Below are 54,768 nucleotides of genomic sequence, written 5' to 3' on the forward strand. Positions count from 1 at the left end.
GTCGCACTCGGGCGAAAGCTCGAGTGAGGATTGAAACGCCCAGCGCCTCTTTCGCCGCCGGTAGGCGGGGTGGCGCGTCAGCGCTCTGTCCCAACAGGGGATCGCCCCAATTGGGGGCGGGTCGGGCTTCCTCAGCCCGACCCAGCCCGCTATATCGTTCGCAGTGGCCTAGCGCGGCGTCCCCACCCCCGGGCCTAAGGCGAGGGGCTTGTCGAGCCTCAGCCAGATCATCTCGTTGTCGTCTTTGACGTTCTGGCCGCGCCCGCCGGTGCCGGGGTAGTTGTTGTCGTTGAGGACCAGCAGCGTCCTCGCATCCAGCACCAGCACGTCCTCGATGGTCACGAAGGGGAAGCGGAAGACCCCACCCTTGGTGTAGGGGGTCAGGTTGGCGGGATCGGCGATGTTGAGCAGGTCCGCCACCAGCTCTTTGGCGAAGAAGCCCTGGGCGTCCTTCCGGCTCAGGTCGACCTTGTAGATGCGCTTGAACTGCGCCGCCTCTCCGGTGGCCTGGTCGCGCTCGATGACCAGGTACTCGTTGTCATTGACCACGGTGAAATCGCCGATGGAGTTGGTAGGGGCCTCGAGCCGGTAATAACCCAGCAGCCGGGTGAACCGCTGGCTGGCCAGGTCGAACTCGTGGATCCGCAGGCTGCCCGCCGGGTCACCGGCCACGGTCTTCTCCAGCAGGGCATAGAGCTTGGTCTTACCCGGGTTGATGGCCAGGCCCTCGTACCCACCCGAGGAGGGCAGGTTGGCCAGGCTCATCTGGCCGGGCTGGGGGCTGGCGGCCAGGAGCGCAGGGTGCTGCGGCGAGCGCACCAGGTCCTTGGCCGGATCCTTGCCCGGGGCGAAGTCGGGGGTGGGGTAGGGGGGCTCGAGCAGCTTTCCGCTGGCGTCGAAGTGCAGCAGGAAGGGCCCGAATTCGTCCCCGATCCACAGCGTGCCGTCCTGGGCGATCACGAAGGACTCGATGTCGAAATCGAAACCGGTGAGGTTGCGCTCGGGGGTGAACTCGTTGACGATGAAGAAGGGAATTTTCTTGTCGGGGTCACGCAGTTGGATGAAACTATCCACCCGCACGGTGCCGCTGCCCCCTTGGGGGGTCTTGGGATCGGGGGTGATCTGGTAAATGCGCAGCAGATAGTCCGGGCTGTTGTACTTGGCGCCGTAGCCGTTGTCGGGCATTACCCAGTAGGCGCCGCGGGTGCCGGGGGCGAACTGGATGGCGCTGAAGCCCTGCACTGGCTGGCTCGGGTAGGGGGGGCTGGCCTTCTTGCTGCCGTCGGCGTTGAACTGCCCCGAGGCGGGGCCGGGGGCAAAGGTATCGGCGGGCAACACAGCGTAGCCCACCAGCTCGGTCCGGGGGACCGACTGGGTGAGGCCCAGACCCAGTGCCATCGCGAGCAGAGCCAAGGTTTTGTTCATCACTATCCTCCGGCACCCAGTCTGGAGGCGGAGTGTCAGCGAAGTTTTTCCGGGGCGCTTGAAGCCCCGGCGAGGGGTGTACTACCTTGGGCCTCGAGGAGGCACGGACGTGTTCAGGATCCTGTGTTGGGCCTGCGGCCTGATCCTGGTTCTCGCGGCCTGTGTGCCAAACCGTTACCAGGCGACAGACCTGATCATCTCCCATCGCTATGCCCTGCTGGTTACCGACGGGGTTCTCCTCTATCAGTGGGAGGAGGGGACGGTGGAGAAGACCGAGCTGCGCTTCCCGCCGGACTCCCCCTTCCGGCCCCGAAGCCTGCAAGAGTTCGCCGAGCGCCTGCGCGCTCAGCTCGAGGCCCGGGGCTTTGCGCTGCGGTGTTTCACCCACAACCCGTTCCCCATTCTGGGCGGCCCGCAGTACACCCTGCGCCTGGCTCGAGGGGCCGAGGGGGTGGGGATCCACCTCAAACCCCTGGAGCCGGTGGACACCTACCGGGTAGAGGTCGCCCCCGCCGACCCCGACCCTCCCCTGAGCTGCCCGGCCCGCTGAGCGCGGGGGGGGGCAAACCCCAACACCCCGCCCCGTAAGGCGCGGTCATGGCGAGGGCGGCTTTTCCATGAAAAACAAGCCGGGGCAGCCCCCGTCAGGCTAGGGGCTTCCCCTCCTGTCCCACGGCTTGGGCGCCACACGAACTCCCTCCTGCGCCGCTGTGCGCATTTGCTTTTTTAACAGGATAGAACACCGCTTCCCGGCAGTTGCGAAATGCCCAGACGTCGCCTATTGCGTTTAGAGCCGGGTTTTGATATAAAAACTCAACGCACAACCGAAACCATCCGAACTTCGCTGTCTATGAATTCCCGTGACCGCCTGCAGCGCATCCTCGAGCTCATCAATCGCCATGGCACCCTTACCAATGCCGCCCTGGCCCGCGCCCTCGAGGTTTCCACCATGACCGTGCGGCGGGATCTGGATGTGCTGGAGCGCCAGGGATACCTCCGCCGGGTGCACGGCGGAGCGCGAATGGTGGACGAGCTGGACGTGGGATACGGGCTGCGCCAGGGGCGCAACATAGGGGCCAAGCGGCGCATCGGGGCGCGGGCAGCCGAGTTCGTACAGAACGGAGAGACCATCTATCTCGACGCCGGCACCACCGCCATGGAGGTGGCCCGAGCCCTCAAGCGCCGCGCTCTCAACGGGGTCCGCGTGGTGACTCACGCGGTCAACATCGCCGCCGAACTCTCCGGCAGCCCCGACTTGGGGGTGCTGCAGGTAGGGGGCGAGCTGTTCTTGCAAACCTACTCGGCTACCGGGCCGCTTGCGCTCGAGACCATCCGCCGCTTCAGCTTTGACCGGCTGTTCCTCGCGGCGCAGGGGGTGGATCTGGCCGCTGGTCTCACCAACTCCTCGCTGCTGGAGGCAGAGGTCAAGCGCGCCGCCATCGCCGCCAGCCGTTGGGTGTGTCTGGTTTGCGACGCCTCCAAGTGGGGCCGGGTGACCTTCGCCCCCTGCGGCAGCCTCGAAGACATCGACGTTTTCGTTACCGATTCGCGGCTTCCCCAAGAAGCCCGAAGCGACCTCGAGAAACTCGGACTGGAGGTGATCACGGTCTCCCTCCCGGGGAGAAAGGAAAAAAACCCGTCTACCCTGAACCCCTCGTCTAGACAGCACATCAAGGAGCACCCTCCCGGCCTGAGGGCTGGGGCATCCACGAAAGGAGTCCTGTGAAAAGCGTAAAACAAGGGCCTATCGCACTGGTCTTGGTCCTCGCCCTGGGGATGGCCCTGGGGCAGGGGCAGCAGCTGACCAAGGTGGCTACGAACCTGGGCTCGCTGGGAAACCCGTTTTTCGTCCGTATGGGCCAAGGGGTCACGGACGCGGCCAAGAAGATCAACCCCAACGTTCAGGTTATCGTAGAGGCCGCCGATTACGACGTGGGCAAGCAGAGCGCGGCGATCGACAACTACATCGCTGCCGGGGTACAGATCCTGGTCCTCAACCCCGCCGACCCGCAGGCGCTGGTGCCCGCGGTCAAACGGGCCAAGGCCGCAGGCATGACGGTGGTCTCGGCAGACGTAGGCATCAAGGAAGGCGCCGATGCCATCATCACCTCCAACAACGTGCAGGCGGGCACCCTGGCCTGTCAGTTCATCGCGGATAGGCTCAAGGGCAAAGGCAACGTGGTCATCATCAACGGGCCGCCGGTCACCGCGGTCACCGACCGAGTGGCGGGATGCAAACAGGTCTTCGCCAAGTACCCCGGCATCAAGATCCTCTCCGACAACCAAAACGCGGGGGGTAGCCGCGACGGCGGTCTCAAGGTCATGACCGACCTGCTCACCGCCTTCCCCAAGATCGACGCCGTCTTTGCCATCAACGATCCCACCGGCATCGGCGCGGAGCTGGCGATCCGCCAGGCCAAGCGGGAAAAGGAGATGTTCATCACCGCCGTCGACGGCTCGCCGGATGCGGTCAAAGCCCTCAAGGATCCCAACTCGATCTTCCTGGCCAGCTCGGCCCAAGACCCCTACACCATGGCCGCCCGGGCGCTGGAGATCGGCTGGGAGATCCGCACCGGCAAGATGAAGCCCCAGACCAAGCCCATCCTGATCCCGGTGCGGCTCATCACCAAGGAAAACGTGGCCAGCTACAAAGGTTGGGAATAGCCCCCAAGCTTGGGGCTGCTGTGGTTTGCTGCCTGTAGACCGGCAGCCCCGCCCCATCAAGGGATTCCTCATGTCCGCGGTAGACCATCCGACCAACCCTCGGGCCGGGGCTGACCAGCCCCCGGCCCTCGAGATGCTGCATATCTCCAAAGCCTTCCCCGGGGTGCAGGCCCTAAAGGATGTGAGCTTCATCGCCTTTGCCGGAGAGGTGCACGCCCTTATGGGCGAAAACGGGGCAGGGAAGAGCACGCTGATGAAGATCCTGGCCGGGGCCTATACCGCCGACAGCGGGGAGATCCGGGTGTTCGGGCAGCCGGTGCGCATTCACAACCCCCTGGACGCACGCCGGGCGGGCATCAACCTCATCTACCAAGAGCTCAACCTGGCCCGCAACCTCACCGTAGCGGAGAACCTCTTCATGGGGGTGGAGCCCTCTCGCGGCGGCCTCATCGACCGAAAATCCATGTACGCCGCTGCCCGCGAGGTGCTTCAGCAGCTCGGGGCCTCCTTCACCCCGGACACCCCGCTCGCGCGGCTGAGCATCGCCGAGGGACAGCTGGTGGAGATCGCCCGGGCTTTGCTGTTCAAGGGCCGGGTGCTGGTGATGGACGAGCCCACGGCCGCCCTCTCCGAGCGGGAGACCGAACATCTGTTCCGCTTGATCCACCGCCTGCGCAGCCAGGGCATCGCCATCGTGTACATCTCCCACCGCATGGCCGAGGTGTATGCCCTGGCAGACCGGCTCACGGTGCTGCGGGACGGCCAGCTCATCGGCACCCTTGAGAAGGACCAGATCAACGCCGAGCGGGTGGTGCAGATGATGGTAGGGAGGCCCGTACAGGACTTCTATCAGCACCGCACGGCGCGCAGCAAGGGGGAGGTGGTCCTGGAGGTACGGAACATCACCGACGGCGCGCGGATTTTGCCCTCCAGTTTTAGCGTGCGCGCAGGAGAGATCCTGGGGTTAGCCGGGCTGGTAGGAGCGGGCCGTACCGAGCTGGCCCGGCTCATCTTTGGGGCGGATCGCAAGACGGGCGGTGAGGTGCGGATAAAGGGCCAAGCGGTGTCGATCCATACCCCTGCCGATGCCCTGGCGGCGGGTATTGGGTATGTGCCGGAGAACCGCAAGGAGCAGGGGCTGTTCCTCGAGATGGCCTCCGGCGATAACATCGCCATGAACGTGCTGGCAAAGCATGCCCTGGCGGGGGTGTTAAATCCGGTGAGCATCGCGCAGATGGTGCGCCGGGCGATCCAGGACCTCTCCATCCGGGTGCCCAGCCCCGCCACCCGCGCCAAGAGCCTTTCGGGGGGCAACCAGCAGAAGCTGTTGCTGGCCCGCTGGCTGGCCATCGGCCCCAAAGTGCTGTTGCTGGATGAGCCGACCCGCGGGGTGGATGTGGGGGCGAAAGCTGAGATCTACCGTCTGATCGGCGAGCTCGCCGTTCAGGGGGTGGCCGTGGTGTTTATCTCTTCGGAGCTGCCGGAGATTGTGGGCATGAGTGACCGCGTGCTGGTGATGCGCGAAGGGCGCATTGTGGGCGAGCTCGACCCCGCTCGGGGGGACGTCATCAGCCAGGAGAACATCATGGCCTACGCCACGGGGGTGCGAGTCATGGAGGTCCAGCCTTGAGTTCGGAAAATCCCGTTCGGCGTTCGGGTAAGGCCTGGCGCGGCGAAGTTCTGGGGGCGCTGGGTATCCTCCCGGTACTGCTGTTGATCTGCTTGGTCTTTGCCCTGCTCTCGGCCAACTTCGCCACGGCCAGCAACGCCATCAACGTCCTGCGCCAGGCCTCGATTAACGTGGTGCTGGCGGCGGGCATGACCTTCGTGATCCTCACCGCGGGGATTGACCTCTCGGTGGGGGCCATCCTGGGGGCCTCGGCGGTGGTGGCCTTGCAGGTCTCCCTGCTTCCTCAATGGGGTTGGGCGGCTATCCCGGCGGGGCTTATGGCCGGGCTGGTCTTCGGTCTGATCAACGGGCTGCTGATCGCCTACCTCAGGCTGTCTCCCTTTGTGGTGACCCTGGGGGCGTTCAGCGCGGTTCGAGGAGCGGCGTACCTGCTGGCCAACAACGGCCAGACGGTGATCAACTCCAACCTGGGTTTCGCCGCCATCGGCAACGACAGCTTCCTGGGGGTTCCCTGGCTGGTCTGGATCGCCCTCGCGGTGATCCTGGTGAGCTGGTTTATCCTGCGGCGCACGGTGTTGGGGGTTCACATCTACGCGGTGGGCGGCAACGAGCAAGCCGCCCGGCTCACCGGCATCAAGGTGCCCCAGGTGCTGCTGTTCGTCTACGCCTTCAGCGGCCTGTGTGCGGGCTTGGCCGGCGTGATGAGCGCCGCACGGCTCTACAGCGCCAACGGCATTCTTGGGACGGGGTACGAGCTGGACGCCATCGCCGCGGTGGTGCTAGGGGGGACCAGCCTGGCAGGGGGTGTGGGTTCGGTGGTTGGCACGGCGGTGGGGGCCATGATCATCGCGGTGCTCAACAACGGACTGACCATTCTGGGGGTCTCCTCGTTCTGGCAGCTGGTGGTCAAGGGGGTGGTCATCGTGATCGCGGTGGCGGTAGACCGCCTGCGCAGCTCGAGGTAGCCGTTCCACGAGGCGGCGGGCGGGCCGTGCGGCGGCAGAGGCGGGTGTGCTTCCCCCTCTGCGTGCCAGCGCGCCGGTGTCCTGACGCGAAACACAAGGGGATCGGGGGCGCTTCCGCGGCAGCGTACAGCCAGCTAGGGCGGGTCTTACCTGCCCACCGCCGCCAGCGCCTCGGCCAGCATGGCCTGGAGGTCCTGGGGGCTCTCCAGGCCCACCGAGAAGCGGATCATTTCAGGCTTTACCCCCGCGGCCAGGCGGGCGGCCTCGGGGATGCGGGAGTGGGTGGTGGTCCAGGGGTGCACGGCCAGCGTGCGGGCGTCGCCCACGTTGGGGGCCTGGAGGATCCGGAGGTGGGCCAGGAAGCGGCTGGCCCCCTCGAGCCCGCCCTTTACGCCGAAGGTCAGGATGCTGCCGAACCCGCCCCGCAAGTATTGCGCGGCCCGGGGATGAGCCGGGTCGCCCTCGAGGCCGGGGTAGCGCACCCAGGCCACCTGGGGCTGCTCCTGCAGCCAGGAGGCCAGCTCGAGGGCGCTCCTGGAGGCCCGCTCCACCCGCAGCTCGACGGTCTCGACCCCCTGGAAGAGCAAGTAAGCGTTGAAGGGCGAGAGCACCATCCCGCCCAGCGAGAGGCCGAGCTGCCGGACCCGCTCGAGGAAACATCGCGGGCCAAGGGCTTCCCACGGAACGCGGCCCTGGGGGTCGGGGGTGGTGAACTGCGGGTAGTGTTGCCAGATCTCGCTCGCGCGGGCCAGCACCGCCCCGCCCAGGATCGAGCCGTGCCCGCTGGCCCACTTGGTCAGGCTGTGGGTGACGGCGTGGGCGCCGTGCTCGAGGGGCCGCGCCAGCGCGCCCACCGCGCCGAAGGTGTTGTCCACGATCAGGGCCACGCGGTGCTCCTCGCATAGCCGGGCCAGCCCCTCCAGGTCGGGCAGCTCGAGCGAGGGGTTGCCCAGCACCTCGGTATAGACCGCCCGGGTGCGCTCGCCGAGCACCGCCCGCACCGCCTCCACCTCGGGGGCTACGAAGTGCACCCGGATGCCCATCAGGCCGAAGACCTGGTTCAGTAGCCCCACCGTGCCGCCGAAGAGCCCCGGACTGGCCACGATCTCGTCGCCCGAGCGCACCAGCGCGAGCAGCGCGGCGAAGCTGGCGGCCTGGCCCGAGGCCAGGCACACCGCGCCGAGGGCGCCCTCCAGGGCGCTCAGGCGTTCCTCGAGCGCGGCCACGGTGGGGTTTTGCAATCGGGTGTAGGTATAGCCCTCGCCGGTGGCGAACTTGTGCGCGCCCTCCTCGAGGCTCGCGAAGCTGTAGGCCGCCGCCGCGTAGATGGGCAGCCCCACCGCGTGGTGGGGGTCGTCGGGTATGCCGCTGAGTACCGCCAGGGTTGAAAACTCCACAAAAATCCCCTCCTCGGACGTTCTCCCGAAGAAGGGCAAGGGCCCTTCTTCTATCTTTCCCCGGGCCGGTGGGGCTCGAGGCGGAATTAGCACCAGGCGTAGCCACCTGCTCGGGCGTGGCTACAGGTTGCCGCAGCGTCGTCGGGCCGTTCCCTCGACTGCTCTGGATAGAAGAACGTGCGGATTGTGGCCCTGAAGCGCAGGGTTAGCCCCGATGGTAGGGCCTGGGCGGCCCCTGCGTCAAGGCGGAGGCGAAGCCGGGGTCCAGCCGGGCCAGGTAGGCGCGGAGGTTGGAGGCGGTGTTGTACAGGCGGGTGTACTTGTCCGACTCGACGTCGAGGGCAAGGCGCGCTGGCGAAGCAGAGCTGGCCGCCGCGCCCCAGGGCCAGGCGCACCCCGCGGGTAGCGGCGCAGCTGTCGCTTGCGGGGACCGGGGCTCCCTGCGGTACAGCCCGCCAGCAGGGCAGCTACGGCTATTGCAGCGATCCGATGCATCCTGCCGAAGGCCTTCGGGGGCGGTGCGGCTGACAATTCCCTGAGGGTTTTTACCTATGGTTTAGCCGGGAGGAAATTCCGATGTCGAGAAGCGTCGCAGCCGTGTGCGCCCTGGCCCTCACCCTGGGATCGGCCTGGGCGGCCAAGATCGCCATTTACCCCTACGATGGAGCGGCCCTGCTGGCCGGGCAGCGTTTTGATTTGCGGATCGAAGCCTCCGAACTGAAAGGCAGCCTGAAAGGCTACCGCGTCAGCCTGGACGGACAGCCCCTCACCGGCCTCGAGCAGACCTCGCAGGGAGCCGGCCAAACCGAGTGGACCCTGCGCGGCACCTTCCTGCGCGCGGGAAGCCACACCCTCGAGGTCAGCCTCAGCGACGACGCCGGGGAGGCCAGGAAGAGCGTGCGCTGGGAGGCTCGCCTGAACCCCCGCCTGCCCCGCGCGGCCAAGAACGTCATCCTCTTCATCGGCGACGGGATGGGCTGGAACACCCTCAACGCCGCGCGCATCATCGCCCAGGGTTTCAACCCGGAAAATGGCGTGCCCAGGGGCAACCTGGAGATGGAAACCGGGTATGGCGGTATGGCCACGGTGACCACCAGCAGCTTCGACAGCTTCATCGTGGACTCGGCCAACTCGGCCTCTTCCATCATGACCGGGCAGAAGGTGCAGGTGAACGCCCTCAACGTCTACCCCGCCAACCTCAAGGACACCCTGGCCTACCCCCGGATCGAGACCCTGGGGGAGATGCTCAAGCGGGTGCGCGGGGCCAGCCTGGGGGTGGTGACCACCACCTTCGGCACCGACGCCACCCCGGCCATGCTCAACGCCCACACCCGCCGGCGCAGCGACTACCAGGCCATCGCCGACATGTACTTCGGCAAAGGGGGCTTCGGCCTCCCCCTGGACGTGATGCTCTTCGGCGGCTCGCGCGACTTCATCCCCCAGAGCGCCCCCGGCTCGCGCCGCAAGGACAACACCGACTGGATCGCCGAGTCGCAGAAGCTCGGGTACACCTTCGTCAGCACCCGCAGCGAACTGCTGGCGGCCAAACCCCAAGGCAAGCTCTTCGGGCTATTCCACCTCGACAACTTCCCCAGCTATCTAGACCGCGCGGTGTGGAAGCGGCCCGAGATGCTGGGGAGCTTCACCGATATGCCCTACCTGTGGGAGATGACCCAGAAGGCGGTGGAGACCCTCGCGCAAAACCCCAACGGCTTCTTCCTGATGGTGGAGGGGGGGATGGTGGACAAGTACGAACACCCCCTGGACTGGCAGCGGGGGCTGTGGGACGTGCTCGAGCTGGATAGGGCGGTGGCCTGGGCCAAGCAGTACGCCGCCGCCCACCCCGATACCCTGGTGGTCGTCACCGCCGACCACGCCCACTCGCTATCGGTCTATGGCGGCTACGATTACTCCAAGCAGGGGCGCGAGGGGGTGGGAGTATACCAGGATGCAAAGTTCCCCACCTACGGCGACAAAAAAGACCCCAACGGCTTCCCCCTGCCCGACACCGCCCGGGGGATCGCGGTGGGCTTCGCCGCCACCCCCGACTACTGCGAAACCTACCGGGGGCGCGAGGTCTACAAAGACCCCACCATCTCCGACGGCAAGGGCGGCTACGTGGCCAACCCCGAGGTGTGCAAGGAGCCCGGCGCCTTCTTGCGCACCGGCAACCTCGATCCGGGGAGCGCCCAGGGGGTGCACACCGCCGACCCCATGCCGCTATTCGCCTTTGGGGCGGGCGCCCAGCTGTTCAATGGCCTGATGGATCAGACCGAGATTTTCTTCCGCACCGCCCAGGCGCTGGGGCTCAACCCCTATCTCGAGAAGCCCTAGCCCTCCGGAAGCCCCATGCGCTGGATGCTGATCGCCCTGCTGGCTCTAGGGGGGCTGGGCCAGGCCCAAAGCCCCCTGGAGTTCGGCGAACTCTACAGCAAGACCACCATTCGCGGGGTGGAGTTCTCCCCCAAGCTCCAGGCCCTGGCCGGAAAACGGGTGGTGATGCAGGGCTGGATGGCCCCCCCGCTCAAGCCCAAGCTGGACTTTTTCGTGCTGACCAAGGCTCCGCTGGCCACCTGCCCGTTCTGCTCCACCGCCGCCGACTGGCCCCCCGACATCGTGCTGGTGATCATGCCGCCGGGGCGCAGCGCCGAGCCCACCACGAAGCGCATCCAGGTCACGGGGCGGCTCGAGGTGGGGATCAAGACCGATGAAGACACCGGTTTCGTGAGCCTGGTGCGCATCTACGCGGACGGGGTGGAGGAGGTGCGCTGATGGCCGAGGTGCGCCTGCGGGGGGTGCTGTGCCGCTTTGGCGAGGACGTGGCGCTGCGCTTTGCGGACCTGGAGATCCCCTCCGGCGAGCAGGCGGTGCTGCTGGGGCCTTCGGGGAGCGGGAAGACCACGCTGCTCCACCTCCTGGCCGGCTTGCGCTGCCCAAGCGCGGGGGAGGTGTGGGTGGACGGGCGCAACCTGGCCACCCTGGGCGAGGCCCAGCGCGACGCCTACCGGCGGGAGCGGGTAGGGTACTTGTTTCAGGACTTCTACCTCATGGAGGGGTACACCGCGCTCGAGAACGTGCTCTTGGGGCTGGGCATCGCCGGGGTGCGCGGGGCGGCGGCGCTGCGCCAGGCCACCGAGATCCTGCGCGCGGTGGGGCTGGGGCACCGCCTCTCCCACCCCCCCAAGCGCCTTTCCACCGGGGAGCGGCAGCGGGTGGCCCTGGCCCGGGCGGTGGCCCACCGCCCCCGGCTCCTGCTGGCCGACGAGCCCACCGCCCACCTGGACCGCCCCCGGGCCGGGGAGGCGCTGGACCTGCTCACCCAGACGGCCAGGGCCATCGGGGCCACCCTGGTGGTGGCCACCCATGACCCCTGGGTGATGGAGCGCTTCCCCCGCCGGGTGGAGCTTCAGCCCCTCACCGCGAGGGCCGCATGACCCTCTGGACCGTTCTGCGCAACCTGCGGGTGAGGGCGGTCGCGACCGCCCTCACCCTGCTGGGGGTGGCCCTGGCCACCGCGACCGCCCTGCTGGTGCCGTTGGTGCTGCGCTCGCTGGAGCGCGGGGCGGCGGACGCGGCTCAGGTCTTCGACCTGCTCATCGCGGCCCGGGGCAGCCCCACCCAGGCGGTGCTCTCGAGCCTCTACCTGCTTCAGCCGCCCATCGCCAACCTGCCCTTCGCCACCTACGAGCGGCTCGCCCGCGACCCCCGCAGCCGCTACGCGATCCCGCTGGGCTTTGGCGATAACTACCGGGGCTTCCCCCTCTTGGGCACCAATGCTCAAGTTTTTCAGCTGCGCCTCAAGCCCAGCGCACCCCCCTACTTCCGCCTGCGCGCGGGGCGGACCTTCACCGCCACCTACGAGGCGGTGTTGGGGGCCCGGGCGGCGCGGGAGACCGGCTTGCGGATCGGCGACCGGTTCCTCAGCGCCCATGGGTTTTTCGCCAGCCAGGCCGAGGCCGCCAGCGCCGCGGCCCACCACCAGGAGGAGCGCTACCGGGTGGTAGGGGTGCTCGAGGCCACCGGGGGCCCCTGGGACCGGGCCATCTTCGTTCCCATCGAGGCCTACTGGGAAGTCCACGGCGAAGGCCAGTCGGAGCGCCAGGTGACCGCCGTGCTCTACACCGGCCGGCGCCTCTCCGATGTCTACCAGGTGGCCCAGGAGGTCAACCGCGAGGGCTTGGCCCAGGCGGTCTTCCCGGGGCAGGTCTTCGCCCAGACGCGGGAGCTGCTGCTGCAAGGCCAGTCGGCCTACGGAGCGCTTTCGCTGCTGGTGCTGGCCCTGGCGGCCCTCTTGGTTTGGCAGGGGGTGTACGCAGGGGGCCTCGAGCGCCGCCGCCGCACCGCCCTGCTGCGGGCGCTGGGGGCAGGGCGGGGTCTGGTCTTCGGGGTGGTGCTCCTCGAGACCCTGCTCGAGGTGGCGCTGGGGGTGGCGCTGGGCCTCTTGCTGGGCTGGAGCCTGGCCGCCTTGGGGGCGGGGGTTCTGGGAGAGCGGCTGGGGTTTTTCCTGCCCCCTCCGCAGCTCAGCGCCGATCTGGTGGCCCGGGTTTCGCTCCTGTTGCCCCTGGGCCTCCTGGCGGCCCTGCCGCCCGCCCTGCAGGCCGCGCGCGAGAGCCCGCTGGAGTACCTCTAGACGGCCCGGCTCAGGGATGACCCAGGCGCTCGAGAGCCCGCTCCAACGGCAGGTCGTGCCCTGCGATCAGCGCCGCGAGGTCGTCGGTCACCGCCACCTCGGGGACCACGTCGTACAGGGTGAGCTGGATCAGCTCCCCCTGCACCTTCCCGTCGGCGGCCAGCAGGGTGAGCTTGGTGCGCTCGCGGTAGGTCTTCAGGTTCGTCAGGCTTTGGCCCCCCAGGGCCGCGCGGGCCTGGTTCAGCAGATCGAGGGCTTGGGGCTCGAGGGCGGCCTTCTGCCCCCAGGCCAGCCCGACGAGCAGCGCCCCCACAAGCGAGACCGATTGTATGCGCATGCCCCAGGTTTAATCGCCCCCTGTCGGCCCCGTGTCATCGGCGCGTCAAACCGGTCCGCCCCGCGCCTTGGCTGGGGCCGCTCAACCCAGCAGCGCGCGGGCCGGGGGTGGTTGACAGCCCCACGGCCACGGCCTCGGCAGCCTCCCTGACGGCAGCGATGTACGTCTCGCGCCGCCGTTCGTCGAGGCGAGCCGTAAAGCCCGCGATGTTGAGGGCCCCCCGCAGCGTCCCGCCCGCTACCACCGGGGCGGCGATGGAAAATTCCCCCACCGCCCAGTCATCCACCGAGATCCGCACCCGCTGTTGGCGTACCCGCTCCAGCTCCGCCCGGAGCGCTTCCGGGGACGCGAGGGTGTAGGGGGTGAAGCGCTCGAGCGGCCCGGCGAGCACCGCCTCCTGGACCTCGGGCGGCGAGAAGGCCAGCAGCGCCACCCCCAGCCCCCCCACGTGCAGCGGCAGCCTCGAGCCCACCGCCCAGTCCACCCGCAGGGAGTAGCGCGAGGGGCGGCGGTCCACCACCATCCGTTCCAGGCCCACCCGCACCGCCAGCAGGACCAGCTCCCCGCTCAGTTCGGCCAGCCGGTCCAGGTGGGGATTGGCGGCGCGGATCAGGTCGTGGGGCCAGAAAGCCCTCTCGCCCAGCAGGTGCAGCTTGGGTCCCAGCCGGTAGCCCTTGCGCGCGTCGCGCACCACGTAACCGAGGGGCTCGAGGGTGGCCAGCAGGCGGAAGGTCTGGTTGTTGCTCAGCCCGGCCTGGCGGGCCAGATGGGTCAGCGAGGCCCCCTCGTGCTGGCTGAGGGTCTCGAGCAGGTGCAGGGCGGCCCTTACGGCGCGCACCTGGGGTTTGTCTGAGCGGGCGGAGGTTGACATGCGGATGACAGCCGAGGGTTAGCCTGGCCTGGCTGATACAGCAGAAATGTATTTCTACTGTACAGAAATGTCAAGGGGGTATGAACATGAAGCGATGGACGGCGCTGTTGGCGGTTCTGGTGACCTCACTGCCGGGGTGGTCGTTGGCCCAGACCGTCACCATCCAGTACTGGCACATCAACACCGAGAGCTTCGGCCTGCCCGCGGTGCGCGAGCTCATCGCCGAGTTTCAAAGGCGCAACCCCACGGTCCGCGTCGAGGAGCGTTTCCAACAGAACGCTTACACCGGCCTGCTGCAAAACCTGCAAGCGGCGCTGGCCGCCGGGAATCCGCCCGACGTAGCCCAGATCGGCTACCTCTACACCAACTACGTGGCCGAGAACTTCCCCTTCGTTCCCCTCACCGACCTCCAGGGCAAATTCGGCGGCGACCTCTCGCGCTTCCCGGCCAACGTGATGGCCCTGGGCCAGGTGGGCGGAGTACAGCTGGGCATGCCCTACGCCCTCTCCAACATCGTCACCTACTACAACGCCGACCTCTTCCGGCGGGCCGGGCTCAACCCCGACCAGCCACCCCAGACCTGGGCTGAGTGGCGAGCCGCCGCTCGCCAGCTCAAGGAGCGCACCGGCAAGCCCATCTATATCCAGCTCCTCGACGACAACTGGAGCCTGGAGGCCCTGATCGCCTCCAACGGCGGGAGCCTGTTGACCTGCCAGAACGGCCATGCGGCCCCCGGCTTCGCCGGCCGGGAAGCGGTCGAGGCCTTGCAGTTCTGGGCCGATCTGGTAAAGGAGGGGCTGGCCCTTAACACCCTGTGGAACCAGGGGGAGCAGGCCTTCTTGGCCGGTGAAGCCGCAGCCTACATGACCACCATCGCCAAACGGGCTGGGCTGCAGGCGGGCGCCCAGGGCAAGTTTGAGCTGCGCGGCACCCGATTCCCCAGCTTCGGCTCCAAGCCCACCCGCCTGCCGGGCGGAGGTAACGTGCTGGTGGTCTTCGCCAAGGACCCGGCCAAGCAGGAGGCGGCCTGGAAGTTCATCCGCTTCCTCACCTCCGAAGAGGGTTTCACCATCTGGACCAAGGGCACCGGTTACGTGCCCCTGCTGCCCAGCCTAGCCGATGACCCCCGTTACCTGAAGGACTTCATCGCACAAAACCCCATCCAGCGGATAGGCATCCAGCAGCTCCCCAACACCTACCGCTGGACCAGCTTCCCCGGCCCTAACGGCCTGGCCGCCTCGCAGGCCCTGTTCAAGGCCACCCAGCGGGCCCTCGGCGGACAGGCCAGCGCCCAAACTGCCCTGGGCGAGGCCGCGCAAGAGGTGAGCCGGCTGCTCCAGGGGGAGAAATGTGTGCGCTAACTTGGCGCACTGCCGAGGTCACGCCGCATGGCCCCCGCGACCCGCTCCAGCCCTGCCCGCCCCAAGGGTCAGCCCCTAACCGGGCTGACCCCCTACCTGTATCTGGCCCCGGCCCTGCTGGCGCTGGGGTTATTCATCTATTACCCGCTGCTCAACACCGTATACATCAGCTTTCACGAGTGGAACCTGGTGAGCGCCAAGCGCACCTGGGTGGGCCTGGAGAACTACCGGACCCTGCTCGCCAGCCCCGACTTTCGGGGGATTCTGCTCCAGAGCGGGCTGTATGTGCTCCTGGCCCTGGTGGGCAACTTCCTGCTTCCCGTGGGGCTGGCCCTGCTCACCTTGCAGGTGGGCGAGCGGGAGGGTGAGGTTTACCAGTCGCTCCTCTTCGCCCCCACAGTGGTGGCGGTCTCGGTGGGGAGCTTGGTCTGGTTGTGGTTTTACCTGCCCGCCGGGGGGGTGTTCAACGGCCTGCTGGCCCAGCTCGGCTTGCCCCCCCAGCCCTGGCTGAGCAGCTCCGCTATGGCCCTCCCGGCGGTCTCGCTGGTGGCGGCCTGGAAGTATTTGGGGTTTCACTACCTGATCGCCCTGGCCGGACTGCGGGCTATCCCCCGCGAGTACCTGGAGGCGGCCCGCGTGGACGGGGCTTCCGGTCTCGCCCTGCTGAGGAGGGTGGTGCTGCCGCTATTTGGGCCGAGCGCCTTGTTCCTTTTTCTCTCCACGGTGATTCAGTCGCTCGAGTACGCCTTTATCCCCATCGAGGTCCTGACCCAAGGGGGGCCCTTCGGCAGCACCTCCAACCTGATGTACGCGGTCTGGCAGGAGGCCTTCAAGTTCTTCCGGGCCGGGCTGGCCTCGGCCCAGGCGGTGGTGATGATCGCGCTGTTTGCCGGGTTCATCCTGTGGCAGTTCCGGCTTTTGGAGCGGAGGGTGGGGTATGAGCGCTAGGCGGGGGGCCTGGCTGGCACGAGGGGTGCTGCTGCTGGCGGTGGCGGCGGTGCTGGCCCCCATGCTCTACCAGATCGGTTTAAGCCTCAAGCCCGCCCCCGAGGTCTTCGGCTCGGCGCTGAGCCCGCTGTCCTGGCCACCGGTCCTGGATAACTATCGAAGCGTGCTGGAGAAACTGCCCTTCGGTCGCTACCTCTTCAACACCCTGGTCTTCGCGCTGGGGGTCACCCTGGGACAGCTCGTCCTGGCGATTCCGGCGGCCTACGCCTTCAGCGCTTACCGCTTCCGCGGGCAGGGGTTTTTGTTCGGACTGGTGCTGGTGAGCCTGATGATCCCCTTCGTGGTGACCTACCTGCCCAACTATTTGCTCCTGGCCCGGCTCGGGCTGCTCAACACCCTACCGGGGCTGATCCTGCCCATGCTGGCCGGCGGTTACGGCATCTTTTTGCTGCGCCAGCATTTCAAGAGTTTCCCCCTGAGCATCCTCGAGGCCGCCCAGGTGGACGGGGCCAGTACCTGGCAGATCCTGTGGCGGGTGCTGGTTCCGGCCAACCTCCCGGCCATCTCCGCGCTGGCGGTGTACCTGCTCATCAACGCCTGGAACCAGTTCGTCTGGCCCCTGCTGGTGGCCAACCGGCCGGAGGTCTACGTGCTCACCGTGGCGGTGCAGCGCTTCGCCGGGGGCGAAGGGGTGAACGACTGGGGGGCCATGATGGCTGCCGCCACCCTCGCCACCCTGCCCACGCTGCTGCTCTACCTGGCCGTGCGCAAGGCGATCCTGGAGACCTTCACCGAAGGAGCCGTCAAGGGATGACCCGACTTTTGTTCATCGGCGATATCGTAGGCCAGGCCGGGCTGCAGTACTTAGAGGCCCGACTGCCCAAGCTGATTGCCCACTATCGGCCCGATTTCATCGTCGCCAATGCCGAAAACCTGGACCTGACCGGGCCGGGCTTCGGGATGCTGCCGCAGAGCCTGGAGCGCCTACTGGCCCTGGGGGTGGATCTGGTAACCGGCGGGAACCACTCCTGGGACGGGCCACACGCCCCGCAGGTACAGGCCCACCCCAGGGTCCTGCGCCCCCTCAACTACAGCCCCGCCGCCCCCGGCAAGGGGTCGGCGGTGCTGGAAAAGGGCGGCTACCGGCTGGGGGTGGTCAACCTGGCCAGCCGCACCGCGCTGCCCTGGGCCGACGACCCGGTGACCGCCATGGAGAGGGTTTTAGCCCATTGGGAGGGCCGCCTCGACGGCATCGCGGTGGACTTTCACGGCGAGTCGGTGTACGAGAAGCTGGGCTTTGCCTTTCTCTTTGACGGGCGGGTCTCGGCGGTGCTGGGCACCCACACCCACGTCCCCACCCTGGACACCCGGGTGCTGCCCGGGGGTACTGCCTACGTCTCCGACGTGGGGATGACCGGGCCCGGTGGGGGGATGCAGGGGCTACGCCCAGAAGGCCTTGTCTCCTGGATGCGCCACCGGCTGCCGGGCCAGGAGAACCTCGAGCTGGCTTCAGGGCCGGTAGAGCTGGGAGCGGTGCTGGTCGGACTCGAGGGGGCGAGGGCCGTCTCGATCGAGCGCTTGCCCTTCACATGAGCTTTCAAACCCTTTCGCGGCTCAGCCCGCAAGGGCCCCGATGCCGGGGAAGCGGCTGCTTTGCCCGAGACGCTTCTTTCGCCGCGAAGCGGGGTAGGGCAAACACGTCTAAAGCCGCTCGCAGAGCAGGACTGGATCTGCGGCATACTGCTCTCATGTCCAGGACAGAAACCGTCGTGCTCAGGCTGCGCTCCCCGGGGCTCGTTCACACATAAACCTTGACGCAGTCCATTTACCATTTTTCTGGGAAATGGTATTGTCATACTGTAATGGTAACCCTGCGCAAAGAGGTAGAACTGGGTACCGGTGGCCGGGTGGTGATCCCGGCGGAGATGCGCGAGGCCCTGGACCTGCACCCCGGTGACCGTCTGGTGTTAACCCTAAAGGATGGGCGGCTCGAGCTGACCACCCCTAAGGCCATCCTACGCAAGCTCCACGGGAGCTTGGCCAAAGACGATGGCAGGGATCTCACCGCCGAACTGCTCGCTGAGCGGCGCGAGGCAGCGGAGGGCAAGGGGTGGTGATCGACGCCTCCGCCCTGATCGCTTTCCTCCGCAAGGAAGAGGGGCACGAGAAGGTCGCCAAAATCCTGACCCAGCGAGAGTGCGTGCTATCCACAGTGACCCGCACCGAGCTGATGGGGAAGCTGGTCGGTAGCGGGAGCTACACCGAAACCGAGGTGAGGGAAACCCTCGAGCTGCTGGCCGAAGCGCTTGAGGTTGTGCCCTTCGACCTGGAGCAGTCCGACCTGGCCGCCTTTTGGTACGCCCGCCGCAAGCCTTACAACCTGAGCCTGGGGGACTGCGTGTGCCTAGCGCTGGCCGAGGCGCGGGGGCTCGAGGTGCTCACCGCCGAGTCGGCCTGGGCCAGGCTTCCCAACCTGCGGGTGAAGGTAAACATCGCTCGCTGAGCCGGGGCAGATATTGGCAAAGGCCCTCGGGACGCTCCCCAGGTCGGGTGAGGAGGGGCGCTGCCGGGCTTTCTGTGGCCACCGGGGGGTGGCAGGGGACCGCCCACGTGGGCATCCCCTCGGAACGTAGCGGGAAGCCGGGGCCCTCAGGCATGGGGGAAAACGGCGCTCTGGAAAGCCCTCTCCCCTCAAGGACGCCAACGCCTCCTTGCCTTCCCCCAGGGAGCGTGTTAGGTTGAGGGCGAAGCGGAAGGCTGCGTATGCCAGAGGGGCTAGAGGCGGTAGGTATGGGGGTCTTGGGCGGATGAGCCCGGAGGCGCCCCCCCAGCCCGCTCACCAGACCCTGGCCCAGCAGCTAAGGGAGAACTTGCGCGGGCTCGAGCCCGGCACCCGCTTACCTGCAGTGCGGGAGCTGGTGGCGCGGTATGGGGTGAGCCCGGTCACGGTCCACAAAGCCCTCCGCCAGCTCGCCCAGCAGGGGCTGGTGGTGGTGCGGCCCGGCAGCGGTACCTACGTGGCCGAGCGCAGGATAGCGCAGGAAGACTACGGCTGGCAGGAGGTCGCGCTGGGCCAGCCACCTGACCCCACGACGGGGATCCGAGAGCTGATGGGGCCGGCCAAGGCCGGGATGCTCCCGCTGGGCGAGGCCTACCCCGACCGCTCGCTCACGGCGCTGAAGGAAATCCAAGCCGCCGTCCGCCGGGTGGCGCGGCGGCTGGAGGTGTGGGACTGGGCCCCCGCCGAGGGCCTGGAGAGTCTGCGCAGCGTGGTAGCGGGGGAACTCGGCGCGGGCTTTACCTCGCGCGATGTCCAGATCACGCCGGGGGCCCAGGCCGCCCTCTCCACGGCGTTCAGGGCGCTGGCGGCGCCGGGAAGCCCCATCCTGATGGAATCGCCCACCTATCCAGGGGCCATCGGGGTAGCCCGCAGCCTGGGGCTCAACCCCATCCCGGTCCCCGTGGACGCTCAGGGGGTGCGGCCCGAGCTGTTGCAGGAGGCCTTTGCCAAAAGCGGGGCCCGGGTCTTCTACTGCCAGCCCCTGCACGCCAACCCCAGCGGCGCGGTGCTCTCCCCCGAGCGCCGCAAGACCGTGCTGAGGGTAGCCGAGGCCGCCGGGGCCTTCGTGGTGGAGAACGACTACGCCCGCGAGCTGAGCTTCGAAGCCGAGGCCCCCCCGCCGCTGGCAGCCCTCGAGCCCAGCCGGGTAGTCTACATCCGCTCCTTCTCCAAGACCACCGCCCCCGGCCTGCGGGTGGCCGCCGTGGTGGCCAAGGGCCCCGCGGGGTCGCGCATCCGCTCGCTGCGGGTGCTGGATGATCACTTCGTCTCGCTCCTCTTGCAGGAAGTGGCGGTAGACGTGCTGACCGCCCCCTCGCGCCGAACCCACCTGCAACGCCTCCGGGCCGAACTGCGGCGGCGCAGAGACGCCGCTTTGGAGCTCCTGCGGGAACTCCTGCCCCAGCTCAGGCCCTGGACCATACCCACCGGGAGCGTATTCCTGTGGCTGCGCCTGCCCGAGGGCTGGGACGACGTGGAGGCCTCGAGGCGGGCCATGCTGGCCGGGGTGCAGGTCTTTCCGGGGCGCATCTTCTTCCCGGGCGAGCCCTCTGGTCCTTTCCTGCGCCTGAGCTACGCCGCCGTAGGCGTGGAAGGGCTGCGGGAGGGCATCACCCGGCTGGCCGAGGCCCTGGAAGCTCGAGGCTAATGTGTTATCATTAGGCGCGAATCCCTGGAGTATCGTTACTCAAAAACAGGACATAAAGCCTTGAGCGTTACTCATCTGGTTCGCGCGAAGGCCGCAGCAGCATCGTGCTGCCGCGAGGCGTGGAGGTTGACCTTGAGGCGAATGCTGGGGTTAGCGGTTTTGGTCGGCGGGCTCCTGGCGGGGATGGCCCAGGAGGCCGGGCTCGGCGACTACAAGACCCGGCTGGTGCACTACGCCACCGTGGACCGGGTGGATGGGTTTATCCGCGACATCTACATCTCACCCCAGGCGCTTTCGGCCGTGCGCCAGCAAAAGCCCCTCCCGCCGGGAACGCTCGTGCTGGTGGACCTACACCGGGCCAAACCCGATGGCCGGGGCGGCTTCGTGCGGGAAGGCGGCCTCCTGGTGCGCGTCTCCGACGAGCCCTACGTCCACGTCATGATCCGCCAGGAAGGGGAGGGTAGCTCGTCGTGGCGCTTTGCCGCCCTCGAGCCCAGGACCGGAGCCCCCGAGCCCGGCGTGGAGCTGCCAGGAGACTGCCTGGAATGCCACCGCGCCGCCCTGGCCAGCGAGATGCTCTTCAGCTACCCCCAGCTGCTCGAGTTCTCCCGCAGCGGCAAGGTGCAGCACAGCTTCTGCAACCAACCCGGCCGCCAGCTTTGCTAGCGGCGAAAGGAGCGTTATGCGCATATCTCTTCTCCTTTTGGCCTCGAGCCTCCTCTCCCTACCTACCCCGGTCAACCTCGACCCTACCCAGGATGCGGCCTACCCCTCGCTAGATATCGACCGGCAGGGTCGAGCGGTGGTGGCCTGGGTGGAAAGGAGCGGCGGGGTCTACAAGGCCTACGTGCGCCGCTGGGAGGGCACCGGCTGGAGGCGGCTGGGCGGGGCCCTCAACCGCGAGGATGCCTGGAACGCCTCCTATGCCCTGGTGCGCATAGGCCCCGACGGCCAGCCCGTCGTGGCCTGGACCGAGAAGAACCCGGTGTCCCAGGGCAAGCTGCTGGGCAACGGCAAGCTCTACGCCGCGCGCTGGGATGGCCAAGCCTGGCGGATGCTGGGCGGCTCTCCCAGCCAGAGCCCCCTCACCCTCTCCGACATCCCCCGCATGGCCCTCGACCCCCAGGGCAACCCCTACCTGCAGTGGAGCGAGATGCCCCCCGACTTCAACGGCGACAGCGTCTACGTCAAGCGCTGGACCGGCAGCGAATGGCAGATGGTGGATAACGGCTCGCTCAGCACCGACATCAGCAGCTCCTCGCGCTCGAGGGACATCGCGGTGGACTCCCAGGGGCAGGCCGTGCTGGCCTGGAGCGTCCAGCTCTACAGGGAGGGCGAGGGGCCGCTGGGGTTCAACGTGTACGCCGGCACCTGGAACGGCGAGCGTTGGGTGCCTTTCGGCAGCTCGCTCAACGCCGACCCCTACAGCTACGCCGCCGGGGTCTCCATCGCCATCGACCGCCAGGACCGCCCGGTGGTGGCCTACCACGAGGCCGGGGGCGGCAAGGGCTACAACGTCTACGTCAAGCGCTGGGAGGGCGGGCGCTGGGTGCCCTTTGGCCAGAGCGTCAACGCCCTCAGCGGCGGCGGCGCTCAGCCCAAGGTGGCCCTCGACGCCAGGGGTAACCCGGTGGTGGGCTGGCTGGAGAACACGGGGCGGCTCGAGCTGCGCGTGGCGCGCTGGGACGGCAAAGGATGGGTACGGCTGGGCCCGGCGGTGAGCACCAACGAGGCCGCGGCCTTCTCGCTGGCGATCGGTTCCGACGACCAGCCCCTGGTGGCCTGGCACGAGGGCCGGGAGGGGCAGCGCCGGGTGTTCGTGGCGCACTGGAACGGGAGGGCTTGGGCGGGGCTGGGCGGCAATTAGGTATCGGAATACTTGGCCATTTCGACCCCCCGACTATCGGAATACTTGGCTATTTCCTCCCTCGAGGTATCGGAATACTTGGCCAAAGGCACGGGGTATCGGAATACTTGGCCAGTTGGGTCCGCCGGGGTATCGGAATACTTGGCCATTTCGCCTCTGGTAGAGGGCAAGAAAGGCGTACCAGACAGGGTTTTTCCCCGATGCCCCCAGCCTTCGGTCTCCTATCGGAATACTTGGCCATTTCCTCCCTCGAGGTATCGGAATACTTGGCTTTTTTAGGTATCGGAATACTTGGCCATTTCGACCCCCCGACTATCGGAATACTTGGCTATTTTAAAGCCCCCCCTATCGGAATACTCGGCCAAAACCGACGTAAAAGTATCGGAATACTTGGCCGTTTGAGGGGCAAAACTATCGGAATACTTGGCCAAACGATCCGACTTTTCCCGTCTACTACGCCATTCGCAAGCGCGCCTTGATGTTGACATTAATATCATTAGTTTTTAAATCAATGACTCTTAAAGATCATCATCAAGGCTTGTCTGCAAGCGCGGCGGGCCCTCGTATAATCGGGATGCGGCGGCGCCAACGGAAGTGAGCGAGGGGTGGACGATGGCCCAGAAGAGCCCGAACGACAACAATGAGATTCAGCGCTTTGATGAGGCTAACGTGGCCCGGCTCGGTCTGATCAGCATTCAAGAGCGCATACCTTCTGACTTCACCAGCTGGACCATCGACTTTGCCGTGGATGGCCGCCAGGCCCGGCTTTCCTGCGTGGCGGTGGCGGAGCACGGCGGGGTGCCGCACGGCCTGGACAACGACGTCTCGCTGGCCCTCATCACCCTTTATCAGGAGGCCGGCAGCCCCGAGGACGGCACCATCGTTACCACTGCCTACCGTATCCTCTCGGTGATCGGCTGGGATACCAGTGGCCACTACTACCAAGCCCTCAAAGAGAGCCTCGACCGGCTCACCACCGCCACCTTCACCGCGAGCGAGGCCTGGCGCAGCGGCAAGAAGTGGACTACGGTCAAGTTCCGCTACATCGACCGCCTGGAATATACCAGCGAGGATGATAAGCTGGGGCTCTCGGGGCAGAGCGTGCTCAAGATCAAACTGGCTCGGGAGATCGTAGAGTCGATCCGGGCCAAGTACCTCAAACCCCTCGACCTCGAGTTTCTCACCAGCCTGGACCGCCCCCTCACCCGCGCCCTCTACCGCCTGCTGGACGCCCAGCGAATCACGCCGGAGGGGGGAGAGGTGACCCAGTTTCGCACCAATATCGTCGAGTGGGCCAAGGCTTGCAAGATCGTCGACCAGACCCCCAGCCGAGTGCGTCGCACCCTCGAAGGGGCGCACGCCGAGCTGGTCGAGCGGGGCTACCTGGCCGCGGTGGAGTACCAGGGGCGAGGTCCCAAGCAGGAGGTGATCTATACCTTCGCCAAGCAGGCTGCTCTCCCCGAGGGGGCTCGCGAGGTGGTGGCGCGGCTCTCCCGTTATGGGGTGGCCCGTCCGGTAGCCCATAGCCTGATCGGGGTCTATGGTCTCGAGCGGGTGGAGGAGCGGATCGCCCGCTTCGAGGCCATTCTCCTCGCGGGGTATACCCCGCGCAACCGGGCGGGTTTTTTGGTGGACGTGGTGCGCGATGAAGAGGGCAAGTACAGCGACCCCGAGGGGTTCGTCTCGAAAAGCCGGCGGATGGAGGCGGATGCGGCCAAGGCCAAGCGGGCTGAGGCCGCCAAGCGGGCCGAGGAGCGTAAAAATCAGCAAGCCGAGGCCGAGTGGGAAAGCCTCGACGCCAAGGGTCGGGCCGCCAAGGCCATGCGCATACTCAGCTTGATTCTGGGCAAACACGTGCCAATCCGCTACTTCAGCGGGCTGATGGAGGCTTTCGAGAGCGGGCGGCTGGATCCGCGCGAGGTCGCCGAGGGGGCGGTGCGGGCTCAGGTGCAGCTGCAGCTGGTACCCTTTACCCAGGAGCTGATGCGGGTGCTGGACAGCCTCGAAGCGGAATGACCCAGCCCCTCAGCAGCGACGAGACCCGCGACCTGGCCGGGGCCGTCCGCAAGTGCGCAGTTGGGGCAAACTCGTAGACAGGATGGGCCAGGTGGGTTCGGATGGCGTCGTGAACGATCGCCATCTGCGCTGCATACCAATTCCCCCTCATCGAGGTCGGCTGATCGGAACGCTGACTGTGAAATCTTTCATGCCTGGCCGACACCCTCAAGTCCTGGATGGTTTACGTTTGGCTTCCTAGCAGGCTCTGGCCAGGGTAACCCGAGCCCTAGGGTGTTCCCAGGCCCCGCCGTTCCGATCCCTCGAGCCCCTTGCTCACCGGCACTGTACTATAGAGAGTCAAAGAAAGCCCAGATGGCCTCAGTAGCACTGAAGTCGCGGCTGGTTCGGCCCACCAAATCCTCCGGCAGATACTGCCATCCCCCCGGCCAGGTATGCCCACCTCCGTTTACTCGGTAGAAGAGCACCTGGCTTCCCTGGGCGCAAGCCCAGCGGCGGAAAAGGGTTTGGGTTCCGTCTTGCACCGGATCGATGAGCTTCTCCTCGACGGGAGAGGTCCCACAGGTATTCAGCCTGCGCCAGAAGTCCACCGCTTCCTCAGCCGAGAGGATGGCCCCACCAGCCCCCACCTTGGGGATCCCGCCCGCGGCTGGGAGGATGGGGTCCAGGGTTCCATGGATGAAGAGAATCGGTACCGGACGCGAAGGGTGGCAGGTGGCGGTGAGGCGCTCGGGGAAGGTGGCCGCCACTACGGCAAAGGCCGCGATCTCATCGGAGAGTTCACAGGCCATCCGCCCCACCATCAACCCTCCATTGGAAATTCCCGCGGCGTATATTCGCCGGGGATCTACCCCGTACTTTTGGATAAGCTGCTCGATCAAGGATCGGAGAAAGGCCACGTCGTCCACCCCGGCTTGCTCGGCCTTGGTGGTTCCCCGGCCATCGGCCCAGCTTTGCTTATAGCCGTTGGGATAGACCACCAAGAATCCCGCCCGGTCAGCTAATTCATCCATTCCGGCCAAACGACGCATGCCGTGCCCGTTGCCCCCACCTCCGTGCAATACCAGCAAGAGGGGTAATCGGGCACCGGCGTGAGGGGGAAGGTGGCCTTCGTAGGTGCGTACCTGGCCACCGCTTTGGATCTCTCCGCGGAAGTCTGCGGCGAGGCTTTGGCGGGGGGCGCAGCACACCAGCAAAGCCAGGATTAGGAGAAGGCCCCGCATACGGGTCATCGAAACCGCGCGGCGGTCTTGGCCCGCACCTCTTCCAAAGTGGCCCCCGGCATCAGCTCCAGAAGGGTGAGTTGTCCTTCAGGGTAACCGAACACCGCCAGCTCGGTGATCACCAGGTCTACCGCGTGCCTCGCGGTGAGGGGTAGGTCGCACTCGGGCACGATCTTGGAAGAGCCGTCGGGGTTGGTGTGGGTCATGGTGATGATGAGCTTCTTAGCCCCCGAGGCCAGGTCCATCGCCCCCCCCACCCCCAGCAAGGGTTTACCGGGCACCGCCCAGTTGGCCAGGTTGGCCTTTTCGTCTACTTGCAACCCGCCCATGATCGCCACGTCCACGTGCCCCCCACGGATCATGGCGAAGGAATCGGCGCTGTCGAAGTAGGAAGCCCCCGGCAGGGCAGTTACCGGGATTTTGCCCGCATTTACCGGGTAATCCATCGCGCCACCCTCCTCGGGCGCCGGCCCCACCCCCAGCATGCCGTTCTCGCTGTGCAGGATGATGCCCATCTCGGGCGTGATGAGGTCGGCCACCAGGGTGGGGATGCCGATGCCCAGATTGACCACGTCGCCGGGTTTGAGTTCCTGCAAGGCCCGACGGGCTATGGCCAGGCGCTTGGGATCCGCTTTTTTGCTCCCCTCCACCGAGGCCGAGGAGCCCAGCAGCTCCGGGGTCATCTTGGCCTCCACCAGATAATCCACGTAGCAGCCGGGGGTGTGGACCTGGTTGGGGTCGATCTCGCCCACCGGGACGATCTGCTCGACCTCCGCGATCACCAAGTCGGCGGCGGTGGCCATGGCCTTGTTGAAGTTCTGCTCGGTCATGCGGTAGACCAGGTTGCCGGCGGTGTCGGCCTTCCAGGCTCGGATAAAAGCCACGTTGCCCCGCAGGGGCTCGACGAATACGTATTCCTTCCCGCCGATGACGCGGGTCTCTTTGCCCCTGGCGAGCAGGGTTCCGGCCGCGGTGGGCGTATAGAACCCGCCAAGGCCCGCCCCCCCGGCCCGCAGGGCCTCGGCCAGCGAGCCCTGTGGGAGCAACTCGACCTCGATGGCCCCGCTCTGCGCGGCTTGCACGGCCTCGGGGTTGGAGGTGAAGTACGAGCCGATGGCTTTCTTGATCTGCCCGTTGCGCAGCAACCGCCCACCGCCCAGCCCGGCCTCTCCGACGTTGTTGCCCACATAGGTGAGGTTTTTGACCGGCCTTTGGGCCAGGGCGTGCAGCAGGTGCACGGGGTTGCCGGTCATGCCAAAACCCCCCACCAGCAGGGTATCTCCGTCCTTGACTTTCGCCGCCGCTTCTTCCGCGGTGATCTGTGGAACGCGTTTCACCCGATCCCTCCCAAGTCTCGCGGCGAGGGGAGGCCCCAGGCGCGCCAAACTCCATGGCCGGGCGCCTCAGCCATGCAAAACCCCCTCCGCCTGCTGCAACACCCGGTCGATGAAGAGCTGGCTCGAGCCCAGATAGCCCTCCTCGCTCAAGGCCTCCCAGTCCAGCGGGAAGCCCACCCGCTCCCGCACCACCTCCACCAGGTGGCGCCCTTCGGAGCGCGCCGCCCTGGCCGCCTCCCGCACGAGGGCTTTGGCCTGGTCGCGGTCCATGTGCTCGGCCAGGGCGAAGCTTATGGCTTCGGCCAGCATCAGCCCCCGCGAGGCCCTCAGGTTGGCCTGCATCCCCGCGGGGTGCACCACCATTCCCTCGCTCAGGCAGCGGGCCTGATGGAGGGCGGCGGCGGTATGAGAAAACATCTGCGGCAGGGTGAGCCACTCCAACTGCCAACCGTGGGTGGCCCGCTCGTGCTCGGCGATCAGGGCCTGGTGGACGGCGGATAGCAACGCCGCATTGGCCCGGGCTGAGGCCAGGATGACCTCGCTCCTCACCGGATTGGATTTCTGCGGCAGGGTGGAGGAGCCCCCCCGGTCGGCCTCGGCGCTTTCCGAAACCTCGCCCACCTCGCTCTGCGCGAGCAGGATGACGTCCTGGGCCATCTTGGCCAGGCTGCCGGTGAGCAGCGAGAGCCACCCCGCCAACTCGGCCAGGTTGTCGCGGGCGGTGTGCCAGGGGATGGGGGGGGTGCCCAGGCCCAGCTCGCGGGCCAGGCCCTCCACGACCCTCACCCCCTCCTCCCCCAGCGCGGCCAGGGTGCCCACCGCACCGCCCAGCTGCACCACCAAAAGCCGCCCTTTGAGCTCTTCCAGGCGCTCCAGATCGCGCAGCAGCGGGGCCATCCAGCCCGCCACCTTGAAGCCGAAGGTGATGGGCAGGGCTTGCTGGGCGTGGGTGCGCCCGGCCATCAGGGTGTGGCGGTGCCGCCGGGCCAGGCCGGCCAGGGCCCGCAGGGTTCGGCGCAGCTCGTCCTCCAGCAGCCCCAGCGCCGAGCGCGCTTGCAGGATGAAGGCGGTGTCCAGGATGTCCTGGGTGGTGGCCCCCCAGTGGAGGTAGGGGCCGTGTTCGCTTCCGACGGCCTTCCGTAGCTGCGTCACCAGGCCGGCGATGGGAACCCCATCCCGCTCGGTCTGCCGGGCCAAAGCCTCCCAGTCCGGGATGAAGCTTTGCAAACCCCCGATGGCCGCCGCGGCCTCCGGGGGAATGATCCCCAGCTCCCCCTGCACCTTGGCCAAGGCGACCTCGACCTCGAGCAAGAACCCCACCCAGCGCTCGTCGCGGAAGAGCTCGGCCAGGGCCGGCTCGCCGTAGAGCCTTTCAAACAGCCTGGATTCACTCGGCAGAAAAGGCATGGCTACAGATCGAAGAACACCGTCTCCCCCTCGCCCTGCAAGCGGATGTCCCAGCGGTACACCACGCCGTCGGGGGTCTGGCAGCGCTGGGCCAGCAAGGTGGAACGGCGCGCGGGCTCGAGGGCGGCAAAGATCGGGTCCTGGGTGTTGTCGTGGTCGGAGAAGTACAGCCGGGTGACGGCGTGGATCAGCATCCCCCGGGCGAAGACCCGCACGTCGATGTAGGGCACCGGGCTGGGGGGAACCGGCCCCGGCTTGACGGTGCGGAACCAGAACCCCTCGCCCATCGTCCCCGAGCGGCCAAAACCCCTGAAGTGGGGGTCGGCCTGGGCGTGCTGGGGGTCGGCGGGGTGACGGAAGCGCCCTTGGGCGTCGGCCTGCCAGATCTCCACCAAGGCGTCGTCTATCGGCACCCCGTCCCCGTCCAGCACCCGGCCTTTCAGGGTGATCCGCTCCCCCAGGGTCTGCTCGTTCACCAGGATGTTGCCCCCTTCGCGCACCAGGGCGAAGGCGAAGAAGGGACCCACGGTTTGGCTGGGCGACTGCGGGCGCATCAGTGGCCTCCCTCCTCGAAGTACATCCGGTCGTAACCGGCGAGCACGATGTCGAAGCGGTAGCCCAGGGCCCACTCGGGGCGGGTGAGCTCGAGGTCGAAGCTCGAGATGAGGCGCTCGCGGGCTTTGACGTTGGGGATGCCTTGGTAGATGGGATCGTGCTCGAGCAAGGGGTCGCCGGGGAAGTACATCTGGGTGACCAACCGTTCGCTGAAGTTGCGCCCGATGAGGGAGAAGTGGATGTGGGCCGGCCTCCAGGCGTTGGGGTGGTTCCTCCAGGGGTAAGCGCCGGGCTTGATGGTGATGAAGCGATAGCAACCCCGTTCGTCGGTGAGGGTGCGGCCCGCGCCGACGAAGTTGGGGTCCAGAGGCGCATCGTGCTGGTCGTTTTTGTGGATGTACCGCCCGGCGGCGTTGGCCTGCCAGATCTCGATCAAGACCCCCGGCACCCCCCGCCCGTTCTCGTCGAGCACCCGACCGCTCACGATGATGCGCTCCCCCAAAGGTTCCCCGTTCTTGGCGGCGTTTTGGGTCAGGTCGTGGTCCAGGGGGCCGATATCCCCCTCGCCGTAGACGGGACCGGTGCGCTCCAGAAGCGAGGCCGGCAAGGGCACCAGGGGGTGGTGGGGGGCCCGGCGCACGGTGGCCACATAGGGGCTGTAGAGGTAGGGGGGCTGGATGCTCCAGTCCAGTACGCGGCTTTGGCTCATACTTCCTCCTTGAAAACCTCCTTGGCGATGGCAAAGGCCCGGTTGGCCGCCGGTACCCCGGCATAAACCGCAACCTGCATCAGCACCTCGCGTACCTCTTCGGGGCGCACCCCGGTATTGGCGGTGGCCCGCAGGTGTAGGGCCAGCTCGTGTTCGTGGCCCAGGGCTGCCAGCAGGGCCAGGGTGAGCAGGTGGCGGGTTTTGCGCTCGAGCCCTTCCCGTCCCCAAACCTCTCCCCAGGCGTACTCGGTGATGAAGCGCTGAAAGTCGGCGTCAAAGGGCGTGGTGCGGGCCTGGGCCTGGGCCACGTACGCCGTCCCCAGCACCGCCCGGCGGTTGTTCAGCCCGCGTTCATATCTATCGTCCACCGTGGGCCTCCAAAAAGGCGCGGATTTCGTTCAGGGTGGCCTCGGGTTGCTCGATGCAGGGCAGGTGGGCGGCTCCCTCGATGAGCCGCAGCGGGGCCCCCAGCTCCTGGGCCAGCGCCTCCGAGAGGGCAGGCGGGGTGGAGGGGTCTTGGGCCCCGCACACTACCAGCGCCGGAGCCCGTACCGCCTCCAGCCCCCCGCGCAGGTCGGCATCCCGCAAGGCCGCGCAGGTTCCGAGGTAGCCCTCGGTCGGGGTGCGCGCAAGCATGTGGTAGTAGCCCTGCGCGGCGGCGGGTTGCTCCCGGAAAAAAGTCGGGGTAAACCAGCGGGCGATGACCCCCTTGGCCACCTCGGCCAACGAGGTCTCCTCGATGGCCCGGATGCGCCCGTCCCAGCTTTCTGCACTCCCGATGCGGGCCCCGGTGTCCATCAGCACCAGCGCACGGGTGCGCTCGGGATGGGTACGGGCGAAGTCGAGGGCGATCATCCCCCCTACCGAGATGCCTACCAGGCTGACCTGCTCGAGGGCAAGGTGGTCGAGCAGGGCCTTTAGATCCCGGGTGTGGTCGGCCAGGGTGTAGGGTGGGGGTGGGGCCTCGGAGAGGCCGTGGCCGCGTTTGTCGTAACGCACCACCTGGAAACGGGAGGCGAGCCCTGCGGCCTGGGCGTCCCAGAGGCGCAGGTCGCTGCCCAAGGAGTTGATGAAGACCACCGGGGGACCTTCCCCCTCGAGCCGGTAGTGCAGGACAAGACCGTTTACCTTGGCAAAGCGCGTCATACCCCTCCCTCAGATTCCCAACAGCGGCACCAGCGAGGCCGCGGCCTGGAGCAACACCGGCAGCGTGCGCTTCAAAAGCTCCTCCCGGCTCACCCGCCCGGCCTGCACCCCCACATTCATGGCCGCCAGCACCCGGCCCCGCGCGTTTTTCACCGGCACGGCCAACGAGCGCAGCCCCAGCTCGAGTTCCTGGTCTACCAGGGCATAGCCTTGGCCGCGCACCCGCGCCAGCTCTTCGCGCAGGAGTTCGGGGTCGGTGAGGGTGTGGGGGGTCAGGGGGCGCAGGGGCGTGCGCTGTAGGTAGGCCTCCAGCTCTGCGGGCTCCAGGGCGGCCAGCAGCACCCGGCCCATGGAGGTGCAGTAAGCGGGCAGGCGGCTGCCCACCCCCAGCCCCACCGAGATGACGCGGCGGGTGGCGGCGCGGGCAATGTAGACGATCTCCCCGCCGTCCAAGATGCTGGCCGAGCAGGACTCGTGAAGCTGGGCGCTCACTTCCTCCAGCACCGGCTGGAGCAGGCGGGGCAGGGGGGTAGAGGAGAGGTAGGCATGGCCCAGGCTCAGGATTTTGGGGGTCAGCCAGAACAGTTTGCCGTCGGTGGCCACATAGCCGAGGGTGTGCAGGGTCAAAAGCGAGCGCCTGGCGGTGGCCCGGCTGAGGCCGGTGAGGCGGGCCACTTCGCTGATGGTAAGGCGCTCGTGGCCCTCGTCGAAGCAGCGAATCACCGAGAGCCCCCTCGCCAGGGCCTCCACGAAAAAGCTCTCCTGTTCGTTGTGGGCCTCGGCTTCCAGCACCGCCTCGGGCAAGAGATTCATGATGGAAGGGATTATAGCACGGGCTGTGCGTTCTGTGAACATTGTGCGCTATACGCACACAAGGCCGCCTTAGTTGCCGGATTGCCCCTTTTCCATCTCGCCCAGCCAGGCTTCGGTGGCCTGGGCCATAAGCGGTTTCAGCCCCAGCTCTTGCAGCATCGCCGCCGCGGCCGCCATCTCCTCCCGTCGGCGCCGGGCGTGGCGCAGGCTACCCTCCACCAACCGGTCAACGAGCGCGGCGTTGGCCTCCTCCAGGGTCTGGGCGATGTTCTGACGGGTCTCGGCCTCGAGGCCAAGCCGCCGGGCCGCCTCCAAAGCCTCCCCCACCGCCGCCGCCAGCCCTTTGAAGAAGATGCTGCGCAGGAGCTTGCGGGTGGCGGCGGCCCCCGGCGCTTCCCCTACCACTTCCACCACCGCGCCCAACGGCCCCAGCCGCTCGGCATAGGCCAAAGCCCCCGGCCCCGAGGCGAGCGCTGGGGTGCGCAGGCCCCTGCCCGGCACCGGGCTCATCAGGGCGATGTCGGCGAAAAGAGCCCCGGTGGGGGCTACCGCCTCGCAGAGGGCCCGCTTGAGCGCCGGGGCCGCGGTGTTGAGGTCGGCGTAGACCACCCCCGGCCCCAGCACCGGGGCCACCCGCTGGGCCACCTCGAGCGCCACCCGGGCCCAGTTCACGCTGAGGACAACCCCGGCCCCCCAGGCCGCCTCGGCCTCGCTGGAAGCCCGCCGGATCCCCGGCACGCCTTTTTCGGGAATGGGGTCGTAGCCCACCACCTCCGCCCCGGCCTGCAGGAGGTCTTGGGCGATGGCCGCTCCGGCCTCACCCAGGCCCAGCACGGCAATTGACAGGTTCTTGTCCACAGAAGATCTCGTGTTAGTAAGGTGTGCAAGTAAAGTTGGCTGCGTCGTTGGCTTGTGCCTGAGTGGGATTGGCTGGGCCAGTGTATCTGGGGTAGGTACCGTACTCGCATAATGGGCGAGTACGCCCATTGGTTGCTGCAGTTGCAGAACTGGTGTTGCCGTCCACTGCAATAAGGTGCTCCGGTGCTTCCCCTCGCTCGACCCAGGCTTCCAGCGTTGATAGCCAATCGTGCCGAGCTGTGAAAATACCGCTGCCATGTCCCATCCCCGGAATCAGATAGAAGCGGGCAAATTTTCTGACCTCTGCCTGCCCCATGTCCGCCACCAGCTTGTTCCAATAAGCAATAGTGTTGTGGGGCGTGATGGAATCGTCAATGGTACCGTGAGTAAGAATCATCTTACCCCCCTTGGCAATAAACCGGCTGTAATCGGTGCTAACCGCATCCGCCCAGCTTGAAACTTGCTGAATGCGGCTCACCCATTGGCTTGGTTCAAAGGCTAAGGGGTCATAGTTCATGTCCCGGGTGATGAACCCTTGAATGGCGCCCTTAGCCGGGAAGAGCTGGAACGCTGAGCCGTCAGGGGCAAAGGGAAACTTACTCAAGTCGGCGGTGTTGCTGCGTCCCAGATGGTTCTGGGTAAACGTTGCTCCCTCTAGGATAGGCCAACGGGGATAACTGGTACTGCCCCCAGCAAAAGCAAAGCCAAACTGTACGGGCGAAGCGATTTTCTCCACTGCCGCAAGCTGAGGATCAGAAAGACAAGTCTCCCCAGTGTCGGCCCCACCAGGGCAACGCAAGGCTGCTCTAATGCTTTCAGTGCTTACCTTGGCGTTACAGGCGCGCACATCGCTGATGATGCCATCTTCAAGGCCATCTAAACCATCACACTGTGCCCGCACATAAGCAACCAAGGTAGCAACCTTAGCTGGGTTCATCCACGCAGGACTAGGCACGCCCAGCTTGTTGCCGTAGATAGCCCTGGCCTGAGCCCACGCACCCAGCCACATGTTGATAACGTTGTAAGCTGGGTAGTGGGCAACTATGCCGTTGTAGTCGTCCGGATAGCGTTGGGCAGCGTCAAGGGCTTCATGGCCGCCTTGCGAACCACCTATAAAGTAGGTGTAGCGGGGCTCTTGGCGATATACCCGCCGAATAAGGAATTTGGCGACATCCAACGTCTTTTTAATCTGCCATTGGGCGAAATTCATCAGCTCTTCCTGATTTAAAGCAAAACTGGTATCAAAAGGTGGTTTCCCCTCGGAAGAGTGACCGGAGTCGCTGCCCAGGGTAACGTAACCACGGGCTAATGGAGTAGGGACGTTAGCCGGCGCACCACTAAATGGATCCAATCCTGTCACCACCGTTCCGTTGGTGCCTCCACCCCCGTACTGCAATACCCGCTGATTCCACCTTTTGGGAAGGTTGACTTCAAAGCGAATGGGGGAGGCTGTGGGATCCACTGCCCAAATGTTGCCGGTGACCTTGCAGTAGCTACGTGGATAGCCTGCTATATCCGTATCGTTCACGTCAGTGGCCGCCAAAACCATCGCTCCACTTGTAGGCAACCCAATTGCGCTTATAGGTATGACCAAGCCTGCCAAGCTTGAGCAAGACCGCTGAGCTTCCACATTGGTGATTGGAGCCGACTGCGCTTGGGTTAGCGCGACCAGAGGTCCAACTACCCCCACAACCGTGAAGATTCCTACCCTCCTCATAGACCTCCTCCCTACGTTTTTTCCCTTGGCACCTTAGACAGTTCACCTTCGACATGAGAGCGCAGGCCGTAGAGGTCAACGGAGAGCTCCCCCGCCTGGAAGCGCCCGCGCAGGCCCTCTTCCCGCTGGGCACGAGCCTGGGCGGCCTCGAGCACCTCCCTCGAGCGCTCCTTGGCCACCACCACTGCCCCGTCGGCGTCCAGCACCAGGATGTCGCCGGTACGGATAAGGGCCCCGCCCAGTTGCAAGGGAACCCCGATCTGCCCCAGCGATTTGCGCTCGGCCCCCTTAGCCCGCACGTACCGGGTCCAGATGGGCAGGCCCATCTGGGCCAGCTCCTCGGCGTCGCGCACCGCGGCGTCCACCAGCATCCCGGCGGCCCCCTGGGCTTTGGCCTGGGTGGCCAAAAGTTCCCCCACCAGCGCTACCGGGGCGGGCTCGGGCATGGCGAAGACCAGCACCTCGCCGGGCCGCACCGCGGCCATGGCCGCGTGGACCATCAGGTTGTCATTCTGGGCGCACAACACCGTCAGAACGGGCCCCGCCACCCGGCTGCCGGGCACGAGCGGCAAGAGGGGCAGGTCTACCAGCCCCTCCCGTCCCGAAGCCTCGTAGACCGTGGCCACCCCCAGCCGGGCTAGGGTTTGCAGTTCGTCTTGGCTCAGGCTCATAAGCTCCTCACCACCTGGGGCAGCGCGCGCTGGAAGGCCTCGGCGCGCTCGATGTCCTTGTGGCCGGCGATGCGGCGGGCGTGGTTGGCCCGGTGGGCGGCCCGCTCGCCGTAGTACTGGCGCAGATAACCCTGCGAGGCGAAGGCCTCCATAGCCTTTTGCTTTTTCTCCCAGACCGGGGTGATGTCCAGGAAGAGCGTGGGCACGAAGCCGCACAGCTCGGGTTGGTGGGGCTCAAAGAGCAAAAACTCGGGGGGCCGCACGGTGCGGAAGGCGCTGGCCACCCCGGCCCCGCTGGCGAGCTGGCGGGCTTTCTCCACCGCCTCGTAGGTCACCGGGTGGTCGGGGTTGAAGGGGTCCTTCTCGGGGTGGGTCAGGAGCAGGTCCGGGGCGGTCTCCACGATGATCTCGACCAGGCGCTCCAGAGCTCGCTCGTCCACCCGCAAGGGGTAGTCGCCCAGATCCAGGCACTCGAAGCTGGCCCCCAAAGCCTCGGCGGCCTGGGTGGCCTCGGCGTGGCGGATAGCCTTGACCCGCTCGAGGGTCTGCCCCGGCTCCTTCCACAGCTCTCCCGACTCCCCGCGCTCGCCGTAGCTCAGGGCCACCACCCGCGCCTGCCCCCCCTGGGCGCACACGCTGGCGATGGCCCCCCCAGCCCGCCAGACGAAGTCGGCGGCGTGGGCGCTGAAGACCAGCATCCGCTTCATGCCCGCCCTCCTTTGGCCAGCTTCACGGGGTTGGTCACGGCCATCTGGCGCACCTCGGCTTCGTCAAAGCCCGCTTCCAAGAGCTTGTCGGCAAAGAGGGCCAGCCCGTCCTCTACGGGAGGGTTCTTGGGCTGGCCTAAGTCGGTGGAAAGAACGTTACGCTCCACCCCGGTAGCCCGGATGGCCTCAAACACCCGTTCCCAGGGCACCTTGCCGCTCCAGGAGGGCACCAGGCAGCGCTCGAGGTAGGCCCCCTGCTGGGCCAGGTAGCGCTGCTCGGGGATGGGCAGGGCCTGGGTGGGGTAGTCGGGGTGGGTGACCACGATGTAGCGCACCCCTTCCTCCAAGGCGGCCTCCACCACCTTCAGAATCTCCGCGCGGCCCAAGTGCCCGGTGGCCAGCACCAGGCCGTGCCGGGCCACTACCCCCAGCACCTGGCGCAGGGCCGGCACCACCCGCCCGTTGGCGTCCAGCGCCTCGATGGGATCGAGGGGTAGCCCGGCCTCTCGGAACTCCACTTGCAGCTTGGCCCACAGGGGCTTTTTCTCCGGGGGCAGGGCGTCGGCCTCCCGGGCTTCGTTGGCCGCGTCCACGGTGGGCAGCCAGACGATGCGGGCCCCCTCGCGGGCGGCGATCTCCACCGCCACCGGGTTCAGCCCTCCCACCCCGTGGTTCAGGGTCAGGCTGCCCAGTACCTCCACCTCCGGCACCACCCGCCGGGCCAAGAGGGCCCGCTCGGCGGTCGGGACGTAATGGGACTTGAGCACGAAGCCGGCCAGGCCCCGTTCGCGGAAGCGCTGGGCCAGCTCGAGGTCGTGGGTGTGGCGGGGGATCACGTCGGGTTCGATGTGCACATGCAGGTCGTAGGCGCCTTGCACCAGTTCGATGGCGCGTTCGCTGGGGGTCATAGGGTACTCCTTCCGATGCGTTTGAGGGCCGCGATGACGCCCCCCAGGTGGGCCTTCATGGCGGCTTCGGCCTCTTCGGGTTGGTGGGCGGCCACCGCGGCGATGATCCGGCGGTGCTCCTCCAAGGACTGCTGGGGGCGGCCCGGCACCAGGATGGTGTGGAACTGGTGCCGCACCCCCTGGGCCCGCAGCCCCTCGATGAGCCGGGCTGCGGTCTGGTGACCGGAGATTTCCACCAAGGTGCGGTGGAGCAGGCTGTTGAGCTCGGACATGCCCCACAGGTCGCCCGCGCGGTGGCGCTCCTCCATCTGGCGGTGGATGGCCCACAGGGCCTCGGCCTGCTCGGGGGTGGCCTTGCGGGCCGCGTGGTGGGCGGCCAGGGCCTCCAGCGCGGCGCGGGCCTCTAAGATCTCCACCGCCTCGGCCTCGCCGATGGTGCGCACCCGCGCCCCCCGGAAGGGCTCGCTCTCTACCAGACCCTCCTGCTCGAGCCGGGCCAAGGCGGTGCGGATGGCCGCCCGCCCCACCCCGAAGCGCTCGGAGAGCTCCTTCTCTACTAAGCGCTGCCCCGGCAGCAGCTCCCCGGCCAGAATGGCCCGCCGCACCAGAAGGTAGGCGCTCTGGGTCTCGGTGGACTTCTCCGTCACCGCCATCTCAGGCCTCCTGGGCCTCTACCGGGGGGGTGCCGTAGGTGTGGAAGGTGGGCACCGTCTGCAGCCCCCAGGCCTGGCCCCGCTTGCGCTCCTCCTCGTTCCAAACGATGGGCTTCCAGTCCGGGGCCAGGAGCAACCGGGCCCCCGGGCAGGCCACCTCGAAGCGGTTGCCCCCCGGCTCGTAGACGTAGAGGAAGAAGGTCTGCTGGATGGCGTGCTTGTGCGGCCCGGTCTCGATCTTGACCCCGTGCTCCAAGCAGATATCTGCTGCTCTTAGCACCTCCTCGCGGCTGTCCACCGCGTAGGTGCAGTGGTGAAAGCGGCCCCTGGCCCCCAGGTGGTCTTTGGTGATGGCTACGTCGTAGGTCTTGTTGTTGCTGGTGAGCCAGACTCCCTGCTCGTCCCCCCCGCTGAAGATGATCTGCTCGGTGACTTTCATCCCCAGGTTGCCCTCCATGAACAGCCGCATGGCCCGCACGTCCGCGGCCAGCAGGTTGATGTGGTCGAGCCGGCGCAGGTTGGCCCCTTTGCCAGGGAAGCGGGAAGCTTGGTTCTTGAGGGCGGGCCGGGTGGCCTCGGTGGGGGTGTACCAGGTGGTCTCGTAGTAGAGCTCCACAAGGTGCCCGTCCGGGGTGTGGAAGCGGTAGGCCGGGCCGTGGCCGCGCTCCTCCACCCAGCCCTGGCCCAGCCCGCTCTGCTCCAGGACCCGCACCCGCCGGGCGAGGGCCTCGGGGCTCCTGACCCGGAAGGCGAAGTGTCCCAGGCCGGGCTGGGGGGCGGCGGTGAGCTTGAGGGTGTGGTGCTCATAGTCGTCCCAGCCGCGCAGGTAAACCGAGTTGGGGGTGGATTCGCTCACGCTCAGGCCCATCACCTCGGTGAAGAAGTGGAGGCTTTGCTCGAGCTTCGGGGTGAGGAGCTCGAGGTGGGCCAGGTGGGCCAGGTCGCAGTAGGGCCAGACCCCTTCAGTGCTTACTTCGGACATGGGAACCTCCTGCACGCATGCTAGCCATAGTTGACCACATTGTCAACAATCCGTGCGGCAAACGCCCAGGGAGGGGCCCCTGGGCTAGGCCGGGACCTCCCCTCCCACCCACCCGGCGTAGCGGCCGCTGGTGTAGAGGCCCACGTAGTTCTCGGCCAGAAAACGCCGCAGGTGGGGGCTTTCGGCTAGGTGGCGGAGCTGGGCGGTGCGCAGGCCGTCGTCGAAGGGATCGGCGGGGGTGTGGAGCAGGGTGGTCATGAAGTAAGAGAAGAGCTCGGCCTGCCAGACGTGGCGCAGCGCGTCCTGGGTGTAGCCCAGCAGGAAGCCCTCCTCGCCCCGCCGGTAGTAGGCCAGCAGGGCCCGGTACAACAGCACCGCGTCGGAGAGGGCCAGGTTCATGCCCTTGGCCCCGGTGGGCGGCACCACGTGGGCCGCGTCGCCCATCAGGAAGAAGCGGCCGTGCTGCATGGGCTCCACCACCAAAGAGCGCAAGGGGGTGAGGCTCTTTTCCAACAGGGGCCCCGGGCGCACCTCGGCCACCCCCGCAAGCCGCTCGCTGAGCTCGGCCCAGATGCGCTCCTCGGGCCAGTCCTCGAGCCGCTCCTCCACCCCCACTTGCAGGTAGTTCCTCGAGCGGGTGGGCGAGCGCATGCTGAAAAGGGCAAAGCCACGGGGATGGCTGGCGTAGATGAGCTCCTCGGCAGCGGGTAGGGCCTCGGCCAGAATGCCCAGCCAGGCGAAGGGGTAGTTTTTCTGGTACAGCCGGGCTCCGGGTATCTGGGCCCGCAGCCGGCTGTGCGAGCCATCGGCCCCCACCACAAACTCGCAGGCGAGCTGCTCGGTAGCCCCCTCGGGGGTTCGGTAGAGCAGGCGCAGGCCCTCCGGGGCGGCCTCCAGGCCCAACACCTCGTGCTCGAAGCGAATCTCCCCGCCCTGGGCCAGGTAGAGCCGGATCATGTCCTGCACCACAAACTGCTGGCCATAGACCCAGATGCTCTTCCCCTCGGTGAGGCTAGGGAAGTCCAGGTGGTGCAGGGCCCCGTCGAAGGCCAGGTAGACCCCGCGGTGCTCTAAGCCCTGCTCGAGCATCCGCTCCCCCAGCCCGGCCCGGCGCAGAATCTCCCTGCTGCCCCACTCCAGCACCCCGGCGCGGATGCGGTGGGGGCTGGTCTCCAGGTACTCGCGGCTTCTGGCCTCGAGCACCACCGCCTCAATCCCCTCGCGGTGCAGCAGGTGGGCCAGCAAGAGCCCCGCCGGCCCCGCCCCCACGATGCCCACCTTAACCATGCTCCCCTCCGAAGAGGATCAGGTCGGAAAGCGGCCGGGCTTCCACGCCCTCCTCGTCGGGGCCGAAGGGGGTGGAAAGCAGCCGCGAGAAGGTCTCCACCGGCTGCCAGGTGAGGGCCTCGAGCTCCAGGGGGTCGAGCTCCACGCGGTAGCCCAGGCGCGGGGAGGTAATGCATAGCCGCTCCCCGTTGCGGGTGGCGATCTTCTCCACCGTCACGGTAGTGAACTCGTTGGTCAGGGTGAGCATGGGTACCTCCCTAGAAGAAAAAGGCCAGGTTGTGGGTGGGCAGGGTGGCGCTGTCCAGGATCACCGTGCGGCCGGCCAGCCGCCAGCCCCCCTCCTCCTGCCGCCAGACGTCGCGGCGCTCGGCCGAGAGAAAGGTGTGGTCGGGCCGGTCCCAGCGGCTCCTGAAGATGAGCAGGTTGGAGCGCACCTCGGTCTCCTCGCCCTTGGGGGTGGGCCTGGGCTCGCCGATGCGCACGTTGGTCACGAAGTGGCGCAGGCGGGAAGGGGGGTCTTCGGCCCAGGCGAAGCCGGTCTCGAGGCGGGCCACGCGCATCTCGAGGGAGGTGTAGTCTTCGTCCAGGTGGTACATCCCCCCCATCACCCCGCTCACCCCGCCCTCCGGGCCCCGCTCCTTGGTGACCCGCACCGGCACCCGGTAGCGCACGTCCTCGGCTAGCAGGGTCAGCCACTCCCGGTAGCGCCCCTCATCGAGCAGCTCGGCTTCCTTGTACAGGCAGTTGAGCAAGGCTTGCACACGGTCCATGGCCCACCTCAAGAGAGGAGCATCTCCAGGTAACGGCGGTGAAAGTTGCGCATGTTGGCGTCGGTGAAGTTGAGCCCGTAGGCCACCCCCGGCCCCGGCCAGTTGGGGTCGGGCTCGAGCTCGAGCCCCATGCGGTAGTTGAGGCGCAGCTCCCGGCCCTGGGCGGTGGCGGCGTTGTGGGCCACGTGGCTCCAGATCTCGGTGTCGTCCTGCTCGAAGGTGCCCGAGGAGCCGAAAAAGCGCAGGTAGGAGTGCCGGGTCTTCTCCTTGAACCACTCCGGGGCGTCTTTTTCCACCAAGGCCCAGGAGAAAATCTCGATGCGGCCCGGTCCCAAGGGGTGCCAGACCCGGAAGGTGAGCATCGGCACGGTGCCTTGGTACTTGTGGTCGGGCTTGCGGATGGGGTTGTGGAAGGAGAAGTTGGGGAAGAGCGTGACCAGCAGGATGCGGGTCTCGCGGGCGGTCTCGAACTGCTCACGGGTGGGGTAGGAGGTGCGGGCCCGCTCGAGCATCTCCTCCGGGTAGCCCCAGAAGGGGGGCAGCTTGGCCCCGGGCGGGGCCCCCACCACCATGCTGCCGTGACCCTTGCCGGGGATGTGAATCTGTTCGCCGTACATGGCGTACTTGGCGTCCTTGGGGGCGATGCCCAGCTCGATGAGCGAGCGGTGGGTCATGAGGGTGTGGTAGCTGTCGCTCAGGAAGGTCTCCAGCGCCAGCTTCCAGTCGGTGTGGACCACCCAGCGCTGGGGCGGACCCAGCACCTCGAGGCCCGCCGGGCTGCGCTTGGTCACGAGCTCCAAGTACCAGCGGATCTCCCCCAGCCACTCCTCGAGGCCCGGGGCCTCGGGGTCGAGGTTGCCGAAGATCATCCCGTCGAAGACCTCGAGGCGAGGAATGGGGCATAACCCCCACTCCGCCTTGTTGAAGCCGGGCCCAAAGGCCTCGCGCTCGGCCGGCACCCCGATCAGCCGGCCGTCGTTGCGGTAGGTCCAGCCGTGGAAGGGGCAGCGGAAGTGGCTGGCGTTGCCCAGCTCGGCCCGGCAGACCCGCATCCCCCGGTGGCGGCACATGTCGAGCAAGGCCCGCACCACCCCGTCCTCGCCCCGCACCACGATGTAGGGGTTGTTCAGCACGTAGCGCAGCACGTAATCGCCGGGGTTGGGGATCTCCGACTCGTGGGCCAGATACACCCAGGAGCGGCTGAAGATCTTCTCCTTTTCCAGCTCAAAAAGCTCGGGGTCGTTGAAGATCCAGGCCGGCACCAGCCCGTCCTCTATTCCCTCCTGCAGCTCCTCCAGCATCCGGCCAAGCCGAGAGGAGACCCCACCTTTGACCCTCGCCATACGTTCACCTCGCTCACACACCCAAATACCGCTGCAACACAGCCCCGCTGGCCTCCTGGGGGCGGCCCTCCCACACGATCTCGCCGTGCTCCAGGATGTAGACCCGGTCCGCCACCGCCAGCGCCATCTGCACGTTCTGCTCGGCCAGCAAGACCGTCTCGCCCTCGGCCTTCAGGGTGCGGATCACCTCCGCCACCTGCCGCACCATCAGGGGCGAGAGCCCCTCGGTGGGCTCGTCCATCAAGACCAGCTTGGGGTTGCGCAAAAGGGCCCGGGCCACGGCCACCATCTGCTGCTCCCCTCCCGAGAGCGCGCGGGAAGGGTTTTTGCGCCGCTCGGCCAGCCGAGGGAAGACCTCCAGCACCCGCTCCAGCGTCCAGCGGCCCTGCTGCCCCCAGGCCGCCATGCGCAGCTCTTCTTCTACCGAAAGCCCATCGAACATCCGCCGCCCCTGGGGCACCAGGGTCAGGCCCAGCTCGGCCCGGCGGTGGGTGGGCAGGCGGCCAATCTCCTGCCCCAGAAACACCACCTCCCCCTCCTGGAGGGGAAGCAAGCCCATCAGGGCCGAGAGCAGGGTGGTCTTGCCCATGCCGTTGCGGCCCAAAAGGGCCACCACCTCCCCCTGACCCACCTGCAGGCTCACCCCCTCCAGCACCCGCATGGGTCCGTAGCCGGCCGAAAGCCCCGCACAGCGCAACACCTCCGGGCCTGCGGCGGTGGCCTGGCCCATCTGCCAGCCCTGGCCCACGTAGATCTCCTGCACCTTGGGGTCTTGCCGGATGGCCTCGGGCTCGCCCTCGGCCACCACCTCGCCGTAGTGCAGCACCGTGACCCGCTGGGCAAACCTGAGGGCATACTCCAGGTCGTGCTCTACCAGCAGCACGGTCATCTGCGGATCCAGGCTCAGGATGAGCGCCCCGATCCGCTCCCGCTCGGCCCCGGAGAGGCCCGCCAGGGGCTCGTCCAGAAGCAGCACTTTGGGGTTTTGCACCAGGGCCATGGCGATCTCGAGCTGCCGCTTCTCCCCGTGCGAAAGCTGGGCGGCTTTCAGCTGGGCTCGCTCGGACAGCCCCACCTTGCTCAGCGCGGCCTGTACTTCGGGGTCCGGCGCGAGCGGCTCCGAGAGGCGTCGGCTTCTCCCTAAAGCCGCCTGGCGGGCCAGGGCTACGTTCTCCCAGACCATAAGCTCCGGGAAGGCGTTGGAGCGTTGGAAGGTGCGGCCCAACCCCAGCCGGGCTACCCGTTCTTGGGGCAGCCCGCTCACCTCGCGCCCACCCAAGTAGACCTTTCCCTGGGTGGGCCGGAGCTCCCCCGCCACCACCTTGAAGAGGGTGCTTTTGCCTGCGCCGTTGGGCCCGATCACGGCCCGGCGCTCCCCCACCGCTACCTTCAGGTTCACCCCGGCCAGGGCCAATAGCCCCCCGAAGGCCCGCTTTACCCCTTCGACCCTAAGCGCCTCCACGCTCACCTCCGATCCGCCGCTCCAGCAGGGGCCACAGCCCCTCGCGGGCGAACAGCACCGTGCCGATGAGGAGCAGCCCCACGAACACGCCCCACAGGTCGGTGAACGAGCTCACCCAGGACTGCACGAAGGTGTACAGCAGTGCGCCAAAGGCCGCGCCCCACAGGCCCCGGCTGCCCCCCAGGAGCACCATCACCATCAAGGTGGCCGAGGTCAGCCAGAAGAGGTCGTGGGGGCTGATGAAGCTGCGGTGCAGGGCCAGCCCGCCCCCGGCCAGCCCGGTGAGGGCCCCGGTGAGGACGAAAAGCGAGAGCTTGTAGTAAAAGGTCGGCACCCCCAGCGAGCGGATTTTCTCCTCGTTCTGGCGGATGGCCTCGAGGGTCTTGCCGTAGGGGGTACGAAGCAGATAGCGCAGGCCCCAAATGCTGCCCAAAAGCGTCAGCAGCGCTATCCCGTGCAGGACTCTGGGGTTTAAGGCGAGCCCCGCAAGGCTCAGCCCGTCGTCGCCACCGGTAAGCGCATTCCACTTGTAGGCCGCCGAGTAGACCATCTGCCCAAAGGCCAAGGTCAGCATCAGCACGAAGATCCCCTGGGTACGGAAGAGCAGCAGCCCGGTGAGGAGGGCGAACCCTGCCGATACCAGCACGGCCAACCCCAAGGCCGGCAGCACAGGCATCCCCCCCTTGAGGGCCAGGCCCACCGTGTAGGCCCCCAGGCCCAAAAAGGCCGCCTGGCCCAGCGAGGGTACCCCGCCGTGGCCCAACAACACGCTCAGCGCCACCGCCGCCAGGGCCAGCAGAGCGGCCTCGGTGGCCAGGTAGAGCGGGTATCCCCCCAACGCCAGCGGCAGCAGCCACAGCAGCACCAGCCCTGCCCGCAAGATCGCCGGCGGCAAGCGGCCAGACCCCGAGCGGAGTTCGCTGCCGGCCATCATGCCATCCTCCGGCCTAGCAGCCCCTCCGGCCTCAAGGCCAGCACCAGGGCCATCAGGGCGAAGATCAAGAACATCGCGGCCTGGGGCAGGAACAAGCGCCCAAAGCCGTCCACCAGCCCCACCAGAACAGCCCCCCAGAAAGCCCCCTCGATGCGGCCTAACCCCCCGATCACCACCACGATCAGGGCGAAGAGGGTCATCTGGGCATCGAGACCGGGGGCCAGGGCGATCATGGGGCCCCCCACCACCCCTCCCAGCCCGGCCAGGGCAGCGCCGAAGGCAAAGGTCAACAGGCTTATCCGGGCGGGCCGGAGGCCCAGGGTGCTGGCCATGGCGGGGTCGGCGGTCACCGCCCGCACCTGCACCCCAAAGGGTGTTCGGGAGAGCAGCAGCCGCATCAGCAGGAAGAGCGAGACCCCTACGGCCAGCACGAACAGGGGGTACTTGGGGTAGATAAAAGAGCCCAGCAGCAGCGGCCCGGCCAGGGCTTCCGGCGGGGGGACCGAGCGGACCCCCGCGCCGAAAGCGGCCCGGAGCAGGTCGGAGACCACGAACCCCAAGCCGATGGTAAGCAGCACCTGCTCGAGCTCCCGTCCGTGCAATCCCCGCAGCAAAAAGCGCTCCACCGCCACTCCGAAGACCCCTACCAGCAAGGGAACCACCAGCAAGGCCAGCCAGAAGTTCACACTGCTTCCCAAGGCCATGCCCAAGTAGGCCCCCAGCATGTATAAGGCCCCGTGGGCCAAGTTGATCACCCGGGCCACCCCAAAGATCAGCGAGAGGCCTGAGGCCAGCAGAAACAGCAGCATGGCGAAGGCCAGGCTGTTGAGGAGTTGGATTCCCAGGAGCATCATGGCTACTTCCCGGGATCGCGCACGATGCCCAGGTCGGCGAGCTGGCGGTTGGCCAGTACCCCTTCCACCCGGGCTACCTCCCGCGCGTAGACGTGCTGGGTGGCGTTGTTGGTCTCCGGGTCCATCTGCACGAAGCCGCGCGGGCTGATGATCTTGGCGTTTTCAAAAGCCCTCAGGAACCGGCGGCGGTTATCCACATCGCCCTCTGCGGCGTTGATGGCGTCTACGATGAACTGCATGGCGTCGTAACCGCGCACCGCAAAGTGGTTGGGGGTGGCGTTGTACTTTTGCCGGTAGGCTTTGATGAAATCTCGGTTGGTGCTGTTGTTGAGGGTGTAGACCCAGTGGTCGGCGCTCTTGGCCCCCAAAGCGGCCTCCCCGATGGCCTCGAGCACGTTCTCGTCGGTTACCTCGCCGCTCACCGCAAGCTGCACCGTGCGGTTGAGGCCGAACTGGGCGAACTGCCGCAGGAAGATCACCGCGTCGCTCCCCGATAGCACCGCGTGTACGACCTCTGGCCGGGCGGAGGCGATGCGCGAGATCACCGCGCTGTAGTCGGTGCTGCCCAGGGGGGTGTAGAGCTCGGCCACCACCTCTCCACCGGCCTGTTGGAAACCTTCCTTGAAGGCCGCGGTGGCCTCCTTGCCAAAAGCGTAATCCAGCGCCAGCAGAAAGGCTTTTTTCCCCACGTTGCGCGCCACCCAAGGCCCCATCGGATAGTGCTGTTGCCAGGCGCTGATGGAGGTGCGGAAGATGTAGGGGCTTCTGCGCTCGCGGGTGATGCCGTTGGCCGCCGCGTTGGCGACGATCAGCGGGACCTGCCGCTCGTGGACGTAATCGCGCACGGCGTAGGCCGAGGAGGAAAGGACAATCCCCGCCAGCAGGTTAACCCGGTCTTGCTCCACCAGCTTGCGCACCTTGCGCACCGCCACCGCTGGATCAGCCTCCTCATCTTCCTTGAGCAGCTGGATGCGCCGTCCGCCCGCTTGATAACCTACTTTATCCAGGTAAAGCTCCATCCCCCGGGTGATCTCTTGCCCTAGCCGGGCGTAGGGTCCCGAATAGGAAAGCACCACCCCGATGCGCAGGGAATCCTGCTGGGCCAGCGAAGGAGAAAAGCGGCTCAAGGAAGCCATGCCCAAAAGCCCCAACCCTGCACGGATCACCTGCCTACGGTGTATATTGCCCATGGTTAACCTCCTGGCTGTGGTTTGTGAGCAGGAGTCTACCAAATAGTCGGCTAGATTGTCAACAATTTGCCGGGGCCAGCCCGTACGGGCTACCCCCCAGCGGTGACTTCGGATGAGCGGCTCAGCGCATTTTTTCTCAACCCCGAAAACTGCGCTGCGCAGCCGGTAGAGGTGGTCTTCCGGGCGGGGTGGTGATCGCCGTGGAGCGCCTGGACCCGGCGGATAAAAGCCGCCGAGGTGGTGTGGCAGCGGCCTTCCGGCTTTTTCGGCGCGGGGCCGATCAGCTCAGCAGCGCCGGCTCGAGCCGGTACTCCTCGTCCTTGACGTACACCCAGCGCCGCCCGGCCAGGGTCGCCAGGCCCAGCCCCCCTGCCATGAAGGCGAGCAGGGTCAGAGCGGGGTGAAGCCAGTCCCCCGCGTAGGAGCCGAACAGCGTAGCGCGCATGGCCTCGAGCAGGTGGGTGACCGGGAGCCAGGGGTGAATCAGGCGGAAAAAGGGCGGCGAGAGCTCGATCGGAAAGTTACCCCCGGCGGAGACGAACTGCAGGATCAACAATAGCGAGACCAGCGCCCGCCCCGCCCCGCCCAGCAGCAGCATGATGGCGCCGGCCACCGCCATAAAGGCCAGCGCCCCCAAAAGCAGCACCAGGAAAAATCCAAACCCGTTGGCTACCGCGCCCCGCATCAGCCAGGCGATAATCCCGCCGGTGGCGAGGGCCTGGGCGAGGGCGATTAGGGCGGCTGGGGCGAGCTTGACCAGCACCTTGGCCAGCTGGCTTTCCCCTCGCGCCGCCTCGGGGAGGTGGGTGTAGTTGAAGAACATGCTCAGGATCAGCACCCCCATCCACAGCGAGAAGCCGGCGAACAAGGGGGCGGTGGCGAGGCCGTTGTTGGGCACCGGGTGCAGGTTCTCGTGGCGGGGCACGACCGAGGTGGCCAGCCCGCGGGCATCTCCGTTCAGCGGGCTAGAGGCGGGGATCTTTTGGTAGACCAGCTCGAGCCCCCGCGCCAGGCTCTCCGCTCCGCTTTGGAGCTTCCCGCTCCCGGCGCTGAGCTGCTGGCTGCCTGCGGCGAGCTTGTCTAGCCCCTGGCTCAGCTCGCCGGACCTCTGGCTCAGCTCCTGTGCGCCGCTATTCAGGCGCGCCAGATCGCCTTCGGCGGGCAACCGCGCGGCCATGCCCTGCATCCCGCTACCGAGCTGCCGCGTGCCGCTCACCAAAGCCCGCACCCCCTGGCCTAGCCGCTGCGCGCCGGTAGCCAGCTCTTGGCCAGCGGTATCGGCCTCGCTCATCCCCTGCGAGAGGCGGGTGGCGCCTGCGTTCAGGCTTGCCGCCCCGGAGGCCGCCTGGGCCGTCTTTTCGGCGATGCTCGCGGCCCCTTGGTGCAGGGCCTGTGACCCCGTGTACGCCTCGGCGAGGCCCTTGGAGAGGGGGCTGTTGGGGCCGCCCAGCTTGAGCGCGTCCAGCTTGGCCAGCCCGCGGGAGAGCTCTTGGCTTTTCTCGGCCAGCATCGCGCTGCCCTGGGCCAGCTGGCCCAGGCCGTCCTTGAGCTGGGCACTGCCCGAGGCCAACTCGGCGCTGCCGCCCTCGAGCTCGTGCAGGCCGTGGGAAAGCCGGGATGCGCCGTCCGCCAGGCGTTGGCTGCCCGTATCCAGCTGGTCGAGCTGGGCCTCGCTGGGCAGCCTGTCCACCACCGTGCGGATCCCTCCGGAGAGCCGGTTCATGCCCTCGGTGAGGGCCCCCACGCCCTGGCTGAGGGTTTGCGCCCCCTGATGGAGCCGGGCGGCCCCGTGGGAGGCGGCGGCGAGGCCCTGGGCCAGCGCCTGGCTGCCGCTATGCAGGCGGCTAGCGCCTTCCAGCAGCTGGTCGGCTCCCCCCTGCAGCTGCCCCAGGGCTTGCTTGAGCTGCGCCAGCCCGCTCGAGGTGTGCAGTACCGCGGCCCAGCGCTTTTCCTCGAGGGTGGCGTTGATGCTGTCGCTGAGGGTGGTGGCAAAGCGCTTGCCGATGGTCGAGGCAAAATAACTGTTTCCCTCGGCGCTCACCAGGACGAGGTTGGCCGGGCGGTTCCCCCGCCCCTCCAGGGCCTGGGCACTGAAGCCGGAGGGGATGATCACGGCGAAGTACACCTCGCCCCGATCCACCGCGGCGCGTGCGGCCTGGGCGGAGGGATAGCGCCTGAAGTCAAAGCTCTTCTTCTCCAGCAAGCTTTTTTCGAGTTCCCGGCCCAGGTCTACGCGCTCGTTGGCGAAACGGGTGCCCTCGTCGAGGTTGACCAGCCCTACCGGCAGATGGGCCAGATTGCCATAAGGATCCCAGGCGCCGCTGATCTGGATCAGGGCGAACAGCGCCGGCAGCAAGGCGATGCCCAGCAGCAGCACCACCACCTGGCGGTTGGACCCGACATGGGCCAGCTCACGCGCTAGAAAGCTCCAAAAACCCAGTTTTGCCGTGGAGGAGGTTTGAGGGGATGGCGACATGGGAAGCTCCTTCGTTGGGGCCCGGCGGCCTAGATCAGGCGGCGCAGCAGGTCCAGGAGGGTTTCGCGCTCGCCGGGACGCAGCGGGGAGAGAAACTCCTCCTGGGTGCGCAGGACGATCTTCTCGGCCTGCTCGATGGCCTGTCGGCCCGAGGGGGTGAGCACCAGGCGGTAGGCCCGGCGGTCGTGGGGGTTGGGGTGGCGCTCGAGGTAGCCCTTGGCCTCGAGGTCGTCCACTATCCCCACCACGGTGGTGCGGTCGATGCGCAGCTTGCGCCCCAGCTCGATCTGGGACTGCGGGCCTTGCAAGTAGAGCAGGGCCAGGAAACCCAACTGCTTGAAGTCCAGCCGCAACCCGGCCAGCTCCGCGTTGACCCGCCCCTGTAGGAAAGCGGCGGCCTTGGACAGCACGAAGCCGAGGTAGGGCAGGAGCTCCGCGGGGAGCGGCGGCTCGGCCTTGATGTCGGGTTCGCCCAAAACAATCACCTCATCTGACGATCACTTTAGGTGAATATCCCCAAGGCTGTCAATCCTCCCGGCACCGGGGGATTGTTTACAAGTTTTGTCACTTATGCTAGCCTACCTTCCATCCCGGCACGGGGCCGGGAGGGGGAGCGGCAGCGCCCCTGGATCTTATCCAGAGCAGCAGAGGGAACGGCCCTGCGAAGCTGCGGCAACCCGTAGGGGCTTTCAGCCAGCAAGCTGAAGTGTCTTTGCGTAGGTGCCAATTCCGGCCCGGAGGCCATCCGGGAAAGATAAGGAGGTCGGTGTGTTCGAAGCTATGGCTAACTGGCGGGTCATGCGGGGGCTTCTGTGTTCCGGGCGGTGTTGTCCTGGCCTTCTGGGCGATCGGCGCGTTGAACCTTTCGGCATGGGAGCACGGCATGGGCTTGTCGGAATACAAACCTCTTCATAACCCTCCCCTCGAGGCCCCCTCCACCGCGCAGCGCATCCAGGGCGGGGTGCACCGCCCCGGCATGAGCTACCGGGTGCAGCTGGCCTGGGACGGCAAGCGCCTCACTGGGCGGCTGGGCGGGGCGATCTTGGGCGAGAACCTCTACCTCGAGGCCCAGGGGAGAGAGTTGTTGGGCTCGCTCTCGAGCAGCCTGCGGGCTTTTGCCCTGCACGCCAAGCTCGAAGGAAATTACCTCCAGTTCCGCCGGGTCGGGGCTGAGCATGGCTCGAGCGCGTCGCTGGAGCTTTCGGGGGGAAGGGCCTCGGGGTGGGTGTACCTCGAGACGTGTGTTTCGCTGCGCGAAAGCAGCGAGGACCGGGCGCAGCCGGTGGAGGTGGAGTTCGGCCCTTCCCGGCTCCTGGCCCGCATCGGCCCCGATCAGGCGGTGACGCTGCACCACCCCGGCTTTGCGGCCTGGGTGCTGGCCGCGGCGGCGCTGGCGGCCGACCTGGCGGCCCGCGACGCCTGGCGGGTGTTGCTGGAGAGCTACGCGGGGTGGGCGGAAGCATGAGCGGGGTGGTGGTTTGGTTTACCGGGCTTTCCGGCGCGGGCAAGACCACCCTGGCCAAAGCCCTCGAGGTCCACCTCTACGAGGCCGGCCAGAAGGTCGAGCACCTCGACGGCGACGCGGTGCGCGAGCACCTGTCGAAGGGGCTGGGCTTTAGCCGCGAGGACCGCGACACCAACATCCGTCGCATCGGCTTCGTGGCCAACCTGCTGGCCAAGCACGGGGTGATCGTGCTGGTGAGCGCGATCAGCCCCTACCGGGCCACCCGCGAGGAGGTGCTCGCGCAGGCCCCGAGGAAGCTCGAGGTCTTCGTGGACGCCCCCCTGGAGGCCCTGATCCAGCGCGACGTGAAGGGGCTATACGCCAGGGCGCTCAAGGGGGAGATCGCCAACTTCACCGGCATCTCCGACCCCTACGAGCCGCCCCTGCACCCCGATGTGCACCTGCGCACCGACCAGATGAGCTTTCAGGAGTGCCTGGATCGCCTATTGGAGGCGCTCGCGCGGCTGGGGGTGGATGTGGAGGTGCGGGCGTGAAGACGGGGCCGGAGCTTTCCACCCCCGACGCCTGGGATGCGGAAACCGATCCCTTGGCGGTCATCGGGTGGGCGCTGGAACAGCACCCCGACCTGCTCATGACCAGCGCCTTCAACCTCAACGGCGTGGTGCTCATCGACCTGGCCGCCCAGGCGGGCTACACCGGCGAGGTGGTGTTCGTGGACACCGGCTACCACTTCCCCGAGACCCTGCAGACCCGCGATCGCCTGGCGGCCCGCTATCCCCAGATGCGCTTCGTCACCTTGAGCGCTGGTTTGGGGGAGGAGCCCTGGGGGGAAGAGCGTTACCGCAGCGACCCCGACGGCTGCTGCGCCGCGCGCAAGGTGGCCCCCCTGCGCGAGTACCTGGCCCGGAAGAACCCCAGCGCCCTGCTCAACGCCCGAAGCCGCGACCAGGCTTCGACCCGGGCCTCGCTCGGCTTCCTCGAGCGGGGGGAGCGCTTGCGCATCAACCCGCTGGCCTACTGGAGGCGCGATAGGCTGGAGGCCTATGCCCGCGAGCGCGACCTGCCGGTCAACCCGCTGTACTGGTCGGGCTTCCTGAGCATCGGCTGCTGGCCCTGCACCCGGGCGGTGCGCCCCGGGGAGGAGGCCAGGGCGGGCCGCTGGGAGGGCAAAGGCAAAGCCGAGTGCGGGTTGTGGGTGGGGGAGAGGGCGCTGTAGGGCCTCCCCATCCCCCGAGAAGGAGAGTGCTGTCGTGAATCAGTTGACAAATCTTGTCCACAATTCTGCCCAGCCTCAGGGGCACCCGGCGCCCCACGGGGGAGTCCTGGTGGACCGGCTGGTGCAGGCTGATCCTCGTGAATACGCCCATCTCCCCGCCCTCGAGCTCGGGGAGCGCAGCTACGCCGACCTCGAGCTCATCGCCACCGGCGTCTACTCCCCGCTGGAGGGATTCTTGGGCGAGGCCGACTACCGGAGCGTGGTCGAGCACATGCGCCTGGCCAACGGGCTGCCCTGGAGCATCCCCATCACCCTGAGCGTGCCCAAAGACCAGGCCCGCAGCTATCGGGGAAACGTGCGGCTGACTCGAAATGGCCAGACCGTCGGCCTACTCGAGGTCCTTGAGCAGTACACCCCGGACCGGCAAAAAGAGGCCCTCGAGGTCTACCGCACCACCGACCCCGCCCACCCTGGCGTGGCCGCCCTTTTGCGCCAGGGCGAGGTCAACCTGGCCGGGCGGGTGAGCCTATTCCGGCTGGATCGGGGGGAGTTTCCCCGCTATCACTTCACCCCCCGCGAGACCCGCGCCCTGTTTCGCGGTTGGCGCACGGTGGTGGCCTTCCAAACCCGCAACCCCATCCACCGCGCCCACGAGTACTTGCACAAGGTGGCCCTCGAGCACATCGACGGCCTCTTCTTGAACCCCCTGGTGGGTGCGACCAAGCAAGACGACGTGCCGGCGCGGGTGCGGATGCGGGCCTACGAGGTATTGCTGGAGCGCTACTACCCCAAGGAGCGGGTGCTGTTGGGGGTCTACCCCGCGGCCATGCGCTACGCCGGGCCGCGTGAGGCCATTTTGCACGCCATCAGCCGCAAGAACTACGGCTGCACCCACTTCATCGTGGGGCGCGACCACGCCGGGGTGGGCAGCTACTACGGCCCCTACGAGGCCCAGGAGATCTTCGCGGCCTTCCGCCCGGAGGAGATCGGCATCGAGATCCTCAAGTTCGAGCACACCTTCTACTGCCGCACCTGCGGCGCTATCGCCTCCGCACGCACCTGCCCGCACGACCGGGAACACCACCTCATCCTCTCAGGGACCCGCGTGCGCGAACTCTTGCGCTCGGGGGCCGCGCTGCCGCCGGAGTTCACCCGCCCCGAGGTGGCCGAGGTGTTGCGCGCGGCCTATCAACCTGCCTGAAGGAGAAACTTTATGTTGCGAACCCTGCTGATCTTGCTGACCCTGCTCGTGGGCGTGGGCCTGGCCCAAAACCTCACCTTGCTCAACGTCTCCTATGACCCTACCCGCGAGCTCTATGCCGATATCAACGCCGCCTTCGCCAAATACTGGAAGGAGCGCACTGGCCAGAACGTGACCATCAACCAATCCCACGGCGGCTCGGCGCGCCAGGCGAGAAGCGTGATCGATGGCCTCGAGGCCGATGTGGTGACGCTGGCCTTGGCCTACGATATCGACGCCATCGCCGACAAGGGGCTTCTGGCGGCGAACTGGCAAAGCCGCTTGCCCTTCAACAGCTCCCCCTACACCTCGACCATCGTCTTCCTGGTTAGAAAAGGCAACCCCAAAGGCATCAAGGACTGGGAGGACCTGGTGAAACCCGGCATCCAGGTCATCACCCCTAACCCCAAGACCTCGGGCGGGGCCCGTTGGAATTTCCTGGCCGCCTGGGGCTTCGCCCGGCGCAAGTACGGCAGTGAGGAAAGCGCCCAAGACTTCGTGAGCGCCCTTTACAAAAACGTGCCGGTGCTCGACTCGGGGGCTAGGGGCGCGACCACCACCTTTGTCGAGCGGGGCATCGGCGACGTGCTGTTGGCCTGGGAAAACGAGGCCTTTTTGGCCCTGAAGGAATTCGGGGCCGACAAATTCGAAATCGTGGTGCCTTCGGTGAGCATTCTGGCTGAACCGCCGGTGACTTGGGTGGATCGAACCGTGCAGAGAAAGGGTACCCTGGCCGTGGCCCAGGCCTATCTGCAGTTCCTCTATAGCCAGGAGGGGCAGGAGATCATCGCCCGGAACTACTACCGCCCGCGCCTGGCGAGCGTGGCGCAGCGCTACGCCAACCGCTTCCCCAAAATCTCCCTCTTCACCATCAAGGACTTTGGTGGCTGGCGCGCCGCTCAAGCTCGCTTCTTCAACGACGGCGGGGTGTTTGATCGGATCTACAGGCCCGGTCAGTAACCCCGCAAAGCAAGGAAGCCATGGCGAGCGTATACCACCCTCCATACCGACCCCTGCCCGGTTTTGGGCTGTCGTTGGGCTACAGCCTCCTTTACCTGAGCCTGATCGTGCTCATCCCGCTGGGAGCGCTGGTTCTAAAGGCCTCGAGCCTCTCTCCAGGAGAGCTGTGGGCCCTGGTGTCCTCGCCGCGGGTGGTGGCGGCGCTCACGCTCTCCTTCGGGGCCGCGGCCATCGCCTCGCTGATCAACCTGCCCCTGGGACTTCTGCTGGCGTGGGTGCTGACGCGCTGCGAATTCCCCGGCCGACGTGTGGTGGACGCGCTGATCGACCTCCCTTTCGCCCTGCCCACGGCGGTTGCGGGCATCACCCTCACCTCTTTGCTCGCGCAGAACGGTTGGGTCGGATCGCTTTTGCAGCCCCTGGGCCTTAAGGTGGCCTATACCCGGCTCGGGGTGGTGATCGCTTTGGTGTTCATCGGGATTCCTTTCGTAGTGCGTACGGTGCAGCCGGTGCTGGAAGAGCTGAGCCAGGAGCTCGAGGAGGCCGCCCTGACCCTGGGAGCCAGCCGCTGGCAGACCTTCCGGCGGGTGATCTTCCCCCTGCTGCTCCCGGCCTTGCTCACCGGCTTCAGCCTGGCGTTGGCCCGCACCGTCGGGGAGTACGGTTCGATCGTTTTCATCTCGGGCAACCTGCCCTTCCAGACCGAGATCGCTCCCCTACTGATCGTGGCGCGACTCGAGCAGTACGACTACGCGGGGGCGGCGGCCATCGGGGTGAGCATGCTGGTCGCCTCGCTATCGCTGCTGTTGGTCATTAACGGCCTACAGGCTCGCCTCTCTCGTCCTCTGGAGGACCGATGAGCTCCACCCTCTCTGCTCCTCGCCAAAGGCTTTGGAATAGGGTGAACTGGAGCAAGGCCGTGCTGGTCGGGCTGGCTTTGGTCGTTGTGGGGCTTTTCCTGATCCTGCCGGTTGTCGCCGTATTCGTTCAGGGTCTGCGTCAGGGGCTGGAGTACTACCTCGGCGCCATCACCCAGCCCGACGCGAAGGCGGCGGTCCGATTGACCCTTACGGTGGTGGCCATCGTGCTCCCGCTCAACACCCTCTTTGGGATCGCCGCGGCCTGGGCCATCGCCAAACACCGCTTCCCCGGACGGAGCCTCCTTGTCTCCCTCGTCGAGCTTCCGCTTTCGGTTTCGCCGGTGATTTCAGGGCTGGTGTATGTGCTGCTCTTCGGGCGGCAAGGGTACCTAGGCCCCTGGCTCGAGGCCCACGACCTCAAGGTCGTCTTCGCCCTCCCCGGTATAGTGCTGGCTACGGCCTTCGTCACCATCGCCTACGTGGCCCGTGAGCTCATCCCCCTGATGCAGGCCCAGGGCCGTGAGGAGGAGGAAGCCGCCCTAACCCTCGGGGCTTCCGGTTGGCAGATCTTTTGGCGGGTCACCCTACCCGGTATTCGCTGGGGCCTGTTGTACGGCGTGATCATGTGCAATGCCCGGGCTATGGGGGAGTTCGGTGCGGTGGCGGTGGTCTCGGGCCACATCCGGGGACAAACCGCTACCGTGCC

At 67.1% G+C, this 54,768-nt stretch carries 55 protein-coding genes and 2 riboswitches (1 of these 57 only partly in view); of the genes, 26 read left to right on the forward strand and 29 right to left on the reverse strand.

The window, feature by feature from the left end; genetic code table 11:
• Positions 1-168: 168 nt before the first annotated feature.
• On the reverse strand, positions 169-1,425 hold the full coding sequence (locus tag DNA98_RS04770) for an esterase-like activity of phytase family protein (RefSeq protein ID WP_233493089.1): 1,257 nt from the start codon (positions 1,423-1,425) through the stop codon (positions 169-171).
• A 109-nt stretch (positions 1,426-1,534) separates the two neighbouring features.
• Here DNA98_RS04770 and DNA98_RS04775 point away from each other — a divergent pair, with 109 nt between their 5' ends.
• The 5 genes from DNA98_RS04775 (at position 1,535) to DNA98_RS04795 (ending at position 6,684) form a co-directional block, all read left to right on the forward strand.
• Positions 1,535-1,975: a hypothetical protein gene (locus DNA98_RS04775; RefSeq protein WP_233493091.1), complete on the forward strand. Its 441-nt coding sequence runs from the start codon at positions 1,535-1,537 to the stop codon at positions 1,973-1,975.
• 300 nt (positions 1,976-2,275) lie between these two features.
• The gene (locus tag DNA98_RS04780) at positions 2,276-3,151 is read left to right on the forward strand and encodes a DeoR/GlpR family DNA-binding transcription regulator (protein ID WP_158531602.1); all 876 of its coding nucleotides are present in this window, start codon (positions 2,276-2,278) and stop codon (positions 3,149-3,151) included.
• A complete protein-coding gene (locus DNA98_RS04785) occupies positions 3,148-4,089 on the forward strand; it encodes an ABC transporter substrate-binding protein (protein ID WP_199489358.1) in 942 nt (313 codons plus the stop codon). The genes DNA98_RS04780 and DNA98_RS04785 overlap by 4 nt, the downstream gene beginning before the upstream one ends.
• Before the next feature lie 70 nt (positions 4,090-4,159).
• Positions 4,160-5,719 carry a sugar ABC transporter ATP-binding protein gene (locus DNA98_RS04790; protein ID WP_110527007.1) on the forward strand — a complete coding sequence of 520 codons (1,560 nt, stop codon included), beginning with the start codon at positions 4,160-4,162 and terminating at the stop codon, positions 5,717-5,719.
• Positions 5,716-6,684 (forward strand): ribose ABC transporter permease, encoded by a 969-nt coding sequence (locus tag DNA98_RS04795; protein ID WP_110527010.1) that lies wholly within the window; start codon positions 5,716-5,718, stop codon positions 6,682-6,684. The genes DNA98_RS04790 and DNA98_RS04795 overlap by 4 nt, the downstream gene beginning before the upstream one ends.
• 146 nt (positions 6,685-6,830) lie before the next feature.
• Here the strand turns inward: DNA98_RS04795 and DNA98_RS04800 are convergent, their stop codons facing one another.
• Positions 6,831-8,081, reverse strand: a complete 1,251-nt coding sequence (locus DNA98_RS04800; protein ID WP_110528244.1) for an O-acetylhomoserine aminocarboxypropyltransferase/cysteine synthase family protein — start codon at positions 8,079-8,081, stop codon at positions 6,831-6,833.
• 47 nt (positions 8,082-8,128) lie between these two features.
• A riboswitch (SAM riboswitch) is annotated at positions 8,129-8,255 on the reverse strand.
• A gap of 402 nt (positions 8,256-8,657) precedes the next feature.
• On the opposite strand from DNA98_RS04800, the gene DNA98_RS04805 reads away from it, so the two are divergent.
• From DNA98_RS04805 to DNA98_RS04820, 4 genes are read left to right on the forward strand one after another with little or no spacing between them, the layout of a single operon-like run.
• A complete protein-coding gene (locus tag DNA98_RS04805) occupies positions 8,658-10,415 on the forward strand; it encodes an alkaline phosphatase (RefSeq protein ID WP_110527013.1) in 1,758 nt (585 codons plus the stop codon).
• 15 nt (positions 10,416-10,430) lie between these two features.
• Positions 10,431-10,853: a hypothetical protein gene (locus DNA98_RS04810; protein WP_110527016.1), complete on the forward strand. Its 423-nt coding sequence runs from the start codon at positions 10,431-10,433 to the stop codon at positions 10,851-10,853.
• Positions 10,853-11,515 carry an ABC transporter ATP-binding protein gene (locus DNA98_RS04815; RefSeq protein WP_110527019.1) on the forward strand — a complete coding sequence of 221 codons (663 nt, stop codon included), beginning with the start codon at positions 10,853-10,855 and terminating at the stop codon, positions 11,513-11,515. The genes DNA98_RS04810 and DNA98_RS04815 overlap by 1 nt, the downstream gene beginning before the upstream one ends.
• Positions 11,512-12,711, forward strand: a complete 1,200-nt coding sequence (locus DNA98_RS04820) for an ABC transporter permease (RefSeq protein ID WP_110527022.1) — start codon at positions 11,512-11,514, stop codon at positions 12,709-12,711. The genes DNA98_RS04815 and DNA98_RS04820 overlap by 4 nt, the downstream gene beginning before the upstream one ends.
• 10 nt (positions 12,712-12,721) lie before the next feature.
• On the opposite strand, the gene DNA98_RS04825 is transcribed toward DNA98_RS04820, so the two are convergent.
• Positions 12,722-13,048: a hypothetical protein gene (locus DNA98_RS04825; protein ID WP_110527024.1), complete on the reverse strand. Its 327-nt coding sequence runs from the start codon at positions 13,046-13,048 to the stop codon at positions 12,722-12,724.
• A gap of 34 nt (positions 13,049-13,082) precedes the next feature.
• Positions 13,083-13,919 carry an IclR family transcriptional regulator gene (locus tag DNA98_RS18395; RefSeq protein ID WP_110527026.1) on the reverse strand — a complete coding sequence of 279 codons (837 nt, stop codon included), beginning with the start codon at positions 13,917-13,919 and terminating at the stop codon, positions 13,083-13,085.
• Positions 13,920-14,005: 86 nt separating this feature from the next.
• Here DNA98_RS18395 and DNA98_RS04835 point away from each other — a divergent pair, with 86 nt between their 5' ends.
• The 10 genes from DNA98_RS04835 to DNA98_RS04880 all read left to right on the forward strand — a co-directional run bounded on the left by DNA98_RS04835 (position 14,006) and on the right by DNA98_RS04880 (position 24,319).
• Positions 14,006-15,280, forward strand: a complete 1,275-nt coding sequence (locus tag DNA98_RS04835; RefSeq protein WP_110527029.1) for an ABC transporter substrate-binding protein — start codon at positions 14,006-14,008, stop codon at positions 15,278-15,280.
• 27 nt (positions 15,281-15,307) lie between these two features.
• Positions 15,308-16,228, forward strand: coding sequence for a carbohydrate ABC transporter permease (locus tag DNA98_RS04840; protein ID WP_110527032.1), 921 nt, complete (start codon positions 15,308-15,310; stop codon positions 16,226-16,228).
• Positions 16,218-17,042: a carbohydrate ABC transporter permease gene (locus DNA98_RS04845; RefSeq protein ID WP_110527035.1), complete on the forward strand. Its 825-nt coding sequence runs from the start codon at positions 16,218-16,220 to the stop codon at positions 17,040-17,042. The genes DNA98_RS04840 and DNA98_RS04845 overlap by 11 nt, the downstream gene beginning before the upstream one ends.
• A complete protein-coding gene (locus DNA98_RS04850) occupies positions 17,039-17,821 on the forward strand; it encodes a TIGR00282 family metallophosphoesterase (protein ID WP_110527038.1) in 783 nt (260 codons plus the stop codon). The genes DNA98_RS04845 and DNA98_RS04850 overlap by 4 nt, the downstream gene beginning before the upstream one ends.
• Positions 17,822-18,090: 269 nt before the next feature.
• Entirely contained in the window at positions 18,091-18,345 is a 255-nt protein-coding gene (locus DNA98_RS04855) for an AbrB/MazE/SpoVT family DNA-binding domain-containing protein (RefSeq protein ID WP_110527041.1), read from the forward strand.
• Positions 18,339-18,731, forward strand: coding sequence for a type II toxin-antitoxin system VapC family toxin (locus DNA98_RS04860; RefSeq protein WP_110527044.1), 393 nt, complete (start codon positions 18,339-18,341; stop codon positions 18,729-18,731). The genes DNA98_RS04855 and DNA98_RS04860 overlap by 7 nt, the downstream gene beginning before the upstream one ends.
• Positions 18,732-19,035: 304 nt before the next feature.
• Positions 19,036-20,436, forward strand: a complete 1,401-nt coding sequence (locus DNA98_RS04865) for a PLP-dependent aminotransferase family protein (protein ID WP_110527047.1) — start codon at positions 19,036-19,038, stop codon at positions 20,434-20,436.
• A 141-nt stretch (positions 20,437-20,577) separates the two neighbouring features.
• Positions 20,578-21,102, forward strand: a complete 525-nt coding sequence (locus DNA98_RS04870) for a cytochrome P460 family protein (protein ID WP_110527050.1) — start codon at positions 20,578-20,580, stop codon at positions 21,100-21,102.
• 16 nt (positions 21,103-21,118) lie between these two features.
• The gene (locus DNA98_RS04875) at positions 21,119-22,303 is read left to right on the forward strand and encodes a hypothetical protein (RefSeq protein ID WP_110527053.1); all 1,185 of its coding nucleotides are present in this window, start codon (positions 21,119-21,121) and stop codon (positions 22,301-22,303) included.
• Positions 22,304-22,915: 612 nt separating this feature from the next.
• Positions 22,916-24,319 carry a replication initiator protein A gene (locus DNA98_RS04880; RefSeq protein WP_110528247.1) on the forward strand — a complete coding sequence of 468 codons (1,404 nt, stop codon included), beginning with the start codon at positions 22,916-22,918 and terminating at the stop codon, positions 24,317-24,319.
• Positions 24,320-24,648: 329 nt separating this feature from the next.
• Here DNA98_RS04880 and DNA98_RS04885 read toward each other — a convergent pair whose 3' ends face one another.
• From DNA98_RS04885 to DNA98_RS05005, 25 genes are all read right to left on the reverse strand, one after another.
• A complete protein-coding gene (locus DNA98_RS04885) occupies positions 24,649-25,542 on the reverse strand; it encodes a PHB depolymerase family esterase (protein ID WP_158531603.1) in 894 nt (297 codons plus the stop codon).
• A 5-nt stretch (positions 25,543-25,547) separates the two neighbouring features.
• A complete protein-coding gene (locus tag DNA98_RS18400) occupies positions 25,548-26,879 on the reverse strand; it encodes a 3-oxoacid CoA-transferase (protein ID WP_110527059.1) in 1,332 nt (443 codons plus the stop codon).
• Positions 26,880-26,945: 66 nt separating this feature from the next.
• Positions 26,946-28,286, reverse strand: a complete 1,341-nt coding sequence (gene pcaB / locus DNA98_RS04895; RefSeq protein WP_110527062.1) for a 3-carboxy-cis,cis-muconate cycloisomerase — start codon at positions 28,284-28,286, stop codon at positions 26,946-26,948.
• Between the two features lie 2 nt (positions 28,287-28,288).
• Positions 28,289-28,840, reverse strand: a complete 552-nt coding sequence (gene pcaG, locus DNA98_RS04900; RefSeq protein WP_110527065.1) for a protocatechuate 3,4-dioxygenase subunit alpha — start codon at positions 28,838-28,840, stop codon at positions 28,289-28,291.
• Complete coding sequence (gene pcaH / locus DNA98_RS04905) at positions 28,840-29,550, reverse strand: protocatechuate 3,4-dioxygenase subunit beta (RefSeq protein WP_110527067.1); 711 nt, start codon at positions 29,548-29,550, stop codon at positions 28,840-28,842. The genes pcaG and pcaH overlap by 1 nt, the downstream gene beginning before the upstream one ends.
• Complete coding sequence (pcaC, locus tag DNA98_RS04910; RefSeq protein WP_110527070.1) at positions 29,547-29,918, reverse strand: 4-carboxymuconolactone decarboxylase; 372 nt, start codon at positions 29,916-29,918, stop codon at positions 29,547-29,549. Before pcaC ends, pcaH begins: the two co-directional genes overlap by 4 nt.
• Positions 29,908-30,696 carry a 3-oxoadipate enol-lactonase gene (gene pcaD, locus DNA98_RS04915; protein ID WP_110527073.1) on the reverse strand — a complete coding sequence of 263 codons (789 nt, stop codon included), beginning with the start codon at positions 30,694-30,696 and terminating at the stop codon, positions 29,908-29,910. The genes pcaC and pcaD overlap by 11 nt, the downstream gene beginning before the upstream one ends.
• Positions 30,697-30,705: 9 nt before the next feature.
• On the reverse strand, positions 30,706-31,509 hold the full coding sequence (locus tag DNA98_RS04920; RefSeq protein ID WP_110527076.1) for an IclR family transcriptional regulator: 804 nt from the start codon (positions 31,507-31,509) through the stop codon (positions 30,706-30,708).
• A 69-nt stretch (positions 31,510-31,578) separates the two neighbouring features.
• Positions 31,579-32,367: a DUF1932 domain-containing protein gene (locus DNA98_RS04925; protein WP_233493093.1), complete on the reverse strand. Its 789-nt coding sequence runs from the start codon at positions 32,365-32,367 to the stop codon at positions 31,579-31,581.
• A 13-nt stretch (positions 32,368-32,380) separates the two neighbouring features.
• A complete protein-coding gene (locus DNA98_RS04930) occupies positions 32,381-33,916 on the reverse strand; it encodes a tannase/feruloyl esterase family alpha/beta hydrolase (protein ID WP_158531604.1) in 1,536 nt (511 codons plus the stop codon).
• Positions 33,917-34,095: 179 nt separating this feature from the next.
• Positions 34,096-34,755 carry a 4-carboxy-4-hydroxy-2-oxoadipate aldolase/oxaloacetate decarboxylase gene (locus DNA98_RS04935; protein WP_165363986.1) on the reverse strand — a complete coding sequence of 220 codons (660 nt, stop codon included), beginning with the start codon at positions 34,753-34,755 and terminating at the stop codon, positions 34,096-34,098.
• Positions 34,752-35,462: a PIG-L deacetylase family protein gene (locus DNA98_RS04940; RefSeq protein WP_110527086.1), complete on the reverse strand. Its 711-nt coding sequence runs from the start codon at positions 35,460-35,462 to the stop codon at positions 34,752-34,754. Before DNA98_RS04940 ends, DNA98_RS04935 begins: the two co-directional genes overlap by 4 nt.
• Complete coding sequence (locus DNA98_RS04945; RefSeq protein WP_110527089.1) at positions 35,459-36,370, reverse strand: DUF6282 family protein; 912 nt, start codon at positions 36,368-36,370, stop codon at positions 35,459-35,461. The genes DNA98_RS04940 and DNA98_RS04945 overlap by 4 nt, the downstream gene beginning before the upstream one ends.
• Positions 36,367-37,023 carry a GntR family transcriptional regulator gene (locus DNA98_RS04950; RefSeq protein WP_110527093.1) on the reverse strand — a complete coding sequence of 219 codons (657 nt, stop codon included), beginning with the start codon at positions 37,021-37,023 and terminating at the stop codon, positions 36,367-36,369. The genes DNA98_RS04945 and DNA98_RS04950 overlap by 4 nt, the downstream gene beginning before the upstream one ends.
• A 1-nt stretch (position 37,024) precedes the next feature.
• Positions 37,025-38,005 carry a catechol 2,3-dioxygenase gene (locus tag DNA98_RS04955; protein WP_110527096.1) on the reverse strand — a complete coding sequence of 327 codons (981 nt, stop codon included), beginning with the start codon at positions 38,003-38,005 and terminating at the stop codon, positions 37,025-37,027.
• 84 nt (positions 38,006-38,089) lie between these two features.
• Positions 38,090-39,292 (reverse strand): 4-hydroxybenzoate 3-monooxygenase, encoded by a 1,203-nt coding sequence (locus DNA98_RS04960; RefSeq protein ID WP_110527099.1) that lies wholly within the window; start codon positions 39,290-39,292, stop codon positions 38,090-38,092.
• A complete protein-coding gene (locus DNA98_RS04965) occupies positions 39,285-39,539 on the reverse strand; it encodes a dihydrodiol dehydrogenase (RefSeq protein WP_110527101.1) in 255 nt (84 codons plus the stop codon). Before DNA98_RS04965 ends, DNA98_RS04960 begins: the two co-directional genes overlap by 8 nt.
• Positions 39,540-39,549: 10 nt before the next feature.
• The gene (locus tag DNA98_RS04970; RefSeq protein WP_110527104.1) at positions 39,550-40,062 is read right to left on the reverse strand and encodes a 3-phenylpropionate/cinnamic acid dioxygenase subunit beta; all 513 of its coding nucleotides are present in this window, start codon (positions 40,060-40,062) and stop codon (positions 39,550-39,552) included.
• An 8-nt stretch (positions 40,063-40,070) separates the two neighbouring features.
• On the reverse strand, positions 40,071-41,405 hold the full coding sequence (locus tag DNA98_RS04975) for an aromatic ring-hydroxylating dioxygenase subunit alpha (protein ID WP_110527107.1): 1,335 nt from the start codon (positions 41,403-41,405) through the stop codon (positions 40,071-40,073).
• A 13-nt stretch (positions 41,406-41,418) separates the two neighbouring features.
• Positions 41,419-42,873, reverse strand: coding sequence for an ATP-binding cassette domain-containing protein (locus tag DNA98_RS04980; RefSeq protein ID WP_110527110.1), 1,455 nt, complete (start codon positions 42,871-42,873; stop codon positions 41,419-41,421).
• Positions 42,854-43,801: a branched-chain amino acid ABC transporter permease gene (locus DNA98_RS04985; protein WP_110527112.1), complete on the reverse strand. Its 948-nt coding sequence runs from the start codon at positions 43,799-43,801 to the stop codon at positions 42,854-42,856. The genes DNA98_RS04980 and DNA98_RS04985 overlap by 20 nt, the downstream gene beginning before the upstream one ends.
• Positions 43,798-44,655 carry a branched-chain amino acid ABC transporter permease gene (locus DNA98_RS04990; protein ID WP_110527115.1) on the reverse strand — a complete coding sequence of 286 codons (858 nt, stop codon included), beginning with the start codon at positions 44,653-44,655 and terminating at the stop codon, positions 43,798-43,800. The genes DNA98_RS04985 and DNA98_RS04990 overlap by 4 nt, the downstream gene beginning before the upstream one ends.
• A 2-nt stretch (positions 44,656-44,657) precedes the next feature.
• Positions 44,658-45,845, reverse strand: coding sequence for an ABC transporter substrate-binding protein (locus DNA98_RS04995; RefSeq protein ID WP_110527118.1), 1,188 nt, complete (start codon positions 45,843-45,845; stop codon positions 44,658-44,660).
• 280 nt (positions 45,846-46,125) lie between these two features.
• Positions 46,126-48,321: a YhgE/Pip domain-containing protein gene (locus DNA98_RS05000; protein ID WP_110527121.1), complete on the reverse strand. Its 2,196-nt coding sequence runs from the start codon at positions 48,319-48,321 to the stop codon at positions 46,126-46,128.
• 29 nt (positions 48,322-48,350) lie between these two features.
• A complete protein-coding gene (locus DNA98_RS05005) occupies positions 48,351-48,806 on the reverse strand; it encodes a MarR family winged helix-turn-helix transcriptional regulator (RefSeq protein WP_110527124.1) in 456 nt (151 codons plus the stop codon).
• Positions 48,807-48,950: 144 nt separating this feature from the next.
• Positions 48,951-49,082: riboswitch (SAM riboswitch) on the forward strand.
• Positions 49,083-49,204: 122 nt separating this feature from the next.
• Here DNA98_RS05005 and DNA98_RS05010 point away from each other — a divergent pair.
• The 7 genes in view from DNA98_RS05010 to cysW are tightly spaced (at most 34 nt apart) and all read left to right on the forward strand, a layout consistent with a single transcriptional unit that may run on beyond the window.
• Complete coding sequence (locus DNA98_RS05010; protein ID WP_110527127.1) at positions 49,205-49,786, forward strand: hypothetical protein; 582 nt, start codon at positions 49,205-49,207, stop codon at positions 49,784-49,786.
• Positions 49,783-50,319 carry an adenylyl-sulfate kinase gene (cysC, locus tag DNA98_RS05015; protein ID WP_110527130.1) on the forward strand — a complete coding sequence of 179 codons (537 nt, stop codon included), beginning with the start codon at positions 49,783-49,785 and terminating at the stop codon, positions 50,317-50,319. Before DNA98_RS05010 ends, cysC begins: the two co-directional genes overlap by 4 nt.
• Complete coding sequence (locus tag DNA98_RS05020) at positions 50,316-51,002, forward strand: phosphoadenylyl-sulfate reductase (protein ID WP_110527133.1); 687 nt, start codon at positions 50,316-50,318, stop codon at positions 51,000-51,002. The genes cysC and DNA98_RS05020 overlap by 4 nt, the downstream gene beginning before the upstream one ends.
• 34 nt (positions 51,003-51,036) lie before the next feature.
• Positions 51,037-52,203, forward strand: coding sequence for a sulfate adenylyltransferase (sat, locus tag DNA98_RS05025; RefSeq protein WP_199489359.1), 1,167 nt, complete (start codon positions 51,037-51,039; stop codon positions 52,201-52,203).
• Between the two features lie 12 nt (positions 52,204-52,215).
• Positions 52,216-53,202: a sulfate ABC transporter substrate-binding protein gene (locus DNA98_RS05030; protein WP_110527137.1), complete on the forward strand. Its 987-nt coding sequence runs from the start codon at positions 52,216-52,218 to the stop codon at positions 53,200-53,202.
• Between the two features lie 20 nt (positions 53,203-53,222).
• Positions 53,223-54,062, forward strand: coding sequence for a sulfate ABC transporter permease subunit CysT (cysT, locus tag DNA98_RS05035; RefSeq protein ID WP_110527140.1), 840 nt, complete (start codon positions 53,223-53,225; stop codon positions 54,060-54,062).
• Positions 54,059-54,768, forward strand: partial view of a sulfate ABC transporter permease subunit CysW gene (gene cysW / locus DNA98_RS05040; protein WP_110527143.1) — the 5' portion only. 142 nt of this gene lie beyond the right edge of the window; 710 of the gene's 852 nt are visible here — the first part of the coding sequence; the start codon lies at positions 54,059-54,061; its stop codon lies off the right edge, out of view. Before cysT ends, cysW begins: the two co-directional genes overlap by 4 nt.

This window comes from Meiothermus sp. Pnk-1 (assembly GCF_003226535.1).
In the GTDB taxonomy this organism is placed as follows: Bacteria; Deinococcota; Deinococci; order Deinococcales; family Thermaceae; genus Allomeiothermus.

What these genes read in the sequence shown, in the direction of transcription:
- DNA98_RS05000 (WP_110527121.1), bottom strand. Translation starts at nt 48,321, where the DNA reads ATGTCGCCATCCCCTCAAACCTCCTCCACGGCAAAACTGGGTTTTTGG.
- DNA98_RS04965 (WP_110527101.1), bottom strand. Translation starts at nt 39,539, where the DNA reads ATGCTCACCCTGACCAACGAGTTCACTACCGTGACGGTGGAGAAGATC.
- DNA98_RS04970 (WP_110527104.1), bottom strand. Translation starts at nt 40,062, where the DNA reads ATGGACCGTGTGCAAGCCTTGCTCAACTGCCTGTACAAGGAAGCCGAG.
- DNA98_RS04920 (WP_110527076.1), bottom strand. Translation starts at nt 31,509, where the DNA reads ATGAATCTCTTGCCCGAGGCGGTGCTGGAAGCCGAGGCCCACAACGAA.
- DNA98_RS04770 (WP_233493089.1), bottom strand. Translation starts at nt 1,425, where the DNA reads ATGAACAAAACCTTGGCTCTGCTCGCGATGGCACTGGGTCTGGGCCTC.
- DNA98_RS04855 (WP_110527041.1), top strand. Translation starts at nt 18,091, where the DNA reads ATGGTAACCCTGCGCAAAGAGGTAGAACTGGGTACCGGTGGCCGGGTG.
- DNA98_RS04885 (WP_158531603.1), bottom strand. Translation starts at nt 25,542, where the DNA reads ATGCGGGGCCTTCTCCTAATCCTGGCTTTGCTGGTGTGCTGCGCCCCC.
- pcaD (WP_110527073.1), bottom strand. Translation starts at nt 30,696, where the DNA reads ATGACGCGCTTTGCCAAGGTAAACGGTCTTGTCCTGCACTACCGGCTC.
- DNA98_RS05030 (WP_110527137.1), top strand. Translation starts at nt 52,216, where the DNA reads ATGTTGCGAACCCTGCTGATCTTGCTGACCCTGCTCGTGGGCGTGGGC.
- DNA98_RS04845 (WP_110527035.1), top strand. Translation starts at nt 16,218, where the DNA reads ATGAGCGCTAGGCGGGGGGCCTGGCTGGCACGAGGGGTGCTGCTGCTG.
- DNA98_RS04875 (WP_110527053.1), top strand. Translation starts at nt 21,119, where the DNA reads ATGCGCATATCTCTTCTCCTTTTGGCCTCGAGCCTCCTCTCCCTACCT.
- DNA98_RS04865 (WP_110527047.1), top strand. Translation starts at nt 19,036, where the DNA reads ATGAGCCCGGAGGCGCCCCCCCAGCCCGCTCACCAGACCCTGGCCCAG.
- DNA98_RS04985 (WP_110527112.1), bottom strand. Translation starts at nt 43,801, where the DNA reads ATGATGGCCGGCAGCGAACTCCGCTCGGGGTCTGGCCGCTTGCCGCCG.
- pcaG (WP_110527065.1), bottom strand. Translation starts at nt 28,840, where the DNA reads ATGCGCCCGCAGTCGCCCAGCCAAACCGTGGGTCCCTTCTTCGCCTTC.
- DNA98_RS04810 (WP_110527016.1), top strand. Translation starts at nt 10,431, where the DNA reads ATGCGCTGGATGCTGATCGCCCTGCTGGCTCTAGGGGGGCTGGGCCAG.
- DNA98_RS04815 (WP_110527019.1), top strand. Translation starts at nt 10,853, where the DNA reads ATGGCCGAGGTGCGCCTGCGGGGGGTGCTGTGCCGCTTTGGCGAGGAC.
- DNA98_RS04995 (WP_110527118.1), bottom strand. Translation starts at nt 45,845, where the DNA reads ATGGGCAATATACACCGTAGGCAGGTGATCCGTGCAGGGTTGGGGCTT.
- cysT (WP_110527140.1), top strand. Translation starts at nt 53,223, where the DNA reads ATGGCGAGCGTATACCACCCTCCATACCGACCCCTGCCCGGTTTTGGG.
- DNA98_RS04870 (WP_110527050.1), top strand. Translation starts at nt 20,578, where the DNA reads ATGCTGGGGTTAGCGGTTTTGGTCGGCGGGCTCCTGGCGGGGATGGCC.
- DNA98_RS04820 (WP_110527022.1), top strand. Translation starts at nt 11,512, where the DNA reads ATGACCCTCTGGACCGTTCTGCGCAACCTGCGGGTGAGGGCGGTCGCG.
- DNA98_RS04850 (WP_110527038.1), top strand. Translation starts at nt 17,039, where the DNA reads ATGACCCGACTTTTGTTCATCGGCGATATCGTAGGCCAGGCCGGGCTG.
- DNA98_RS04790 (WP_110527007.1), top strand. Translation starts at nt 4,160, where the DNA reads ATGTCCGCGGTAGACCATCCGACCAACCCTCGGGCCGGGGCTGACCAG.
- DNA98_RS18395 (WP_110527026.1), bottom strand. Translation starts at nt 13,919, where the DNA reads ATGTCAACCTCCGCCCGCTCAGACAAACCCCAGGTGCGCGCCGTAAGG.
- DNA98_RS04950 (WP_110527093.1), bottom strand. Translation starts at nt 37,023, where the DNA reads ATGGCGGTGACGGAGAAGTCCACCGAGACCCAGAGCGCCTACCTTCTG.
- DNA98_RS04880 (WP_110528247.1), top strand. Translation starts at nt 22,916, where the DNA reads ATGGCCCAGAAGAGCCCGAACGACAACAATGAGATTCAGCGCTTTGAT.
- DNA98_RS04825 (WP_110527024.1), bottom strand. Translation starts at nt 13,048, where the DNA reads ATGCGCATACAATCGGTCTCGCTTGTGGGGGCGCTGCTCGTCGGGCTG.
- DNA98_RS04940 (WP_110527086.1), bottom strand. Translation starts at nt 35,462, where the DNA reads ATGAAGCGGATGCTGGTCTTCAGCGCCCACGCCGCCGACTTCGTCTGG.
- DNA98_RS04960 (WP_110527099.1), bottom strand. Translation starts at nt 39,292, where the DNA reads ATGGTTAAGGTGGGCATCGTGGGGGCGGGGCCGGCGGGGCTCTTGCTG.
- DNA98_RS05010 (WP_110527127.1), top strand. Translation starts at nt 49,205, where the DNA reads ATGGGCTTGTCGGAATACAAACCTCTTCATAACCCTCCCCTCGAGGCC.
- DNA98_RS04805 (WP_110527013.1), top strand. Translation starts at nt 8,658, where the DNA reads ATGTCGAGAAGCGTCGCAGCCGTGTGCGCCCTGGCCCTCACCCTGGGA.
- DNA98_RS04945 (WP_110527089.1), bottom strand. Translation starts at nt 36,370, where the DNA reads ATGACCCCCAGCGAACGCGCCATCGAACTGGTGCAAGGCGCCTACGAC.
- DNA98_RS04935 (WP_165363986.1), bottom strand. Translation starts at nt 34,755, where the DNA reads ATGAGCCTGAGCCAAGACGAACTGCAAACCCTAGCCCGGCTGGGGGTG.
- DNA98_RS04780 (WP_158531602.1), top strand. Translation starts at nt 2,276, where the DNA reads ATGAATTCCCGTGACCGCCTGCAGCGCATCCTCGAGCTCATCAATCGC.
- DNA98_RS04975 (WP_110527107.1), bottom strand. Translation starts at nt 41,405, where the DNA reads ATGGCGAGGGTCAAAGGTGGGGTCTCCTCTCGGCTTGGCCGGATGCTG.
- DNA98_RS04835 (WP_110527029.1), top strand. Translation starts at nt 14,006, where the DNA reads ATGAAGCGATGGACGGCGCTGTTGGCGGTTCTGGTGACCTCACTGCCG.
- pcaB (WP_110527062.1), bottom strand. Translation starts at nt 28,286, where the DNA reads ATGCCTTTTCTGCCGAGTGAATCCAGGCTGTTTGAAAGGCTCTACGGC.
- DNA98_RS04930 (WP_158531604.1), bottom strand. Translation starts at nt 33,916, where the DNA reads ATGGTTTTGGCGGCCACTGACGTGAACGATACGGATATAGCAGGCTAT.
- pcaH (WP_110527067.1), bottom strand. Translation starts at nt 29,550, where the DNA reads ATGAGCCAAAGCCGCGTACTGGACTGGAGCATCCAGCCCCCCTACCTC.
- cysC (WP_110527130.1), top strand. Translation starts at nt 49,783, where the DNA reads ATGAGCGGGGTGGTGGTTTGGTTTACCGGGCTTTCCGGCGCGGGCAAG.
- DNA98_RS04955 (WP_110527096.1), bottom strand. Translation starts at nt 38,005, where the DNA reads ATGTCCGAAGTAAGCACTGAAGGGGTCTGGCCCTACTGCGACCTGGCC.
- DNA98_RS04990 (WP_110527115.1), bottom strand. Translation starts at nt 44,655, where the DNA reads ATGATGCTCCTGGGAATCCAACTCCTCAACAGCCTGGCCTTCGCCATG.
- DNA98_RS04840 (WP_110527032.1), top strand. Translation starts at nt 15,308, where the DNA reads ATGGCCCCCGCGACCCGCTCCAGCCCTGCCCGCCCCAAGGGTCAGCCC.